Here is a 57,671-nt window from a genome sequence, read left to right as displayed (position 1 = left end):
CAGAGAGCGCATTCGGTTTACTCGGCGGTATGAGCGTCAGCGGCGCAGGCAGGTTTGCCCGCTGCGTATTTAAGACTGGGGTCGACCAGCGCATCAAAGCGTTTCAAGGCTTCGGAGCCGATCAGCAGCGGGTATTGGAATGCGCTGCGGTCAGTCAAGTTCACTTCGATGCTGCGTAAAGCGCTGCCCATGCAGATATCCAGCGCAATCACTGGTCGGGCAGTGTAGTTCTTGTCCTCATCGGGGTCGTAGTCACCGGCGCGGCGCTTGATCTTGCTGACGCGGGCCAGTGGGCGTTCGATGGGGTGGGAATGGGCGGTGTCGATGGCCAGGTAAAAGCGTACCCAGGATTCACCGTTACGCTTGAAGCGCTTGATATCGCGGGCACTCAAGGAGGCGGTTTTGGCGCCGGTGTCGAGTTTGGCCGCCACTTCCAGGTCAATGCCGGCAAGTTTCGCGTATTCATTCAGGCCATACACGGTCTTCTCGGCGGCGACGCCAAGGCTCGGTATGCATACTAGGCAACACAGTAAAAGGAAGGGCTTGAGTCTCATAGATCCTGAGGCGGTGCAGTGCGATGTTTAATTCAAGGCGACTGGCATTGCTGCGCAAGCTCCCTCGTGCGCCGTTTCATCAAATGATGTCAGGCAAAAGCGGTGGGCATTCTAACATGATGCTTTTTTGGCGCCAGCGCTGGCAGGCGGCCATGCTCCGATAAAGCGCAGGCGAGGTTATTAGACGATTGTCGACAATATTGTTTTATTCTTTGACTATTACAGGCTGATTGGCTAGTTTTTGCGGCATTGCTTTTAAAGGTGTCGACAATATGCTCGATCAAACGGAAATCTCCGTGGCGCTGTCAGACGATTCCCAGACAATGTCGGAGAACGTCTTCCGGCGTATCCAGGCCGCCATCGTTAAGGGGGAAATCGCCCCCGGCAGCAAGATTTCCGAGCCGGAATTGGCGCGCACCTACGGCATCAGCCGTGGCCCATTGCGCGAAGCGATCCACCGACTGGAGGGTCAGCGCCTGCTGGTGCGCGTGCCTCACGTTGGCGCACGAGTGGTGTCCTTGAGCCACGCCGAGCTGATCGAACTCTACGAAATTCGCGAATCCCTGGAAGGCATGGCCTGCCGCCTGGCCGCCGAGCGCATGACCGACGCGCAAATCGAAGAGCTGCGCCAAGTGCTGCACACCCATGAGCGCGACGAAGCGTTCCAGGCTGGCGTCGGCTACTACCAGCAGGAAGGCGACTTCGATTTTCATTACCGGATAATTCAAGGCGCCGGCAACCGCACCCTCACCCAAATGCTCTGCGGCGAGCTGTACCAATTGGTGCGCATGTACCGTATCCAGTTCTCCGCCACCCCCAATCGTCCACGCCAGGCTTTTGCCGAGCATCACCGCATTCTTGACGCGATTGCCGATCGCGACGGTGAACTGGCCGAATTGTTGATGCGCCGCCATATCGGCGCTTCCAAACGCAACATTGCCCGTCACTTCCCCGACGGCGCCCCCCAGACAGCCACTCAGCGAGGTGAGTCATGAGTTCCAACAATAAAACCACTCCAGGCCAGCGGTTCCGTGATGCAGTCGCCAGCGAACAGCCACTGCAAGTGGTGGGCGCAATCAACGCCAACCACGCGCTGCTGGCCAAACGCGCCGGTTTCAAGGCCATCTACCTCTCGGGTGGCGGTGTCGCTGCCGGTTCCCTCGGTGTGCCGGATTTGGGCATCACCGGCCTGGATGACGTGCTGACCGACGTGCGCCGCATCACTGACGTGTGCGACCTGCCGCTGCTGGTAGACGTGGACACCGGCTTCGGCTCCTCGGCCTTTAACGTGGCACGCACGGTCAAGTCGATGATCAAGTTCGGCGCCGCCGCTATCCACATCGAAGATCAGGTCGGCGCCAAGCGCTGCGGTCATCGCCCGAACAAAGAAATTGTGTCCCAGCAGGAAATGGTCGACCGCATCAAGGCCGCCGTGGACGCGCGCACCGATGACAGCTTCGTGATCATGGCGCGTACCGATGCGCTCGCCGTCGAAGGGTTGGAGTCCGCCCTGGAACGCGCTGCCGCCTGCATCGAAGCCGGTGCCGACATGGTCTTTCCGGAAGCCATCACTGAGCTTGAGATGTACAAGCTGTTCGCCTCCCGCGTGAAAGCGCCGATCCTGGCTAACATTACCGAGTTCGGCGCGACCCCGCTGTACACCACCGAACAGTTGAAATCTGCCGATGTTTCCATCGTGCTGTACCCGCTCTCGGCCTTTCGTGCCATGAACAAGGCTGCCGAGAACGTCTACACCGCGATCCGTCGCGACGGCACCCAGCAGAACGTGATCGACACCATGCAAACCCGCATGGAGCTTTACGATCGCATCGACTACCACACCTTCGAGCAGAAGCTCGATGCGCTGTTTGCTGCGAAAAAGTAACGAACGCGCCTCCCTGAATAACTACAAAATTGGAGAACAACCATGGCTGAAGCAAAAGTACTCAGTGGCGCCGGCCTGCGTGGCCAGGTAGCCGGGCAGACCGCACTGTCCACCGTAGGCCAGGCCGGTGCCGGCCTCACCTATCGCGGTTACGACGTGCGTGAACTCGCCGCCGACGCGCAATTTGAAGAAGTCGCTTACCTGCTGCTCTACGGCGAGCTGCCGACCAAAGCCGAACTGGCCGCCTACAGCAAAAAACTGAGCACGCTGCGCGATCTGCCCCAGGCCTTGAAAGAAGTTCTGGAGCGCATCCCCGCCGACGCCCACCCGATGGACGTGATGCGCACCGGTTGCTCGTTTCTGGGCAATATCGAGCCCGAGAAAGACTTCAGCGTGCAACGCGATGTCACCGACCGCCTGCTCGCCGCCTTCCCGGCGATCATGTGCTACTGGTACCGCTTCAGTCATGACGGTAAGCGCATCGACTGCGTCACCGACGAGCCGAGCATCGGCGGCCACTTCCTGCACCTGCTGCACGGCAAGCAGCCGAGCGCGCTGCATGAGAAAGTCATGAACGTGTCGCTGATCCTCTACGCCGAGCACGAATTCAACGCGTCGACCTTCACCGCCCGCGTATGTGCCTCGACCTTGTCCGATCTGTATTCGTGCGTCACCGCCGCCATCGGCTCCCTGCGCGGCCCGCTGCATGGCGGCGCCAACGAAGCGGCGATGGAAATGATCGAGCGTTTCGGCTCGGCCGAAGAAGCCGTTGAAGGCACCCTTGGCATGCTGGCGCGCAAAGACAAGATCATGGGCTTTGGCCACGCGATCTACAAAGACAGCGACCCGCGTAATGAAGTGATCAAGGGCTGGTCGAAAAAACTCGCTGACGAAGTGGGCGACAAAGTGTTGTTCCCGGTCTCTGAAGCCATCGACAAGACCCTGTGGGAGCAGAAGAAGTTGTTCCCCAACGCCGACTTCTACCATGCCTCGGCTTACCACTTCATGGGCATACCGACCAAGCTGTTCACGCCGATCTTCGTGTGTTCGCGCCTCACTGGCTGGGCCGCGCATGTGTTCGAACAGCGCGCCAACAACCGCATCATCCGTCCAAGCGCCGAATACATCGGCGTTGAGCAGCGCAAGTTCGTGCCAATCGAGCGTCGCTGAGTGAAGTGACCGGCGATCCTGAAGTGGTAACCGAATCAAAAATGTGGGAGCGGGCTTGCTCGCGAATACGGTGTGTCATTCAACACATAGGGCGACTGTTACACCGCCTTCGCGAGCAAGCCCGCTCCCACATTTTGACCTCATTCCAATTCTGGATCTGCCTCGGCTCTTCTTTTGTAACTACCGTGACCGAGTCCTGACGATGAACACTGAATTTCGTAAACCGCTGCCCAGCAGCCGCCTGGATTTCTTTGATGCCCGTGCGGCCGTCGATGCAATCACCCCTGGCGCCTACGCCACCTTGCCTTACACCTCACGCGTACTCGCGGAGAACCTGGTGCGCCGTTGCAACCCGGCCACGCTCAATGCGTCCCTGAGCCAACTGATCGAGCGCAAGCGTGACCTCGACTTCCCGTGGTTCCCGGCGCGTGTGGTGTGCCACGACATTCTTGGGCAGACCGCCCTGGTCGACCTCGCCGGCCTGCGCGATGCCATCGCCCTGCAAGGCGGCGACCCGGCCCAGGTCAACCCGGTGGTGCCGACCCAACTGATCGTCGACCACTCCCTGGCCGTTGAGGCCGGTGGTTTCGACCCGGACGCGTTCGAGAAAAACCGCGCCATCGAAGACCGTCGCAACGAAGACCGTTTCCACTTTATCGAATGGACCAAAAAGGCCTTCAAAAACGTCGACGTGATCCCGCCCGGCAACGGCATCATGCACCAGATCAACCTGGAGAAAATGTCCCCGGTGATTCAGGTGCGAGATGGCGTGGCGTTCCCTGATACCTGCGTCGGCACCGACAGTCACACCCCACACGTGGATGCCCTGGGCGTGATCGCCATCGGCGTCGGCGGCCTGGAAGCCGAGAGCGTGATGCTCGGCCGCGCCTCGTGGATGCGCCTGCCGGAAATCATCGGCGTGGAGCTCACCGGCAAGCTGTTGCCCGGCATCACCGCCACCGACATGGTGCTGGCGCTGACCGAGTTCCTGCGTAAACAAAAAGTGGTCGGCGCGTGGCTGGAGTTCTTCGGCGAAGGCGCCTCCAAACTGACCCTGGGCGACCGCGCGACCATCTCCAACATGGCCCCGGAATACGGCGCCACGGCGGCAATGTTCTACATCGACCCGCAGACTATCGCCTATCTGAAACTCACCGGCCGTGAAGACGAGCAAGTCACCCTGGTGGAGCACTACGCGCGTCACACCGGCCTGTGGGCGGATGACCTCAAGGGCGCGCAGTACGAGCGTGGCCTGACCTTCGACCTGTCCAGCGTCGTGCGCAACATGGCGGGGCCGAGCAACCCGCACGCGCGTGTCGCCACCAGCGACCTGGCGGCCAAGGGCATCAGCGGCCAGTGGGACGAAGTGCCGGGGCAAATGCCCGACGGCGCGGTGATCATTGCTGCCATTACCAGTTGCACCAACACCAGCAACCCGCGCAACGTGATCGCCGCCGGCCTGTTGGCACGTAACGCCAACAAGCTCGGGCTGGCCCGCAAACCGTGGGTCAAATCCTCGCTGGCGCCGGGTTCGAAAACCGTGGCGATGTACCTTGACGAAGCGGGCTTGACCCACGAGTTGGAGCAGTTGGGTTTTGGTGTCGTGGCATTCGCCTGCACCACCTGCAACGGCATGTCCGGTGCGCTCGACCCGGTGATCCAGCAAGAAATCATTGACCGCGACCTCTACGCCACTGCCGTGCTTTCCGGTAACCGCAACTTTGACGGGCGTATTCACCCGTACGCCAAGCAAGCGTTCCTCGCTTCGCCGCCGCTGGTGGTGGCTTATGCGATTGCCGGCACCATCCGTTTCGACATTGAAAAGGACGTGCTGGGCCTGGATGCCGACGGCAAGGAAATCCGCCTCAAAGACATCTGGCCGAGCGACGAAGAGATCGACGCGGTGGTCAAGGCTTCGGTCAAGCCGGAGCAGTTCCGCGCGGTCTACATCCCGATGTTCGCGATTCACGAAGACACCGGCCCTAAAGTCGCGCCGCTGTACGACTGGCGCCCGCAAAGCACCTACATCCGCCGCCCGCCCTACTGGGAAGGCGCGCTGGCCGGTGCCCGTCCGCTCAAGGGCATGCGCCCGCTGGCGGTGCTACCGGACAACATCACCACCGACCACTTGTCGCCGTCCAACGCGATCATGCCGGGCAGCGCCGCCGGTGAATACCTGGCGAAAATGGGCCTGCCGGAGGTCGACTTCAACTCATACGCCACCCACCGCGGCGACCACTTGACCGCGCAGCGCGCGACCTTCGCCAACCCGAAACTGTTCAACGAAATGGTGGTTGAAAACGGCAAGGTCAAGCAGGGTTCCCTGGCGCGTATCGAGCCCGAAGGCCAGGTCACGCGGATGTGGGAAGCCATCGAAACCTACATGGAACGCAAGCAGCCGCTGATCATTATTGCGGGTGCCGACTACGGCCAGGGTTCGTCCCGCGACTGGGCGGCCAAAGGCGTACGCCTGGCCGGTGTAGAGGCGATTGCCGCCGAAGGTTTTGAGCGTATTCACCGCACCAACCTGGTGGGCATGGGCGTGTTGCCGCTGGAGTTCCTGCCGGGCACCGACCGTCACACCTTGAACATCGACGGCAGCGAAACCTATGACGTAATCGGTCAGCGCACCCCGCGTGCGCAGTTGACCCTGGTGATCAACCGCAAGAATGGCGAACGTGTCGAAGTGCCGGTGACGTGCCGCCTGGACACCGCTGAAGAAGTGTCGATCTACGAGGCGGGCGGCGTGTTGCAACGTTTTGCCCAGGACTTCCTGGAATCGGCGGCGACCGCCTGAGGGGTTAACCATGGCACACGCAGCGCAAATCAAGATCCCCGCCACGTACATGCGTGGCGGTACCAGCAAGGGCGTGTTTTTCAGCCTCAAAGACCTGCCCGCAGCGGCGCAGGTGCCGGGAGCCGCGCGCGATGCCCTGCTGTTGCGGGTGATCGGCAGCCCCGATCCCTACGACAAGCAGATTGACGGCATGGGCGGCGCCACCTCGAGCACCAGCAAAACCGTGATCCTCGCCAAAAGTACGCGCGCCGATCATGACGTGGACTACTTGTTTGGCCAGGTGTCCATCGACAAGCCTTTTGTCGACTGGAGTGGCAACTGCGGCAACCTGTCCGCCGCGGTGGGCTCGTTCGCCATCAGCGCCGGGCTGGTCGACCCGGCCCGCGTGCCCCGCAACGGCGTAGCCGTGGTGCGGGTCTGGCAGGCGAATATCGGCAAGACCATCATTGCTCACGTGCCGATCACCGACGGCACGGTGCAGGAAACCGGCGACTTCGAACTCGACGGCGTGACCTTCCCAGCCGCCGAGGTGCAGCTGGAGTTTATGGACCCGGCGGCGGAAGAAGAGGGCGGCGGTGGCTCGATGTTTCCCACTGGCAATCTCATCGACAACTTGGAAGTGCCCGGTGTCGGCACCTTCAAGGCGACGCTGATCAACGCGGGCATCCCGACGATTTTTATCAACGCTGAAGACCTCGGCTACACCGGTACCGAGCTGCAAGGCGCGATCAACAGCGACCCCAAAGCCCTGGCGATGTTCGAGACCATACGCGCCTATGGCGCCTTGCGCATGGGCTTGATCAAACACCTGGACGAAGCCGCCCAGCGCCAACACACGCCGAAGGTCGCGTTTGTGGCCAAACCTTTGGACTACGTGGCGTCCAGCGGTAAGGCAATCAAGGCCGGTGATGTGGATTTGCTGGTGCGCGCGCTGTCGATGGGCAAGCTGCACCACGCCATGATGGGCACGGCGGCGGTGGCGATTGGCACAGCGGCGGCGATTTCCGGCACCTTGGTCAACCTCGCAGCCGGTGGTGTTGAGCGCAATGCGGTGCGCTTCGGGCATCCGTCCGGCACCTTGCGTGTCGGCGCTGAAGCGACACAAGTGAACGGCGAATGGGGGGTGAAAAAAGCCATCATGAGCCGCAGCGCGCGAGTCCTGATGGAAGGCTTCGTCCGCGTTCCCGGCGACGCCTTCTAACAGCTTGCACTGACCCCACATGGAATGGTGGTATCCGCACGACCAAGGCAGGCAATCAGACCTGCCAAACCACGATCAACCCTGACCCTGAGGATGGAACAACCCCTAACTGTTTGGAGAACGGCCATGAGCGCTAACGTCGACCAGAACAACCGCCCCGATTACGACCAAGTCCTGCAGGACATCGCCGATTACGTCCTCAATTACCGCATCGAGTCCCGGGACGCCTTGGACACTGCCCGCAACTGCCTGATGGACACACTCGGCTGTGGCCTGCTGGCCCTGCGCTTCCCCGAGTGCACCAAACATCTGGGGCCGATCGTCGAGGGCACAGTGGTGCCGTTCGGCGCGCGCGTGCCGGGTACCTCCTTTCGCCTGGACCCGATTAAAGCCGCCTGGGACATCGGTTGCATCGTGCGTTGGCTCGACTACAACGACACCTGGCTCGCCGCCGAATGGGGTCACCCTTCGGATAACCTCGGTGGCATCCTCGCCGTGGCTGATCATCTTTCGCAAAAGCGCGTGGCCAATGGCGACGCACCGCTGACCGTGCGCGCGGTGCTGGACGCGATGATCATGGCCCACGAAATCCAAGGTGTGATTGCCCTGGAAAACGCCTTCAACCGCGTCGGCCTTGACCATGTGCTGCTGGTGAAAGTCGCCTCCACGGCGGTCACGGCCAAGCTGATGGGCGCCAACCGCGAGCAGTTGCTGGCTGCATTGTCCCATGCGTTTGTTGATGGCCAGGCACTGCGTACTTATCGGCATGCGCCGAACGCCGGCTCGCGCAAATCTTGGGCGGCAGGCGATGCATCCAGCCGTGGCGTGCGCCTCGCGGATATAGCCCTGCGCGGCGAGATGGGCATTCCTGGTGTGTTGAGCGCGCCGCAGTGGGGTTTCTACGACGTGCTGTTCAGCCACACCAAAAAGGACCTGGCGCTCAAGCCTGAAGACAAACGCGCGTTCAGCCTGTCCCAGCCCTACGGCACCTACGTGATGGAAAACGTGCTGTTCAAGATCAGCTTCCCGGCTGAGTTCCATGCGCAAACCGCCTGCGAAGCCGCAGTGACATTGCACCCGCAGGTCAAAGATCGGCTGCTTGAAATCGAGCGTATTGTGATCACCACCCACGAGTCGGCGATTCGCATTATTTCCAAGGTCGGCCCACTGGCCAACGCCGCCGACCGCGACCACTGCCTGCAATACATGACCGCTGTGCCGTTGGCGTTCGGCAACTTGGTGGCCGAGCAGTACGAAGATGAGTTTCACGCGGCCCATCCGATCATTGATGAGCTGCGCCAGAAGATGGTGATCGTCGAAGAGCCACGCTACAGCCGCGAATACCTGGAGGCGGACAAGCGCTCCATCGCCAACGCGGTGCAGGTGTTTTTCAAGGATGGTTCCAGCACCGAGCAGGTGGCGGTGGAATACCCGATTGGGCACCGCCGGCGTCGGGCGGATGGCATTCCATTGCTGGAAGACAAGTTCAAGGCCAACCTGGCCACGCGATTTACCGCACAACGCAGCGGGGAGATTTTTGCAGTGTGCAAGGATCAGGCGCGGCTTGAGGCTACGCCGGTGAATCGGTTTGTAGATCTGTTCGTTATTTAGAAGACACTACAAAACTAATGTGGGAGCGGGCTTGCTCGCGAAAGCGGAGTGTCAGGCAATTCATCTGTCACTGACACACCGCATTCGCGAGCAAGCCCGCTCCCACACAAGCCTGTTCCCACATTTGGATGGGGGGCGGCCTCAGGTAATTACATACTGCCTTCCACATCATCCAGGCTAAACGTCTCGGTATGGTCGTCATACGAGAAAATCTCCGCATAACGCCCCCACGCCACTACGCTTTCCAGGGTTTTTTCCACAAAGGCTTCGGTCATCGAGTCTTCCAATTCCTGCTCAAAACGCACCCGTGGCGCACGGTGCCCGCTGCGTTCAAGCAGCACCTGATGAATGCGCGCGGCCAACGGCACGTGCCGGATCAAATGCTCGGCGAACAGGGTTTTACGCTCTTGGGTGCCGTAGTCGGCGAACAGCTTGCCGGCGTCGGTGAGGGTAATGTCGGCGCCCTTGAGCTCGGCGAAACCCAAGTGCTCGAGCATTTCGGCCACCGGGAACAAATCGTCGACTTCCAGCAGGCGCCGTTCCGCCACGGTCGGTAAGCCGGCGTGGCCGTTGTAGGGCTCGGCGGCCAGGGTTTCGATCAGACCGGCCATCAGGTTGGTGGACACTTGTGGCAGCAGGCTGCCCATTTTCAGCTCGGGTATGCCTTTGACATCGGCGCTGCGCCGGTCGGTCATCAGCGCATAGATGTCGTCGACCATTTGCCGGAAGGTTGGGGCCAGCCGGTTGCGCGGGTGCGCAAACGGCACTTTGATTTCGGCGACCACGCGGCCGGGGTTGGACGACAACACCAGGATGCGGTCGCACATCAGCACCGCTTCTTCGATGTTGTGGGTCACGATCAGGATCGACTTGATCGGCAGCTGTTTGCCGCTCCACAAATCCAGCAGGTCGGTACGCAGGGTTTCGGCGGTGAGCACGTCCAGGGCCGAGAAGGGTTCGTCCATCAGCAGCAAGGTTGGGTTGACGACGAGGCCGCGGGCAAAGCCCACACGCTGGCGCATGCCGCCGGACAATTCGCGCGGGTAAGCGTTTTCAAAACCGTCCAGGCCGATCAGGTCGATGGCGGCCAGGGCGCGCCTGCGGCTTTCCTTGCGCTCGACTTGCAAGGCTTGCAGGCCGGCTTCCACGTTTTCCAGCACAGTCAGCCAAGGGAATAGCGCAAAGGTCTGGAACACCATCGCCACCCCTTCAGCCGGGCCGTTCAGCGGCGCGCCGTTATACAGGACGTCGCCCGACGATGGTTGAATCAGCCCGGCGATGATACGCAGCAGCGTGGACTTGCCTGAGCCGGAGCGGCCGAGCATGCCGACGATCTCGCCTTCATGCAGGCTTAGGTCCACGCCGCAGAGCACCTGCAGTTCGTCTTTGCCTTTGCCGAAGACGCGGTTGACGTTTTTCAGCGAGTAGATTCTCGGCGTATCAGCCGCGTGTTCGGTAGCGCTATTCATCACAGCGAATCCCATCAATTCAGACGAAGTTTGTTTTCAGCCAAGGCGTACATCGGCCGCCAGACTGCGCGGTTGAAGGCCACGACGAAGATCGACATCACCACCACGCCCAGCGCGATCTTTGGGAAGTCGCCGGCGGCGGTGGTCTGTGCGATGTAGGCGCCCAGCCCGTGCGCGACCACGTTGTCCTGACCCCAGGACACGTACTCGGAAACGATACTGGCGTTCCACGCGCCGCCCGACGCAGTAATGGCGCCGGTGACGTAGTACGGGAAGATTCCCGGCAGCATCACCTTGCGCCACCACAGCCAGCCGCGAATACGGAAGTTGGCGGCGGCCTCCTTGAAGTCGTTGGGAAACGCACTGGCGCCGGCGATCACGTTGAACAGGATGTACCACTGGGTGCCTAGCACGATCAGCGGGCTCAACCAGATATCCGGGTTGAGGTGGTAATGCAGGATCACGATCACGAACACCGGGAACAGCAGGTTCGCCGGGAACGCGGCAAGGAACTGCGCCAGCGGCTGGATTTTTTCCGCGAGGCTGGGGCGCAAGCCGATGATCACCCCCAAAGGCACCCAGATCAGCGACGCGATCAGGATCAGGCCGGTGACCCGCAGCAGTGTGATCAAGCCCAGTACAAACACATGGCCGACCTCGGCGAAGGTCACCTCGGTGCCGACGTACAACACGATGTGATACAGCGCATACGCCGCCATCAGGGAGATGAGCGTGCCCCATGCCCAATCGATAATCTTTGAGGTGCCAGGTGTTTCCACCGGCAACGCTTTGAATGCACCGCCTGCCAGGCTGAAGCGTTTGTTGCCGATACGGCTGATGGCGCGGGTGATCGGGCGCAGGATGCGCTGAACCACGCGCGTACGTTGGATCAGGTTGAGCACCCAGGATTGCGGCGCTGCACCCTGGGAGGCGGTGGTTTCCATGCGGAACTTGTCAGCCCAGGCCACCAAGGGGCGGAACAGAAACTGGTCGTAGATCAGGATCACCGCGATCATCGCCAGGATCACGTAGCCCACGGCGTGCAGGTCTTTCTGGGCAATGGCCAGCGCCAGGTATGAGCCCACGCCCGGCAGGGTGATGGTCTTGTCGCCGACGGTGATGGCTTCGGAGGCGACCACGAAAAACCAGCCGCCGGACATGCTCATCATCATGTTCCACACCAGCCCCGGCATGGCGAAGGGCACGTCGAGCTTCCAGAACTTCTGCCAGCCGCAGAGACGCAGGTTGGTCGATACTTCCACCAGGTCATGGGGCAGCATGCGCAGTGACTGGTAGAAGCTGAAACTCATGTTCCAGGCCTGGCTGGTGAAGATCGCAAAAATTGCCGCGAACTCGGCACCCAGTACGCGCCCGGGAAACAGCAGCAGGAAAAACGTCACGGTAAAGGAGATGTAACCCAGCACTGGCACCGATTGCAGGATATCGAGCACCGGCACCAGCAGTTTCTCGGCGCGCCGGCTTTTGGCCGCCAGGGTGCCGTACAACAGCGTGAAAATCAGCGCTGCGACCATCGCCGCGAGCATGCGCAGGGTAGTGCGCATCGCGTACTCCGGCAGGTTGGCCGGGTCGAGGGAAATGACTTCACTTTGCAAGGTGGCGATAGGCGCCCAGGTCTCGCGGGCGGTGATGGAAAAAAACAACAGAAAGCCAATCACCAGCGGCAGGGCGACCAAGTCCCAGCGGTTGGGCAGCAAGCGCAGCGTGGACGCCGGTATGTAGTGACGGAATACTTTTTTCATAGGCCGTTGCTCATAGGCTGTCAGTTCTGCAGCGTTCAGGTTCAGGGGCGTGATGGGCGTGAGCTTCGCTGCTGCACGAGTGTCCCTGCGAGAAGGACGGGCGCTGTTTTCGTGAGTCAGGGGCAACGAGACGTTGCTGGCGGGATTGTACGTTTCTGAATGTTACAAGCACATAAATTTGCTGTCAGTTTCCTGTACGAACGGCGGCTAGGCGTTGGGGCCCTACCGCTGATACAAATAGCTACTCACACGACCTACGACGTCGGAACCCTCTTCCAGATAAATGCCAATCAGGTAACCGGACGGCTTGCACATTCAGGCCCTCTGATAATCGGCAATTGCGAATTTAATACCTGAATCTGGGAAGGTACCTATGACTAGCGTAAACACTCGGCCAGCACCCTACACCGTTGGCTATGAACAGCCTCAGAAGGCGTCGCCGATCAACTACGAAGACAGCGCGCAAGCTGCTCAAGAAAACGGTGCTCAGGCCAATTCTGCGCCGCCCAACAGGCAAATGACGCCTGAACAGCGTGGCAACTTTTCGAGCCATCGCAGCATCGTTAATCCAAATCAGGCGCAGGGGGCGGGTGCACCGGACCCGCTCGCAGAGCTGACTGAAAAAAATAACGCGCTTCACGCCAAACTCAAGGCGTTGACTGACAAGTTCGGTCCGATTATCAAGCAGCTCAGCCAGAAAATAATGGACCTGACTGCACAACTTGAGACTTCAGGCAAAGCCACTAACGACGCTTCAAACGCTCAGGCTCAGGGCCGTGGTAGCGATAGTCAGAATGTTGCGCCGCCTGAGACGTCTCCTAATCAGGATGACGTAAGTACACAGCAATCTGCGGACACACAGCAGCCAGCACCTGCTCCAGGTACACCGGACGCTCCAGTCACTCAGCCAGGCCAGGCTGCGGGGCTTGATGAACTGATCCAGGCGACTGCTGCGTTCAGCAAAACACTTGACAGCATACTCGAGAGGTTCAAAGCGATCATCGAAGGCTTGACTCAGACAATTAATGATTTGATGACGCGAATCGACACGATGAACACCTCTCAAAATCAGGCGCCTTCTGAGCAGGCGGACGGCGCCGAGTCGGCTTCGCCATACAGCGCACAGCCTGAAACACAGGCCTCTTCACAAAACGAACGCTCGGCTCAGGTGAATGCGCAAACCGCGCCGGCGAATGGCGATGTGGAAGGAATCAAGAAGGAAAACGCCAGGCTTGAAGCCCAGCTTGATTATATGGAGGACATGTTCGCGGATACCATCTCAAGACTCCAACAACAGGTAGCCACCTTGGCTCAGAAAATTCCGCAAAAGGGCTAGGGCTCGACATGCCTAGGTGAGTGTGGGGCGACCTCACACTCATCCGCTTCAGCATCGATCGTTTACTCAAACCGCAGGATCACCCGACGGTTGTGCTTGCTCTTCTTCTCGATCTTCTCGCAGAACACCCGGCCGATTTCCTCGGTGTTGATCACATGGGTGCCGCCGCATGGCTGGATATCGATCCCGGCGATTTCAATCACCCGCACTGATCCCTGAATCACTGGCGGCGCAACCGCCTGGGTGCGGGTGATCTGCAGCAGGGTTGAATACTCCGTGGCGGGCATCGACAGGGTTTTCACCGCGTGTGCCTGTTGGATCAGTGCGTTGAGGTCGCGGGTGATGCTGTCTTTGTCGAGGGTCATTTCTGGCAGATCAAAATCCAGGCGGCCTTTGTCGGCGCTGATGCTGCAGCCGGTGACGGGGGCATCGATGATCGAGCACAGCAAGTGCAGGCAGGTGTGCATCTTCATGTGCTGGTAGCGCCGTTCCCAGTCCAGGCCAGCGTCCACCTGCACCCCGGCGGTCAGTTGCTCGGGGCAATGTTCCACCTGATGCCAGATGATCGAACGCAACACCGGGTCACGTACGGTGCCGATCACGTCGACCCGCGTGCCATCGGCCAGTGTCAGGTGGCCGGTGTCTCCCGGCTGCCCGCCGCCGGTGGGATAAAACAGCGTGTGCTCCAGTGCGACGCCGTGTTCGCTGACCGCAATCACCCGGGCGCTGAAGGCGTTTTGGTAGGGCGCGCTGTCGAACAGCGCCAGGGTTTCCATGGTGTGCACGGACATGTTCAACCTCCGACAATCAGTGGGCTGGCTTGCAACAGATGACGCACCATTGCACTTAAGCCAGGGGGGGAAAGCAGGGTAATTTCAAATTCCGGCCCGCAGACTTTCAGGTTCAGCGGCAGGCGCGGCAACTGGTCGCCGACGTCAAGGCGGCGCAGGCGAAATTGCAGGTGATGGCGTTCTTTCACCGTGGGTTCCAGCATCAGCCCCTGCAAGGGGTGAAAGTCGGCGTCCAGCACCGTGACCTTGTGGCTGGCGCTGACTTCGCCAACCACGTGCAAACGCTCATCCATGGCGAAGGCGCCCAGATAATTGCTGTGATCCGACTCGGCATTTTTTTGCAATTGGACCTGGTTGACCACTTTGACCTTAGTGCCGGCCGGCACGTCCTGGGTGATTACGCAGGAGGGGCTGATAAACACGTTGTCGCCGATCAGTACATAGCCCAGCACGCGGGCGCCGGATCCCACCTCGACATTGTTGCCCAGGCGTGGGTGGCGTTTGCCATCCGGGTTGTTGGCGATACCTCGGGCGCCCAGGGTGACGCCGCAAAGGATGTAGCAATCGTTACCGATCTCGCAGGTTTCGCCGATCACCGTGCCGTAGCCGTGGTCCAGCACAAAGCGTCGGCCGATACGCGCTGCGGGATGAATCTCGGCGCCGGAAAGGATTTTGCCTTGGTTACTGAGCTTGAGGGCCATGCGCGAAAACGTGCCGGTGGTCTGGTCAGGGAAATGCCACACCAGGTGCGCAAGGCGGTAAAACAGCACCGCCTTGAACGAAGCATAGGACTCCAGGATCAACTCGCCGCGCCCGCGTGACGCCGGGTCGCGATAGGCGTAGGCGATCAAGTCTTCGGCTACGGCTTGGGCGGCGTTCTGGATCAACGGCGCCAGGTGTGGCTCCAACTGCTTCATCTGCGCAGGCGTCAAGGTCTGGATAAGGTGCGTGAGCAGCTCATCGTGCAGCTGTTGCATGTCGATAAAGCCCCCCATGGAGGCACCCCCGCATTCTGGATAGTTGGGAAACCGGTTATTCGAAACTGGGCAGGTAGCTGTCAGCATTGTCGTAGACCATGGTCAACACCACCGTTTCGGGCGGCAGTTCGGGGGCGAGCTGCGCGATGGCAACCATGTTGGCGGCCGAGGACAAGCCCAGGCTGATGGCGTCGGTACGCATGATGCGTTTCATCATGTCGATGCACGCCTGGCGCGACACTTTCAGCATTCCGTCCAGCACATCCACGTTAAGAATGCTCGGGATCAAGCCAATCGACAGGCCTTGGATATGGTGCGGCGCGTGCTGGTTTTTCAGCAGGTCGCATTCCTCCGGTTCCACACCCATCACGCGCATTGCCGGCCAGGCAACCTTGAGGGTTTCGCCGATGCCGGTGATGTGGCCGCCGGTGCCGATGCCGCTGACGAAGTAGTCCACGCGTCGCTCACCGAAGGCGTGGAGGATTTCCGGCGCGGTGGTATCGCGGTGAGTTTGCGGGTTGGCGCCGTTGCGCTGCTGGTTGAGCATCACGTAACTGGGGTTTTCCAGTTGCAGCTCCATGCATTTTTCGCCGTGGGAGTTGTTCCCCAGGCGGCTGTCCGAGAGCACCACCTTGGCGCCGTACAGGCGTAGCAGTTTCTGCTTTTCTGGGCTGTAGTTATCGGGAATCACCAGCACCACTTTATAGCCCAGTACGTTACCGGCCATTACCAGGCCGATGCCGGTGTTGCCGCCGCTGGGCTCAATGATGGTCTGCCCGGAGTCACGCATCAGCACGCCCCGGCGCTCTGCGTCGAGGATCATGCCCAAGGCGATGCGCGCCTTGTGGCTACCGCCGGGGTTGAGGGATTCAAGCTTGGCGTAGACCTCGATGCCGAGGTCTTCGGAAAACTGCGCCAGGCGTACAATCGGCGTACGGCCGATCACGTCGAGAATGGAATTGTGCAACATCGGTCAGTCCCCGAATCAGTACAAAGGCATATCGGGTTCGACGTCACGCACCCAATGTTTCATGCCGCCCTGCAGGACTTTGGTGTTGGCGAAACCGGCGGCCAGCAAGGTGCTGGCCGCTTGCTCGGCGCGGGTTCCGGCGTAGCAGATCAGGTAGTGGGTGTTGTCGCGGCTGAGGCTGTCGAGTTGCCCATCCAGTTCGGCCAGGGGGATATGCACTACGCCCGGCAATTTGCACACTTCAAGCTCACTGGCATCGCGCACGTCCAGCAGCACATCGGCGCTGCGGTGGTGTTCAAGCACTTGCTTGAGTACGTGCGGCTTGATGTAGCGTTCCTCGGCGAGAGAGGGTTGGCTTGGGACTGCATCGGCGCAAACCGCCGGGGCCACGGTTTCGCTATGGCGCAGTTCCGAGCAGCACGGGCAGTCGGGGCGGCGCTTGAAGCGGATTTCGCTGAATTTCATCGCCAGTGCATCGAAGCGCATCAACCGGCCGGACAGAGGCTCGCCAATGCCGATCAGCAACTTGATGGCCTCAGTAGCTTGAATCATCCCGACCACTCCCGGCAGCACACCGATCACCCCACCGGCGCTGCAGTTGGGCGCCAATTCGGCAGGCGGTGCTGACGGGAACAGGCAGCGGTAGCACGGACCACCTTTATAGTTGAGCACGCTGATCTGCCCGTCGAAGCGGTAGATGGCGCCATACACCAACGGTTTGCCGAGCTGCACGCAGGCGTCGTTGACCCGATAACGCGTATCGAAATTGTCGGTGCCGTCGATCACCAGATCGTAGGCGCCTACCAGCTCCAGTGCGTTGTCGGCGTTGATTGCGGTGTTGTGCGCGTTGATCTGGATATGTCGGTTGAGGTCGTGCAGGCGTTGCTTGGCAGACTCGACCTTGGGCATGCCCAGGCTGCTGTTGCCGTGGACGACCTGGCGTTGCAGGTTGCTGCTTTCCACCACATCGAAATCCACCAGGCCCAGGGTGCCAATGCCGGCCGCCGCCAGGTACAGGCTGATGGGCGAGCCCAGGCCGCCGGTGCCGATGATCAGCACCTTGGCTTTTTTCAGGTTCAACTGACCTTCGCGGCCGACGCCCGGCAGGGTGATGTGGCGCACGTAGCGCTGCACCTCTTCATTGCTAAGGCCGTCGACGTCCATGCCACCGGACGTGGCAAGCAGCACTTCGATTTTGGCCTTTTCCGGCAACGGCTCGTCCGCACCGATCAGTTCTTCTTCGGCGGTGAACAGGAAGTGTTCCTTGAGCTGGTTGTTCTTTTCGTGAAACAGGTGCGGGCGCAGCTGTGGATGGTTGCTGCAGAGGTTTTCAATGACTTCGCGCAATGTCGATCCGGTGCCCTCAAGGGTCGATTCCGGCAGCTTGGCCACGCGAACCAGAATGTCGGGGAAAGAGACAGCGTTCATGGACAACTCCGTGTGCAGGTCGTTGAAAGGTTGAAGAGCGAAATGCTTGCCATCCCAGGCAAACAGCTTTGAGCCGAGGGCCTGGCCCTGGCGAACGTCCACCACCAAGTAGCTGACGGGGTAGATCGGCTCACCCAGGAACAGCGCCTTGTCCTGGTCTTCGTCACTGAAATAGGCACCGACATCCGGGTGGGAGTGGTAGATCACCACCACCGGGTTATCGCTGCGAAACGCCTTGTTCATCAGCAGCGTGTCGGCTACGGAAAAGGTGTAGCCGTTGGCCGCGCTGCGCGGGTACATCTCGGGGTTCTTGCGGTGCAGCTCGTTCTGAATATTGCTGCCCTGGTACACGCTGCCGTCGGCGAAGACAAAACCACAGCATTCCTCGGGGTAGCTGCGGTTGGCGTGGGCGTAGATCTGTTCCAGGGCGGTCGGGCGGAGGACGTCCATGTTTCTCTCGCGTTGCTGAGTGAGGGGTGGGAGGGTCAATTTTTCTTGGCCAGGAATTTTTCAACCGGCAACTTGGTGATCGCAAAACCGGCCAGCAGGATGGCTGAGTACAGCATCAAGTCGCGGGAAATTTCCACGCCTTCGTACCAGGCGCCGATGATCACTGCGAACACCGGGAAGATGATGAACACGAATGACAGGATGATCGGACTCAAGCGCTTGAGCAGCATGAAGTACACGATGAACCCGCCCACCGATGCCACCAGCCCGAGGTAAAACAGCGCGCTCCAGGAACGCAGGGTGATGTTTTCGAAGGTGGGTGTTTCAAACCACAGGCCGGCCACGAACAGCATCAGCCCGGCAATGCCAATGGGCAGGGTGTTGTAGGTGATCACACTGATGGCACTGCCTTTTTGCTTGGTAATGACGTAGCACAAGGCATGCATGATCGCGGCGGTCAGAATCGCCAGTACCCCGAAGAGCTCGGCGTGGTCCAGGTGCAGGCCCTGGCTCTTGATGATCATGTAGAGGCTGCCGAAACCGATGCCGATGCCGACCACCTGGGAAAAATAGATGCGCTCGCGCAGAAACAGCGCGGAGAAGATCAGGATAAACACCGGCATGCAGCTGAACAGCAGTGCGGTGAGGCCTGAGGAGACATGCATCTCGCCGTAATTGAGCAAGTAATAGGGAACGCTGAAGTAGGACAGGGTCACGAATACAAAGAACCAGCGGCTTTCTCGCGGGAACAGGATCGGCTCGCGCCGCACCAGGGCAAAACACAGGAACAGCGGGAAGGCGATCAAGAAGCGCAGGCCCGCCGATGTCAGCGGTGGCACGCTTTCGACGGCGATCTTGATCCCCAGCCACGTGGTGCCCCAGCTCAGGCACACGATAAGAAACATCATGCTGGTGACCAGGCCGGCCAACCACTGTTTCTGAGTTTTTGTTTTTGTTGTGTTTTCAAGAACGGCGGACATTGGCATCGTTTATTGCTTCCCTGAGCCGGAATTGAACTCTATATTGACTGTGTATTAAGTTGTTTCATTCGGTGATTGAACCCGTAAAAGCACACTATTAGGGCGAATGATGGCTGTCAAAACAAATATTGACATGGTGTCAATTATGCGTGAGGGGTTGTCCAGCGGTCAGGGCGTGAAGTACAAGCGCCTGTCCGATGTGATGGAGCGAGGCATCCTTGAGGGCCTGATTGAGCCCGGACGAAAACTGCCGCCCCACCGGGTGCTTTCCGACAATCTGGGTGTGACCATCGGCACCATCAGCCGAGCCTACGGCGAGTTGGAGCGCCTGGGGTTAGTAGTGGCGCGTGTGGGAGACGGCACGTTCGTGCGCAAGCGTGGGATGGAACGCCAGCGTGATGAAGGCTTTCGCAACGTCAGCGAGGAGCCACGCCATCACTTCGACATGAGCCGAAACATGCATATTCCTGGGCAAGAGACCGTGTTTCTGGCCCAGAGCTTCCAAACCTTGTCGACCAACGCCAAGTTCCTGCAGGACATCAGCGCCTACACCCCGGATGCCGGTTTGCCACGCTACCGTGAAGCCGGTGCGCAGTGGCTGGTGCAGCGTGATTTTCATCCCATTCCCGAGCAGGTCATCTGCGTGAATGGCGGCCAGCATGGCCTGCTTTGCGCGATGATGGCGCTATTGCGGGCGGGCGATACAGTGGTCACCGAACAACTTACCTATCCTGGCCTGATCACGGCTGCGCGCATGCTGGGTGTGCGGCTGATCGGCCTGGAGATGGATGAAGAGGGCGTGCTGCCAGGCGCGCTGGATGAAGTCTGTCGTAATCACCGGGTGTCGGCGTTGTACTGCACGCCGACCATTCAGAATCCGACGACGGCGGTATTGTCGGTCGCACGCCGGGAAGCCTTGGTTAAAGTGTGCCGCGAGCACAACCTGCTGATTCTTGAAGACGAAGCCCACGGCGTATTGGTGGAGGATCGGCCGCCGCCCCTCAGCTATTTCGCGCCTGAGCGTACGATTTTGATCAGCAGCTTGAGCAAGGCGGTGTCCGCCGGGCTGCGCGTGGGCTATGTGCACGCGCCACCGGCGCTGGTCAGTCGTATTTCAGCGGCTTTGCGCTCGACCTGCTGGATGGCCACGCCGGTGACGCTGGAGCTGGCGACCCAATGGATCGAAAACGGCACGGCGCAATACCTGCTACGCCAGCAGATCAATGAGATCAGTCGTCGCAAAGCCCTGGTGCGCGACCTGCTGGCCGGCCTTGAATACTGCACCCATCTGAATAGCCCGCATTTCTGGATTGAAGTACCCGAGCCATGGCGCGCGTCGGAAATCGAGGCCGAGCTCAAGCAGAACAATTACCTGATTGCCACCGCCGAGGCGTTTGCCGTAGGGCAGACGGCGGTGCCGCAGTTCATTCGGGCGAGCATCTGTAATACGTCGGGGGATGATCAGTTGTTGCGTGAGGGATTTGATGCGCTGGCGACCGCGTTGGGGCAGGGTGGGGGCCGGTTTCACTTGTAGGCCGGTCTATTAGTGGCGAGTGAGCAAGTGCCCTCGCCACACAGGCACTTCGGTACCCCTAGTTCGAGTTTATTTAAAACGTCGTTCGACGCCTTTCTCCACCAGAATCTTCGCCGAAATCTCTTCCACCGAAAAATGCGTGGAATTGATGTGCGCAATATTCTCGCGCCGGAACAGATTTTCCACCTCGCGTACTTCGAACTCGCACTGGGCATAGCTCGAATAGCGGCTGTTGGGCTTGCGCTCGTTACGGATGGCGGTGAGGCGGTCCGGGTCGATGGTCAGGCCGAACAGCTTGTGCTGGTGCGCGCGCAGGGCGGCCGGCAGCGTCAGGTGTTCCATGTCGTCCTCGGTCAGCGGGTAGTTCGCCGCGCGGATGCCGAACTGCATGGCCATATACAGGCACGTCGGCGTCTTGCCGCAGCGGGATACACCCACCAGAATCAAATCGGCCTTGTCGTAATAATGAGTGCGGGCGCCGTCATCATTGTCGAGCGCGAAGTTCACCGCCTCGATACGCTCCATATAATTGGAGTTGTGCCCGATGGAATGGGACTTTCCTACGGAATACGAGGAGTGTTCACTCAACTCTTGTTCCAGTGGCGCCAGGAACGTGGAGAAAATGTCAATCATGAAACCATTGGAGGTTGCAAGGATCTCACGGATGTCTTGATTGACGATGGTGTCGAAAATGATCGGCCGAAAACCGTCTTTTTCAGCCGCCAGATTGATTTGTTGTACCATGGCCCGCGCTTTATCCACGCTGTCTATATAAGGCCGCGTAAATTTGGCGAAGGTAATGTTTTCGAACTGCGCGAGCAGGCTCTGGCCCAATGTTTCGGCTGTGATGCCGGTGCCGTCGGAGATAAAGAAAGCAGATCGTTTCATTTGAGCCCTGGGCCTTAAGCTGATGGCGAATCTTGGATATGATAGGCGCGATTTTGCCGTCCCGCAGTGGGCCGCATTCTCACTTATTTTCCAGGTCCAGGCCACAAGCGCTGGCGTTTGCTCTTACTGAGCAGTCGGCGTCCTGAGCTTTTCCAACACAGAAAGTGGAGAGATCACCTTGGTAGAGTACGTAGTTTCCCTCGATAAGCTCGGCGTCCATGATGTAGAGCATGTGGGGGGCAAGAACGCATCCCTCGGCGAGATGATCAGTAATCTTGCAGGCGCTGGTGTCTCGGTGCCCGGTGGTTTCGCCACCACCGCCCAGGCGTACCGCGATTTCCTCGAACTGAGCGGCCTCAATGCTCAGATCCACGCCGCGCTGGACGCCCTGGACGTCGATGACGTCAATGCCCTGGCCAAGACCGGTGCCCAGATCCGCAAGTGGATCATGGACGCCGAGTTCCCCGAGAAGCTCAACGAAGAGATCCGCACCGCCTTCGCCACGCTGTCGGCGGGTAACCCCGACATGGCCGTCGCCGTGCGCTCCTCGGCCACCGCCGAAGACTTGCCGGACGCCTCCTTTGCCGGCCAGCAGGAAACCTTCCTGAATATCCGCGGCGTCGAAAACGTCATCCGCGCTGCCAAGGAAGTGTTCGCCTCGCTGTTCAACGATCGCGCTATTTCCTACCGCGTACACCAGGGTTTCGACCATAAACTGGTGGCCTTGTCTGCTGGCGTACAGCGCATGGTGCGTTCGGAAACCGGCACTGCCGGCGTGATGTTCACCCTGGACACCGAATCGGGTTTCCGTGACGTGGTGTTTATCACCGGTGCCTACGGCCTGGGCGAAACCGTCGTACAAGGCGCGGTCAACCCGGACGAATTCTACGTGCACAAGCACACGCTTGAGGCTGGCCGCCCGGCGATCCTGCGCCGCAATCTGGGCAGCAAGGCTATTAAGATGATCTACGGCGACGAGGCCAAGGCTGGTCGCTCGGTAAAAACCGTTGAAGTCGACAAGGCCGAGCGTGCGCGTTTCTGCCTGACCGACGCTGAAGTCAGCGAACTGGCCAAACAAGCGATGATCATCGAAAAGCACTACAAGTGCCCGATGGACATCGAGTGGGCCAAGGACGGTGACGACGGCAAGCTGTACATCGTGCAGGCGCGCCCTGAAACCGTGAAGAGCCGCACCTCAGCCAATGTCATGGAACGCTACCTGCTCAAGGAAACCGGCACCGTGCTGGTGGAAGGTCGCGCCATCGGCCAGCGCATCGGCGCGGGTAAGGTGCGGATCATCAAGGACGTGTCCGAGATGGACAAAGTCCAGCCAGGCGACGTGCTGGTCTCCGACATGACCGACCCGGACTGGGAACCCGTGATGAAACGCGCCAGCGCCATCGTCACCAACCGTGGCGGGCGAACCTGTCACGCGGCGATCATCGCCCGTGAGCTGGGGATTCCTGCAGTTGTCGGTTGCGGCAACGCCACCCAACTGTTGAAAGACGGCCAAGGCGTGACGGTTTCCTGTGCCGAAGGCGACACCGGTTTTATCTTTGAAGGTGAACTGGGCTTCGACATCAAGCAAAACTCCATCGACGCTATGCCCGACCTGCCGTTCAAAATCATGATGAACGTCGGCAACCCGGATCGCGCCTTCGATTTTGCGCAGTTGCCGAACGCTGGTGTGGGCCTGGCCCGCCTGGAGTTCATCATCAACCGCATGATCGGCGTGCACCCCAAAGCCCTGCTGAACTACGACGGTTTGCCGCCGGAGATCAAGGAAAGCGTCGACAAGCGCATCGCAGGCTACAACGACCCGGTGGGTTTCTACGTCGAGAAGCTGGTGGAAGGCATCAGCACCCTGGCGGCGGCGTTTTACCCGAAAAAGGTCATCGTGCGCCTGTCGGACTTTAAGTCCAACGAATACGCCAACCTGATCGGCGGCAAGCTCTACGAACCAGAAGAAGAAAACCCGATGCTGGGTTTCCGTGGCGCCTCGCGTTACATCAGCGAAGCGTTCCGTGACTGCTTCGAACTCGAGTGCCGTGCCCTCAAGCGCGTGCGCAACGAGATGGGCCTGACCAACGTCGAAATCATGGTGCCGTTCGTCCGCACGTTGGGTGAAGCGAGCCAAGTCGTCGACTTGCTGGCCGAAAACGGCTTGAGCCGTGGTGAAAACGGCTTGCGCGTCATCATGATGTGCGAATTGCCGTCCAACGCCATCCTGGCCGAAGAGTTCCTGGAGTTCTTCGACGGTTTCTCCATCGGTTCCAACGACCTGACCCAACTGACCCTGGGCCTGGACCGTGACTCAGGGATCATCGCGCACCTGTTCGACGAGCGTAACCCTGCGGTCAAGAAGCTGCTGGCCAACGCCATCCAGGCCTGTAACAAGGCCGGCAAGTACATCGGCATCTGCGGCCAAGGCCCTTCCGACCACCCGGACCTGGCCAAATGGCTGATGGAACAGGGCATCGAAAGCGTCTCGCTGAACCCCGATTCCGTGCTGGAAACCTGGTTCTTCCTGGCAGAAGGCCAAGCGTCCGCCTAAGGTCGATACGTCAAAAGTGCCGGTCACTCATCAAGGGTGACCGGCATTCTTATCTGTGCAGGGCGGAACTCCTTCCGGACGCCGCCCTTTTTTGTGCAAGAGCATTATGCAAAGCAGCAGCAATCTGTTTCCCGTCGCCCTGATCAGCGCTGAACGTCGTGGCGACCTGAGTGAAGATGTGTACCGCCTCAAACCCGGCAACAGCCCTGACGGCACCGTCGAGCTGGCCGTGACCCGTTTGGGCCTGGCTGATGCCCCGGAAAACCGGGGCACGCCGGTTATTTTGTTGCACGGTAGTTTTTCCAACCGGCGCTTCTGGTACTCGCCCAAAGGCATTGGCCTTGGGGCTTACCTGGCGCGCCGAGGATTTGATGTGTGGATCCCGGAAATGCGCGGGCATGGTTTGTCCAAGCGCAATCAGGGCTACGCGGAGAATCGCGTCGCCGACTACGCGCGTTACGACTTACCCGCCATCGGCGCGTTTGTGCGTGAGCAAAGTGCACAAATCCCACACTGGGTCGGCCATTCCCTGGGAGGCACTGCGCTGGCCGCGGCATTGGGCGGTCAGCACCTTGGCGCGCCGGCAGTGGCCTCGGTGGCGCTGTTTGGCTGTCAGGTCAGCCGGACCCACTGGCCGTTGAAAATCCCACCGGTGGAATGGACCGGCCGTTTACTCTTGAAGCGCTTCGGCGAGGTGTCAGGCGTACGGCTCAAGCGTGGCCCGGAGGACGAACCGGCAGGCGTGATGATCGAAGCCATGCGTTGGAACGGCCTGTTCGGTCGCTTTGGTGATGGAAAGCAAGATTGGTGGAAAGGCCTCGCAGAGGTTGATGTGCCGTTGTTGGCAGTGAGCGCGGCTGGCGACCATCAGGATCCGGATTGGGCGTGCCGCAAGTTGTTTGAGCAGGTCGGTTCCGAGCATCGCCAATACCTGTGCCTGGGGCGCCAGCAAGGCTTTGCCGGGGATTTCGGGCATGTCGAGATGCTGGTCAGCAAAGCCGCCCAGGTTGAAGTGTGGCCTTTGGTAGAGCGCTGGTTGAAAGATCCGCTGACACCTCTGGCCGGGGCGCAACCTCAGGTACTCGAGGCGGTTTGACTGAGCGCTCTGTCGAGGGCGTTTCGCTCGTGTGTGGTTGCGGCTAAGATATGACGCGTTAAACGCTTCTGGTCATATTCAGTCGCGCAGTGGTTATTGCGTTGCGATGAAATGGGTCTGATCATGGCCGCCGCCGACGGGCAAGCAGTTAAAGAATGCCTGTTGCGATGCGTTTTTCTGATGTACACCGTGGGATGTTCGACCTCTTCCGTAACGACAGGAGTTTTTCGATGAACCATTACGTGACGCCCGACCTGTGCGACGCCTACCCGGACCTGGTGCAGGTGGTTGAGCCGATGTTCAGTAATTTCGGCGGTCGAGACTCTTTTGGCGGCGAAATCGTCACCCTCAAATGTTTCGAAGACAACTCCTTGGTCAAGGAACAAGCCGACCAGCCAGGCGCCGGCAAGGTGCTGGTGGTCGACGGCGGTGGTTCCCTGCGTCGCGCGTTGCTGGGCGACATGATCGCTGAGAAAGCCGCAAAAAATGGTTGGGAAGGGCTGGTGATCTACGGCTGCATCCGTGATGTCGATGTCATAGCACAAACTGACTTGGGCGTGCAGGCGCTCGCGACGCACCCGATGAAAACCGACAAGCGCGGTATTGGCGACCTGAATGTGGTAGTGACCTTCGCCGGCGTGACGTTCCGACCGGGTGAATACATCTATGCGGACAATAATGGCGTGATCGTCTCGCCAAGCCCGCTGAAAATGCCTGAATAAACCGCAGTAACCGATAGGGGTGAGGATGTTCGAGGAAGAAAACGCGCAGTGGGGGCTGGTGCATGCTCTGGTGCTGGACGGTAAAGGCGGTGCGCGTTCGATTGCCCGGACTGAGCTCGACGACTTGCAACTGCAGCCCCAGGAAAGCCTGTGGCTGCATTGGGATCGCAGCCATCCGCAAACCCAGACCTGGTTGCGTAAGTCCAGCGGCTTGAGCGAGTTCGCCTGTGACTTGCTGCTGGAGGAAAACACCCGTCCGCGGCTGTTACCGCTGACCGATGGCGAATTGCTGCTGTTCCTGCGTGGGGTCAACCTCAACCCAGGCGCGGAGCCGGAAGACATGGTGTCGGTGCGGATCTTTGCTGCGGCCAATCGTGTGATTTCACTGCGTCTGCGACCGCTGCGCGCGACCGATGAGCTGCTGGTGCAATTGGCAGACGGCAAAGGACCAAAATCCGCGTCCGAACTCATCCTCTATATGGCGCAGTACCTGACTAATAAAGTGCAGGATCTGGTCACCGAACTGTCCGAAATCGTCGATGTTGAAGAAGAAAAACTTGATACCGACGAACGGTATACTCCGGAGCATGGCAGCGTTTTGCAGATCCGGCGGCGAGCGGCAGGACTCAAACGTTTTCTGGCACCCCAGCGGGATATTTTTGCCCAGCTCACACGGATAAAATTGCCGTGGTTCTGTGACGACGATGCCGACTATTGGAATGAATTACACAACAGTCTGACGCGCTATCTGGAAGAGCTCGAATTGGCCCGGGAGCGCGTGGGGCTTGTGCTTGAGGCCGAAGACCGACGCTTGAGTGTGCGTATGAATCGCACCATGTACCGTTTCGGGATCATCACTGGGATCTTCCTTCCGATGAGTTTTCTCACCGGTTTGCTGGGTATAAATGTGGGCGGAATTCCGTTCTCCAGCAGCCCTTATGGGTTCGTAATTGCGTGCCTGATGATGGTCGCTGTGGCACTGGGGCAGTGGTGGCTATTTCGACGATTGCGCTGGGTTTGACCTGAATATGAGCTGAACGTACGACGGGGCCCATGTGACCCGAAGAATTTAACCCTCGTCTTTTAAAACACTTGCGAGAGGTCTTTTATGCACGATCCGTTCGAACAGTCTTTGCGTGACATGCTCAATGCTTCGCCGTCCAACCGTGACGACGATGCTTGCCTTGGTCGCGTGTTGAAAACCGCCAACCGTCAGGTAGGGGCGGGTGACCTGTTCGGTCTGCTCGGTCGTTGGTTGCCAGCGTTGATGATGGCCCTGAACAATGGTTCGGCCCACGTATCGCCGGTGTCCCGTCGCAAACCTCTTGCTCGCACTGCTGATAAGGCTGATTGAATATGGAACTTGATCTCTGGACCCAGAGCCTGGTCACGGCAATGACCGCATTGTGGACCAAGGTGGCGAATTTCATTCCCAACCTGTTTGGTGCCCTGGTCCTGGTATTGCTAGGCTTTGTCGTGGCCAAGTTGCTCGACACCTTGCTCTCCAAATTACTCGCAAAACTCGGCCTGGACCGCTTGATGGCAGGCACGGGCCTGACCAAGCTTTTGGGCCGCGCCGGGTTGCAGGTGCCGATCTCGACCCTGATCGGGAAGATCGTTTATTGGTTCGTTTTACTTATTTTTCTGGTTTCTGCAGCTCAATCCCTTGGACTTGAGCGAGTTTCAGCTACGCTCGACATGCTGGCACTGTATTTGCCGAAAGTATTCGGCGGCGCGCTGGTGCTGCTGGTAGGCGTTTTGCTGGCGCAGCTGGCCAATGGGCTGGTGCGCGGGGCCGCTGAAGGTGTGGGTCTGGATTATGCTGCGGGCCTGGGACGAATTGCCCAGGGCCTGGTCATTATCATCAGTATTTCAGTCGCGATTAGCCAGTTGGAGGTCAAAACTGACCTGCTCAACCACGTGATCGTGATTGTCTTGATTACCGTTGGTCTGGCCGTTGCGCTGGCCATGGGCTTGGGAAGCCGGGAAATTGCTGGCCAGATTCTTGCGGGAATCTATGTGCGTGAGTTGTATCAGGTTGGGCAACAGGTGCGTGTGGGCGAGGTCGAAGGGCAAATCGAGGAGATCGGAACCGTGAAAACGACGGTGCTGACCGATGACGGTGACCTGGTGTCGCTGTCCAACCGGATTCTCCTCGAGCAGCAGGTCAGTAGCCGCTAACCCGGCAAACCCTGCTAATGTACGCCGCCGCAAACCCGGCTGACCGGGTTGTAGCGGACATTGACCTGACTGTCGGCACGCCTTGTTTTGAATAAAGCCCAAACGCTGTCCACGCGCTATGACCCCCGTGAGCTCTCTGATGAGGAGCTGGTCGCGCGCGCGCACACGGAGCTGTTTCACGTTACACGCGCGTACGAAGAATTGATGCGCAGATATCAACGCACTCTGTTCAACGTTTGTTCAAGGTATTTAGGGAACGATAGAGATGCGGATGATGTCTGTCAGGAAGTGATGCTAAAGGTGCTGTACGGTCTGAAGAACTTTGAGGGCAAATCGAAGTTCAAAACGTGGCTATACAGCATCACGTACAACGAGTGCATCACGCAGTATCGGAAGGAACGGCGCAAGCGTCGCTTGATGGACGCGTTGAGTCTGGACCCCCTTGAGGAAGCGTCTGAAGAAAAGGCGCCGACACCCGAGGAGAAGGGCGGACTCGATCGCTGGTTGGTGCATGTGAATCCAATTGACCGTGAAATTCTGGTGCTACGATTTGTCGCAGAGCTCGAGTTTCAGGAAATTGCTGACATCATGCACATGGGTTTGAGTGCTACAAAAATGCGTTACAAACGTGCTCTTGATAAATTACGTGAGAAATTTGCGGGCGAGACTGAAACTTAGTGCGTGGCAAATATCTCTTACGTGTAGGCAAGTTCTGTTAGACTTGCCGCCGAGTTGTCCCCCGGTTTGTGGGACTGCTTTACAATCACCAGATGGGGATTTAACGGATGAAACTGAAAAACACCTTGGGCTTGGCCATTGGTACTCTTATTGCCGCTACTTCTTTCGGCGCACTGGCACAAGGCCAAGGCGCAGTTGAAGGCCAGCTGTTCTACAAAAAGCAGTTCAACGATAGCGTCAAGCACATCGAAGACGGCTACAACCCTGGCGCCAGCATCGGTTACTTCATTACCGACGACGTGTCGGTTAACCTGAACTACGACACCACCAACCACACCCGTTCGAACGACGGTACTGGTAACCAGAAGATCAAAGGTGACACTGGCAGCGTGACTGCTCAGTACCACTTCGGTCAGGCCGGTGTTGATTCTCTGCGTCCGTACGTAGAAGGTGGTTTCGGTCACCAGAGCCGTACCAACGTTAAAGCCGACGGCCACAGCGGTCGCGACCAGTCGACCCTGGCTATCGCTGGCGCTGGTGTGAAGTACTACTTCACCAACAACCTGTTCGCACGTGCCGGTGTTGAGTCTGACTACAACCTGGACAACGGCAAGTGGGATTACTCCGCACTGGTCGGCCTGGGTGTGAACTTCGGCGGTAACGCTGGCGCAGTAGCTCCAGCTCCTACTCCAGCACCAGCTCCAGAGCCAGTTCCAGAGCCAGAAGCTCCGGTTGCTCAGGTTGTTCGTGTTGAGCTGGACGTTAAGTTCGACTTCGACAAGTCGGTTGTTAAGCCTAACAGCTACGGCGACGTGAAAAACCTGGCCGACTTCATGGCTCAGTACCCAGCTACCAACGTAGAAGTTGCTGGTCACACTGACTCCATCGGTCCAGACGCCTACAACCAGAAGCTGTCCCAGCGTCGTGCTGACGCTGTTAAGCAAGTCCTGGTTAAAGACGGCGTTCAGCCTAGCCGCATCACCGCGGTAGGTTACGGCGAATCCCGCCCAGTTGCTGATAACGCAACTGAAGCTGGTCGCGCTGTTAACCGTCGCGTAGAAGCGTCGGTTGAAGCTCAAGCTCAGTAATTACTGAGTGGTAGAAAAAAGCCCGGCTTAGGCCGGGCTTTTTTTCGCCTGAAATTTGCCTCAGGCGCTGGCTGAGACCGTAACGTAGGCCGCCTGATCAGTGGCGGCAACACGACCGATCACCAGAATCGCCGGGCTCTTCAAGGCAAAGGCCTGCGCATCCGCATGCATATGCGCCAAATCACTGCGGCATTCCCGTTGCTGGGGGAGCGACGCATTTTCGATCATTGCCACCGGCATATCCTTAGCCATTCCGCCATCCAGCAGTTGCTGACGAATCTCTTCAAGCTTCGCCACCCCCATGTACACCACCAACGTCGTCCCGCCCTCGGCCAGTGCACACCAGTTAAGGCTGCTGTCGTCCTGAGTATGTGCAGTGACCAGCGTTACGCCTCGGCTGATACCGCGCAACGTCAGTGGAATATCGCAATTCGTTGCACCCGCCAGGCCAGCGGTTATGCCGTTGACCAGCGCCACCTCCACTCCGCGTTCGCGCAGCCACATCGCTTCTTCGCCGCCCCGGCCGAAAATACAAGGGTCGCCGCCTTTAAGCCGCACCACGCACTTGCCTTGTCGTGCATAACGCAGGATCAAACGGTGGATGAAGTCCTGGGGCGTTGAGCGGCAACCACCGCGCTTGCCAACGGTGATCACACGCGCGTCAATGCAGTGTTCCAGTACTGCCGGGTTGACCAGGTCATCAATCAGTACCACATCGGCCTTCTGCAGGGCTCGCACTGCCTTGAGGGTCAACAGCTCCGGATCACCTGGCCCTGCGCCCACCAACCAGACTTTTGCGTTCATGTTTTTCCCTCACACATTGATTGCAATTGGCTGCGGACGGCTGGCCAAAAGACGTTTGATTTCCGGTACACAGGAGCCGCATTGAGTGCCGCAGCCCAGTTCTTGCTTGAGCTCATTGAGGTCCAGGCCACGGGCTATGCCGGCGCACACCGCGTTCTCGCTGACGTTTTTGCAGTTGCACAGGGTCTTGCCGCCGGCGGGCGCACCGCCCGGTGGCGCACTGAGTGGCGCCAATAACCAACGCCGCAACTGATCGTCGGTACGACCTTCCAGCCACAGGCTTTGCAGCCAATGTCGGGCCAGGGTTTCGCCAGCCAGGCGTAGCGCGGTAATCCGGCCTTTTTCGATTTTCACGCGCTTGCCAATCGAGCGGCGCGGGTCGTCATACGCCATGACAGGGCCGTCGTTGAGGCCCAGCAGTTCGTCGATGCGAGTCAGCAGTTGCAGACCCGGCGCCTCGGTATGTGCGGCGCGAACCAGCAGCGCTGGACGTTCGCGCCCAGCCAGGCTCAGGCTGACGTAGGCAAAGCCCTCACACAGTGGGCGCAGGGCTTCAATGTGTTGCTGCACATCGCCCTCGATCAACGCAAACAATTGCCACGGCAATTGCACCGCTTCCAGGCGTACGCCGCTGTGTTTGAGTTCCGGCTGTTTCGACAAAGGGTCGAACGCCGGCTGGGTCAGGGTATTTACGCCGCCCTTGAGAAAGCGATCGCCCCAATGCATCGGCAGAAACGCCTGGCCCGGGCGTACGCTGTCATCACTGTTAACAGCGACGATCACGCTGCCGCGACGGCTTTTCAGGTTGACCAGATCACCTTCTTTGAAGCGATGGCGGCGCAATTCATCCGGATGCAGGCTCAACAACGCCTCGCTCACGTGGCCAAATAACTGCGCTGCAGTACCTGTGCGGCTCATGCCGTGCCATTGATCGCGCAGGCGCCCGGTGATCAGGGTCAGCGGGAAGCGTGCGTCACGCTGCTCCTTGGCGGCGCGGTAGGGGTCGGCGATAAACTGCGCGCGGCCGCTCTCGGTTGGGAACACCCCATCGGTGTACAGACGCGGAGTGCCAGAATGTGCGCTTTCGGGAAACGGCCATTGCTGCGGTCCGATCTGGTCGAGCAAGGCGTGGCTGATGCCGGACAGGTCAAGGTCGCGGTTGCGGGTCAGCACCTTGTACTCTTCAAAGATCTGCGAGGGTTGCTTAAAGGCAAAAAGACTCGGTTTTCCGGGACAAAGACGTTGCTCCAGGCGCTGAGCAAAATCCACCGTGATCGCCCAGTCCGGGCGCGCTTCTCCGGGTGGGGCGATGGCTTGTCGGACGTGGGAAATGCGCCGTTCAGAATTAGTCACCGTGCCTTCTTTCTCGCCCCAACTGGCCGCTGGCAGCAACAGATCCGCGAAACGAGCTGTCTCGGTTGTGCGAAAAGCCTCCTGTAACACCACGAACGGGCATGTCTCCAAGGCCTGGCGCACGCTGTTCTGGTCGGGCAGGGATTGGGCGGGGTTGGTGCAGGCGATCCACAAGGCCTTGATCCTGCCGGCCTGCACCTGTTCAAACAGTTCGATGGCTGTCAGCCCAGTGCTGGCTGGCAGTTGCTCAACCCCCCAATACGCCGCCACTTCGGCCCGATGTTCAGGGTTGGCAGCCTCGCGATGGCCTGGCAGCAAATTCGACAGGCTGCCGGTCTCGCGGCCACCCATGGCATTCGGCTGGCCGGTCAGCGAAAACGGTCCACACCCGGGGCGGCCAATGGTGCCGGTGGCCAGGTGCAGGTTAATCAAGGCGCTGTTCTTTGCGCTGCCTGCGGTGGACTGGTTAAGCCCCATGCACCATAGCGATAAAAAGCTCGCCGAGGTGCCGACCCATGCCGCGCACAGGCGCAGTTGCTCAACGCTGATCCCGCACAGCTGGGTGACCATCTGCGGTGTGTAGTCGTGCACCAGCCGTTTCAACTCGACTAACCCATCGGTGTGCGCCTGGATAAAGTCACGGTCGATCCAGTCTTCCCATAGCAACAGATGCAAAATCCCATGAAACAAAGCCACATCCGTCCCCGGCAGGATGGCCAGGTGCAGGTCAGCCAAGTCGCAGGTATCGGTGCGCCGCGGGTCGATCACCAGCACTTTCATCTGTGGGTGCCGGGCTTTGGCTTCCTCCAAGCGTCGGAACAATACCGGGTGGGCGTAGGCCATATTGCTGCCGACGATCATCACGCAGTCGCTGGCTTCCAGGTCTTCATAACTGCACGGCGGCGCGTCGGCACCCAGGCTGCGCTTGTAGCCGACCACCGCCGAAGACATGCACAGCCGTGAGTTGCTATCGATGTTATTGGTGCCGACCAATGCACGGGCCAGCTTGTTGAAGCTGTAATAGTCCTCGGTCAGCAATTGCCCGGAGATGTAGAACGCCACGCTGTCCGGCCCGTGCTCGGCGATGGTGTCGGCGAATACATTGGCCGCGTGCTCCAGGGCGGTGTCCCAGTCGGTGCGCGCGCGCGCCAAGCCTTTGCCCAGGCGCAGTTCCGGGTACAAGGCGCGGGCGCTCAAGTCGCCGGTCAGGTGCAGGCTGGCGCCCTTGCTGCACAACTTGCCGAAGTTTGCCGGGTGGCTTGGGTCGCCTTGCACCCCCAGGATCTGCGTGCCGTCATGCTCGATCAGCACGCCGCAACCCACTCCGCAATAACAGCAGGTGGACGCGGTGGTCTGGCGGTTCATCAACCGGCGTCCCGCAGGGCGAGCATGACCCGGCCGTTTTCCACGCGGGCCGGGTGATGATGGGCGCAGCCGATGTCCGGCGCCTGGGCTTCGCCGGAGGCCAAATCGATCTGCCAGTTGTGCAGCGGGCAGGCCACGCGCTTGCCGTAGATCAAGCCTTGGGACAGTGGGCCGCCCTTGTGCGGGCAGCGGTCATCGAGGGCGAACACTTCGTCGTCACTGGTACGAAAAATCGCGATATGACCTTTGGGCCCATGGATGATGCGCGAGCCCAGGGTGTTAATTTCTTCGAGGGCGCAGATATCCAACCAGTTCATACCGGCACCTCCAGCTGTTTGACGGGGATGACCTCGAATTCCTTTTTCAGCAACGGCTGCTCCAGGCGCTCCTTCCAAGGGTCTTGTTCGAATGACAGTGAGAATTGCAGGCGCTCGTTAAGAGCCTGGCGTCGAGCCGGGTCTTCCAAGACGGCCTTCTTGATGTGCGCCATGCCCACCCGCTGCAGGTAGTGCACGGTGCGTTCAAGGTAGAAGGCCTCTTCGCGGTACAGCTGTAGGAAGGCGCCGTTGTATTCGCGCACTTCTTCGGCAGTTTTGAGCTTGACGAAGAACACCGCGACTTCAGTTTTGATCCCGCCGTTGCCGCCGATGTACATCTCCCAGCCGGAATCCACGCCGATGATTCCCACGTCTTTGATGCCCGCTTCCGAGCAGTTGCGTGGGCAACCGGACACCGCCAGCTTGACCTTGTGTGGCGACCACATATTGAACAGGTCATGCTCCAGTTCGATGCCCAACTGCGTCGAATTCTGTGTGCCGAAGCGGCAGAACTCGCTGCCGACGCAGGTCTTCACGGTGCGGATGGATTTGCCGTAGGCGTGGCCGGAAGGCATGTCGAGGTCTTTCCACACGCCCGGCAAATCCTGCTTCTTGATACCCAGCAGGTCGATGCGCTGGCCGCCGGTCACTTTAACCATCGGCACGTTGTACTTGTCAGCCACGTCGGCGATGCGTCGCAGTTCCGATGGATTGGTCACACCGCCCCACATCCGCGGGATTACAGAGTAGGTGCCGTCTTTTTGAATATTGGCGTGGGCGCGTTCATTAATCAGGCGTGATTGCGGGTCGTCCTTGGCTTCGCCAGGCCACGTGGAGATCAGGTAATAGTTAAGGGCTGGGCGGCAGGTGGCGCAGCCGTTGGGCGTGCGCCAGTTCAGGTAACTCATGGTGCCGGCGATGGTCAGCAAATGCTGCTCGCGGATGGCTTGGCGGATTTGCCCGTGGTTGAAGTCGCTGCAACCGCAGATAGCCTTTTCGCTCTTCGGTTTGACGTCGGCGGCACCGCCCACGGTGTTGATCAGGATCTGTTCCACCAGCCCGGCGCAAGAGCCGCAGGAGCTGGCGGCCTTGGTGTGCTTCTTCACCTCGTCAACGCTGAACAGCCCGTGTTCCTGGATCGCCTTGACGAGGGTGCCTTTGCACACGCCGTTGCAACCGCAGACTTCGGCGTTGTCGGCCATGCTCATGGCCTTGTCTTGGCCCTGATGGCCTACGTCGCCTAACGCATGCTCCATTAGAGAAGAGCCGCCGAACATCAAGTGATCGCGGATCTCACCAATCGCGTGGTTCTCACGGATCTGGCGCAAGTACCAACCGCCGTCTGCGGTGTCGCCGTACAGGCAGGCGCCGACCAGGATGTCGTCCTTGATCACCAGTTTTTTGTACACGCCGCCAATCGGGTCGGAGAGGGTGATGGTCTCGGTACCTTCGCCGCCCATGAAGTCGCCGGCAGAGAACAGGTCGATACCGGTCACCTTCAGCTTGGTCGAAGTGACCGAGCCTTTGTAGGTGGCAAAACCCAGCTGGGCCAGGTGGTTGGCGCAGACTTTGGCCTGTTCGAACAGCGGCGCGACCAAGCCATAAGCAATGCCACGATGGCTGGCACATTCGCCGATGGCATAAATGCGCGGATCGTAGGTTTGCAGGGTGTCGTTGACCAGAATCCCACGGTTGCACGGGATGCCGGATTTTTCCGCGAGTTCGGTGTTAGGGCGAATGCCGGCAGCCATTACCACCAAATCCGCCGGGATGATGTCGCCGTTCTTAAATTGCACCGAGCCGACGCGGCCATTGCCGGCATCATGCAGGGCCTGGGTCTGTTCGCACAGGCGAAACACCAGGCCACGGCTTTGCAGCTCGGTTTGCAGCAACTGGCCGCTGGTTTTGTCCAGTTGGCGCTCCAGCAGCCATTCGCCAATATGCACCACGGTCACGTGCATGCCGCGCAACATCAGGCCGTTCGCGGCTTCCAGGCCGAGCAGGCCGCCACCGATGACCACCGCGTGCGTGTGGGTCTTGGCGGTGTCGATCATGGCCTGGGTGTCGGCGATGTCGCGGTAGCCGATCACGCCCTGCAGCGTGTTGCCGGGGATCGGCAGGATAAATGGCGTCGAGCCGGTGGCGATCAGCAGTCGATCGTATTCGGCCTCGGTGCCGTCTTCGGCAATGACGATGCGTTTGACGCGGTCGATCTGCACCACTTTGCGGTTGAGCAACAGCTTGATGTGGTTATCCAGGTACCAGTCAAGATCGTTGAGTACGATCTCTTCGAAGGTCTGCTCACCGGCCAGCACCGGCGACAGCAGGATGCGGTTGTAGTTGGTGTGCGGTTCGGCACCGAACACGGTGATGTCGTACAGGTCGCTGCTCAGCTTGAGCAATTCTTCAAGGGTGCGAACCCCGGCCATGCCGTTGCCGATCATCACCAGTTTGAGTTTTTTCATGTCGTTCTCCGCAATGGCTCGACCAATCACGCGCAAACAAAAAAAGGCGTCCCCGCTAGTGATCTAGCGAGGACGCCTTTGTCCTGGTCCCGTTCTCTCGGGAAGCTCGCCCCTTCGACGTTGAAGGGGCGGCTATATGTGGGGTGTTGATGAAAGTAATGCAGTGGCTGTGCCAAGTAGCCAGGCGCCGGGTTTAGTGGGGTTGGCATCCAAATCGTGTGGGAAGTCGCCCTCTAGTGGTGCAGAAACCAGAACAGCAGCACCAGATTGATCAACAGCGAGACCGCTGCCAGGGTTTGCCAGACCTTCAGCGGTTCGCGCTCCAGCAACGGTCGCGGCCGCACGCTCAGTTCGCGGCGGTCGGCCTGCTCCAGCACCAGCAGCCACTCTTCGGCAGTTTCATAGCGTTGTGCGGGCTGCGCCGCCACGGCACGCTCCAGGCTGAGCGGTAACCAATCCGGCAGGTCGGGGCGGTAACGGCTGGCGCTGACGGGGTGGGCGAAACGCGGCCGTTGGAAGGCTTCGATTTCGCCGTAGGGGTAATGCCCGGTCAGCAGGTAATAGAGCGTGACGCCGACGCTGTACAAATCCTGTTGCGGCGCAGGACGCTCACCGCCAAACGCCTCCGGCGCAATAAAACTCGGGGTGCCGGGCAGTAAATGCGCACGGTCTTCGGAAAGCCCCGGGCAGTAGGCCAGGCCGAAATCCAGCACGCGCAGTTCGCCATCGTCGCCCAGCAGCAGGTTTTCCGGTTTGATATCGCGGTGCAGGATCTGCCGTCGATGCAGCATGCCGATAGCGCGTAGCAGGCGCTCAGCGATGGACTGCCATTGCGCCAGCGGCAGTGGGCCTTGTTGCAGGACCCGCTGCGCAAGGGTTTGCCCCGGATATTCACGCATCACGTAGTACAAATGCTGACGCCCACTGGCGGCATGGACTTCAGGAAACGCCCGCCCGGCAACCCGGCGCAGAAACCATTCTTCCGAGAGCAAGGCTTGGCCGGCATCGCTGTCATCGTCGTGGTTGAGCGGCAGGGTTTTCAGCAGCCAGGGTTGCTGCTGGGCATCGCGCACGCGGTACAGCAACGACTGTCGACTGTGTGCCAGCAGGCTTTCCACCTGCCAGCCTTCAAAGCGTTGCCCGGCTTTCAGCGGCGGTGGCAGCGGCCATTGCTGCAACTGCACCAGCGCATCGCCAAGGGTGGCGGCGCCGAGTCGGTCGATACGCACCAGCAGCGCGCTGGCGTTGTCCTGGCTGGCAGCCAGGTGGGCAGCATTGACCAGCGTGTTGACCGCCACATCAAGGTCGGGTTGCTCGCGCAGGATCGCGCTGATGCTGTGATCACCCAAGGTGGCCCATACGCCATCGCTGAGCAGCAGGAAGCACTCGCCCTCGCGCAGTTCACCGTCGAGAAAATCCAGCACCAAATGTTGATCCAGGCCGAGGGCGCGCTTGAGCACATGCTGCATGCCCGGTTGCTCCCACACGTGGTCTTCAGTGATGCGCTGCAGCTCGCCGTTCAGCCAGCGATACACTCGGCAATCGCCGACGTGGGCCAGGGTGAAACGTTGGCCGCGAAACACCAAAGCGCTGAGGGTGGTGAGCAAGGGCTGGCCACCGCCGTTGGCCTGCAGCCAGCGGTTCTGCGCCAGTAATAAACGCTCCAATGCCTGGGCCACGCCCCAGGTCTGCGGCGTGGCGTAGTAGTCCAGGGCCAGCGCCTGCAATGTCGAGCGGGCTGCCAGGCCACCGTCAGCGCATTGGCTGACGCCGTCGGCAATCGCGCACAAATAACCCTTGCTTGCCGCCAGCTCCGCCACGGGTGTGACCACCCGCAGCGCATCCTGATTTTGCCCCCGGGGGCCGATCGCACTGGCCTGGGCGACGCTCAGTTGCAGGCTCATCAGACGCGTGCGGCGGTCACGGCGGCCGAACCCCAGGTGGTTCTCCAGCGCCGCTTGACGCCGTGCAGGCCAAACCAGGCCAGCACACCAAGGCTGGCGAACAACCATAGGGCCATCTGATAGCTGCCGGTGCTTTGTTTGATCGCGCCCATGCCTGCCGCGAGGGCGAAGCCGCCGATGCCGCCGGCCATGCCGATCAGGCCGGTCATCACGCCTATCTCGCGGCGAAAGCGCTGGGGCACCAGTTGGAACACAGCGCCATTACCGGCGCCGAGGCCGAGCATGGTGCAAACGAAAAGTGCCAAGGCAGCATAGGAACTTGGCAGGTTGAAACCCACGGCCGCGATGCAGATTGCCGCCACGCTGTACATGCCGAGCAGGGTCCGTATGCCGCCGAAACGGTCGGCCAGGGCGCCCCCCAACGGGCGCATCAGGCTGCCGCTAAACACACAGGCGGCGGTGTAGTAGCCGGCGGTTACCGGGCTCAAGCCGTATTGGTCGTTGAAATAGCCGGGCAGGGCGCTGGCCAGGCCGATAAAGCCGCCGAAGGTCACGCTGTAGAAGAACATGAACCACCAGCTGTCGCGGTCGCCCAGGGCTTTGAAGTAGTCGGCCATGGATTTGGCTTTCGGGCGTTCAGGCGCATTGCGCGCCAGCCAGACGAAAACGACCAAGGTGATGACCAATGGAATCAGCGCAAAGCCGAACACATTGCTCCAGCCAAACGCGGCGGCCAGTACCGGTGCCAGCAAGGCGGCAAACACCGTTCCGGAGTTCCCGGCACCGGCGATACCCATGGCCTTGCCTTGGTGTTCAGCGGGATACCACTGGGATGCCAACGGCAGCGCGACCGCAAAAGACGCACCGGCCATGCCCAGGAACAGGCCCAACAGGAGGGCCTGCTCGTAGCTGTGGATGCCGAGTTTCCAGGCGCCGAATAACGCTGCGATCACAATCACCTGGCCAATCAGCCCGGCGGTCTTGGGCGACAGTTTGTCAGCCAGCATGCCCATTAGAAAGCGCAGCACGGCGCCGGCCAGGATTGGCGTGGCCACCACCAGGCCGCGTTGTTGAGTGGTCAGGTGCAGGTCGGCGGCGATCTGTACCGCCAGTGGGCCCAGCAGGTACCAAACCATGAAGCTCAGGTCGAAATACAGGAACGCGGCAAACAGGGTCGGGGTGTGCCCGGATTTCCAGAAGCTTGATTTCATCACGCACCTCAACGGTTGGGAGTCTTAAAAGAAGGCCTGGTGATGGAACCGCCGGTGAGGGCAGCCCCATCGGCCCCTGCTCAGGGGCCAAAACGAAAAAACGTCGCCACCCGGTTTGCGGGTGCAAACCGGGTGGGCGACGTCTTTGTCGTAGAAGGGGCAACCGCCGTTGGTTACCTGTGATGATTGCTTAGCAAGAGCTGCGCCAGATCAGCCGAGCAACTCGCTCATGGCGATGATCTGTTCCGCCACCTGGATCAGTTTCTGCTGGCGACTCATGGCCTGGCGGCGCATCAGCGTGTAGGCCTCTTCTTCATTGCAGTGCTTCATTTTCATCAGCATGCCCTTGGCCAGCTCGATGCGTTTGCGCTCGGCCAACTGCTGGTCACGGGCCTGCAGCTGGGCGCGCAGGGCCTGATCGCTTTCAAAACGGGCCATGGCCACGTCCAGGATCGGCTGCAGGCGCTGGGCCTGGATGCCTTCGACGATGTAGGCGCTGACCCCGGACTTGATCGCCTGGCGCATCACGTTCGGGTCGTGCTCGTCGGTAAACATCACGATCGGCCGCGGTTGGTCGCGGCTGACCAGCACCACTTGCTCCATGACGTCGCGGCCGGGCGACTCGGTATCGATCAGGATTACATCGGGGCGCACCGTTTCGACGCGCGCGGGCAAGTCGATGGTCAGACCTGACTCATCGATCACCTCGAATCCGGCTTCGATCAGCGCGGCCTTGAGGCGCCCGACTTTGCGCGGAGTATCGTTGATCAACAGGATTCGCAACATAGTGGTCGTCCTGTCAACGCAGCGCTTGGCGGTTGCAAGGGTCCGCCATGGCGTGCAAACGGAAGCTGCGGGCGTAGGCAGCGGGGTCAGCGCCATCCCAGATTTTGCCGTCGATAAGTTGGCTGCTGCGCATGTCCTGGGCGTTTGCCGGCACGCCGACGGCGGCGGCCGCTTGGCGATACAGATCCAATTGCTGCACCTTACGGGCCACGCCCAGGTAGTCCGGGTCTTCGCGCAGCAGGCCCCAGCGCCGGAACTGGGTCATGAACCACATACCGTCGCACAGGTAGGGCAGGTTCACCTCGCCACCGGCAAAAAACCGCAAGGCATGCGGGTCTTGCCAGTGGTTGCCGAGGCCGTCGTCATAAGCGCCCAGTAGCCGTGGTTCGATACAGTCCAGCGGCGCATCAAGGTAGTCGCGGGCGCTGAGTAATTGCGCGGTAGAGCGGCGGTTTTCCTGGCTTTCTTCGATAAAACGGCTGGCTTCGAGAATCGCCATCACCAGCACGCGGGCGGTATTCGGGTAGTGGTCGACGAAGGCCTGGGTGCAGCCTAGAACCTTTTCCGGATGATTCGGCCAGATTGCCTGGGTGGTCGCCAGCGTGAATCCCAGGTTTTGTTTTACCGCGCTGGCACACCAGGGTTCGCCGACACAAAAGCCGTCGATGCGCCCGGCCTGCAGGTGCGCGACCATCTGCGGCGGCGGCACCACCACGCTGTCGACGTCCAGCAACGGATGAATGCCCTGGCTCGCCAGCCAGTAATACAGCCACATGGCGTGGGTGCCTGTGGGAAAGGTCTGAGCGAACGTCAGTTTTGTTTGGCTTTGGTGCACGTGACGATCCAATGCCTCAGGAGTGGTCACCCCTTGCTGCTGCAAACCGTGTGACAGGTTGATGCTCTGGCCGTTCTGGTTGAGCCCCATCAGCACCGCCATCTCGGTCGGCGCAACTCCGCCGATGCCCAGGTGCACGGCATAGATCAGCCCATACAGGCTGTGAGCGGCGTCCAGCTCACCACTGACCAGTTTGTCGCGCAGGTTGGCCCACGACGATTGGCGCTTGAGGTTGAGTGTCAGGCCATAGGGTTGCGCGAAGCCCTGGGTGGCGGCGACCACCAGCGAGGCGCAATCGGTCAGCGCCATGAAACCCAGGTCGAGGCTGCTCTTTTCCGGGGCGTCACTGCCGTTTACCCAGGCCAGCGCATTATTCACAGCGCTGTTGCCGACCGAATCGTTCATCAACACCTACCTTTTCTTTCAAAAAAAAGCGCCGCTCCCTCGCATGGCAATACAAGCCATTGCAGGGTAACGACGCCTTTGTCCGTAAGCCTGCTCCGACGTTGGAGGGGCTTTCATGCAGAGTCCTTAGCAAAGCACATGCCACAGGAAAACAGGCTCGGTCGTCGTCAGCTTTTCATCAAGATTGAAACTCGCCTGCCTTTCAGTATGGCCGCCTCTTCGCGCCAGATAGGCAGGAACACCTACGGTGACTATCGATTCCCCAGCCATGATCAGCCGCCGCAGGCTGCATCGCTGGCTGCTGTGCTTTGCACTGTTGCTGGCAATCGCCCCTGCCTTGGGTGAGCGCTACCAGGCGCGGGATGAAAGTTTGCATACCTTTTTTACCGCACTGTCGGTGCCGTTGGGCGTGCCCGTCGTGGTCAGTCGCGAGGTCGCGCGCAGGACCCTCTCCGGGGCATTCGACCTGGGTGCGGCGCAGCACACCCTGGAGGTGGTCGCCGAGCAGCAAGGCCTGATCTGGTACAGCGACGGGCAGGTGCTTTACCTCTATGCCGCCAGCGAGGCAAAAAGTTCGGCGGTGGCGTTGCGGCATATTTCGGTCGACAGGCTGCGTGGGTTCATGCGCCGTTCGGGGCTTGATGAATCACGTTATCCGCTCAGGGAAAGCGGGGAGCGGACATTCTATGTGTCCGGGCCGCCTAACTACGTGGACCACGTGTTGCAGCTGGCCCAACTGATGGACAGGCGGCGCACCGAGGTGCGCGTGGGCACCCAGGCCTTCGGCGTGGTACAGGTGTTCAACACCCACGTGGCGGATCGTCAGTACGTCATCGGCGGCGACAAGGTCAACGTGGCGGGCATGGCATCGATGATCGAAACCGTGCTGGCCAGCGAGCAGAAGAATGGCACGCAGCGCCCCGTGAGTTTGCTGGCCGACAAGAGCCTGGTGGTGATCGCTTACCCGGACTCCAACAGCTTGCTGATCAAGGGCAAGCCGGCGCAGGTGAAGGTGATCGAGGAACTGGTGGCGGAGCTCGATAAGCCCAAGCGGCCGATTGAAGTATCGTTATGGCAGGTCGACATGGAGCGTAGCGAATTCGAGAAGATGGGCGCGGCCTGGGCTCAGGAAACAGACACCGAAGCTTTCGTGACGCGCGTGCTGGCGCCTTTGGAGGATAACCGCCTGATGGCGCAGCTCGGTGTGCTGGAGCGCCGGCGCAAAGCCAGGATCCTTGCGTTTCCGGTGATCCTTACCCAAGAGAATGTTCCGGCAGTTTTCCAGGATAACCATACGTTCTACCTGCCCGGTTCCGGTGGCGACAGCCGTGAGTGGCAGCCCGTGCGGTATGGCACGCAAGCCAGTGTGCTAGCGCGCTTTGTCGAGTCGAATCAGATCGAAATGCAGCTGACCATTGAGGACGACCGGCAGATGGATAACACGCTCAAGCGTGGTTCGGCAGGCGGCGTGGGACGAGTAGGCATCAGCACGGTGGTGCGTGTACCTCCGGGCAGGCGTCTTTGGCTGGGCGGTTTTCGACGTGAGGGCGAAGGGCTTGGCCGCAGTCGACGCGCCGAGGTCCGGATGTTTGTCATCCAGGCGCGAGCGGTTGGCCGCGAGCTCCAGATGCTCGCCGGTGCCGTCGGGCCGCCGCCATTAACGCAAAGCCAGTATGAGCAGGTGCAACGCGCGTTTGTGCGTGAAAACCGTGAAGCGCCTGAATGAACGGGCCCTTAGGCACGTGTCTGAACGATTACCTGTGCGTGCTGGCGAAAAATCCTACGAAGTACGTGCCGAAAGCCTGGCTTACATGAGCCTTTTCCTAACGTCGTTTACGGCTCAGGTTTTTATAGTCGTGAGGTTGCCGAATCGGCCGTTTCTGGAAGCAAGGAATTCAATGTCAGTAGTCGGATGCAGAGGTGTGTATGACCATCGTGAATGATGGGCCGACGGCCTCACGGGTTTTTGCCGGATGGACCTTGTATGGCGATGGCCAACTGACCGGCGACGGCGTGGATATTCAGTTGCCGCCCAAGGAGTGGCATGTGCTGCGGCTGCTGTTGGCGTCCGATGGCGCACTGATGACCAAGGATCAATTGCTTGAATTGGCCTGGCCCGGTGGCGAGGTTGCAGAGGAGTCGCTCACTCGCTGTATCTACGCGTTGCGCAAGCACCTGAAGAAAGACAAAGGGTTTATCAAGACGATCTACGGCAGAGGCTATCGCTTTACCTGCGTCGTGACAGTTGAGCATCACGCGTCGCGCCGCGCTGGACGAGGGCGCGCGCAGTACATCTGTTCGGCCTGTGGCCAGGTGACACATGATTAAGCGATTGTGCAAAGGGTTATTGTTGAGCGTAATGATGGGCAGCCACTACGCCTGGGCCAGTTGCTGGGAGGAGGTTGCCGGCCGTTACGACATCGAGCCGGAGCTGTTGCAGGCCATCGCTGTGGTGGAGTCGGGTTACCGTGCGCAGGCATTGAACCCTGGCAATAGCGATGGCTCCCGAGATATCGGCCTGATGCAGATCAACAGCATGCACCTGCCGCGCCTGGCCAAGCAGGGTATTACCGAGGAGAGGTTGCTGGCCGAGCCGTGTTTGTCGGTCGAAGTGGGCGCCTCGATCCTGGCCGAGTTCATCCAGCGTTTTGGTTACAACTGGACTGCCGTGGGTTCCTACAATGCAGGGGCGGCGCCTGAACGCGAGGCGTTGCGCCTGCGTTATGCGGAAAAAATCTGGGCGCAGTATGAAGCGTTGGTTGCACAGCGGCACTGACGATTGGACGGCGTACCTCGCACCAGGCGCGTCACCCCGGCTATAATCGGCGCCACCTTTCGCCGCCATCCGAGTCTAGCCCGCCCATGTATACCCTGGCCCGCCAGCTGTTATTCAAACTCTCCCCGGAAACTTCCCACGATCTGTCCCTGGACCTGATCGGTGCCGGTGGCCGCCTGGGGCTTAATGGCCTGGTATGCAAAGCGCCAGCGAAGATGCCGGTGTCGGTGATGGGGCTCGACTTTCCTAACCCGGTCGGGTTGGCTGCAGGCCTGGACAAGAACGGCGCGGCCATCGATGGTTTCGCGCAACTGGGTTTCGGTTTCGTCGAAATTGGCACCGTGACACCACGGCCGCAGCCAGGCAACCCGAAACCACGGATCTTTCGCTTGCCGGAAGCCGAGGCGATCATCAACCGCATGGGTTTCAACAACCTGGGGGTTGATCACCTGCTGTCGCGGGTTCAAGCCGCGAAATACAAGGGCATTCTCGGCATCAACATCGGCAAGAACTTCGACACACCGGTGGAGCGTGCCGTCGATGACTACCTGATTTGCCTGGACAAGGTCTACGCCCACGCCAGCTACGTCACTGTCAACGTCAGCTCCCCCAATACCCCGGGCCTGCGCAGCCTGCAGTTCGGCGACTCCCTCAAGCAATTGCTCGAAGCCTTGCGCTTGCGCCAGGAAGACCTGGCCGTACGCCATGGCAAGCGCGTTCCGCTTGCAATCAAGATTGCTCCGGACATGAGTGATGAAGAAACCGTGCAGGTCGCCCAGGCCCTGGTGGAGTCGGGTATGGATGCGGTGATCGCCACCAACACCACGCTTAGCCGCGCCGGTGTTGAAGGGCTGGCGCATGGGGATGAAGCGGGTGGTCTGTCGGGTGCGCCAGTGCGAGACAAAAGCACTCACATCGTCAAGGTGCTGGCAGCCGAGTTGGCGGGGCGCTTGCCGATCATCGCAGTGGGCGGTATCACCGAAGGCAAGCACGCGGCCGAGAAAATTGCTGCCGGCGCGAGCCTGGTGCAGTTGTACTCCGGCTTCATCTATAAAGGGCCAGCGTTGATCCGCGAGTCGGTGGATGCGATAGCGGCTTTGCCGAAAGCGTAAGGCAATAAAAAGGGCTCCCTAAAGGAGCCCCTGGGCCGAAGCCCGCCGCCCTGATGGGGCGTGCGTGGTTAAGTCGTTACATAATCTTCAAGGTGGTGTGTCGGTTTAAGTGCCCTGTGTTAGCCGACGGCGTGAAGTTCGTTGAGTCTGTGGATTCCCGCAGTGCCAGTCATACCGTCCCAGTTGTCGCCGCGTCCTTCTCGCCAGCCGTTGATCCAGGCTTGGCGTACCGACGGTAGAGTAAATGGGCAAAGCTCACGGGATTTGCCATGAACGCCATATTGATATCCGCGTAAAAATGCTCTTTCCAACGGATCACGCTTAAGTCTTCTCATAGGGTGTTTCCCTCACTTGTTGACTGTCTAGATATCCTTCGGCCTCGTCCGAGGCCGGGCAGAGTTTTTCTGCCCGTTGGTGGGCTCGCTGCCGGCGTGGCGAGCCATGTGTCGGCGTCGTTACGGCGCCAACCTGTGTTGAGTTCTAACCAATAGGTCACATGGATTCAATGATCGTTTTGTCATAAGCACGTAACGATAACGATGCTATAGCCATAAGCTGGGATGGCTTTTCGCCCCTTTTATTGGGCAAACCCAGCTATGATGTGCTCTGCAAAGAGGATGGGTTTAATCCTTTAGTGAGAATGTCCGCCTGTTGCAGTCGGTTATTATTCGACGAAGGGTATGAATATTTCTTTTTGTTGCAGTCATTTGTTTATCTGCCCTGGAGATTTTGGCTCAAAGGCCTGGCAGCCGGGGTGGAACGGCACATTCGTGCCACGCGAGCACTCTTCAAGAAAAGTGCTTGATTGAAAACCGAGCCGGCGATGCGTCGCCCGTTCATTTATTGCTGAAAAGCCTGGAATGCCCCATGTCGGACCGTTTTGAACTCTTCCTCACCTGCCCCAAGGGCCTCGAAGGCCTGCTGATCGAGGAAGCCGTCGGGCTTGGCCTTGAGGAAGCCCGCGAGCACACCTCGGCCGTGCGCGGCATGGCCGACATGGAAACCGCCTACCGCTTGTGCCTCTGGTCGCGCCTGGCCAACCGCGTGCTGCTGGTGCTCAAGCGCTTCCCGATGAAGGACGCCGAAGACCTCTATCACGGCGTGCTGGACATCGAATGGGCCGACCATATGGTTGCGGACGGCAGCCTGGCGGTGGAATTCAGCGGTCACGGTTCGGGCATCGACAACACCCACTTCGGCGCGCTGAAGGTCAAGGATGCGATTGTCGACAAGCTGCGCACCCCAACCGGTGAACGCCCATCCATCGACAAGATCAACCCGGACCTGCGCATCCACCTGCGCCTGGACCGTGGCGAAGCGATCCTGTCCCTCGACCTGTCCGGCCACAGCTTGCACCAGCGCGGTTATCGCCTGCAGCAGGGCGCGGCACCGTTGAAGGAAAACCTGGCAGCGGCGATTTTGATTCGCGCCGGCTGGCCGCGCATTGCGGCCGAAGGCGGCGCGCTGACGGACCCGATGTGCGGGGTTGGTACCTTCCTGGTCGAAGGCGCGATGATCGCTGCCGACATGGCCCCCAACCTCAATCGCGAACTGTGGGGCTTCACCACCTGGCTTGGCCACGTTCCGGCGCTGTGGAAAAAGCTGCACACCGAAGCGACCGAGCGTGCAGCCATCGGCATGAACAAGCCGCCGTTGTGGGTGCGAGGCTACGAAGCCGACCCACGTTTGATTCAACCCGCGCGCAATAACATCGAGCGCGCCGGCCTGAGCCATTGGATCAAGGTGTACCAGGGCGAAGTCGGCACCTTCGAGCCGCGCCCGGACCAGAATCAAAAAGGCCTGGTGATCTGCAACCCGCCGTACGGCGAGCGTCTGGGTGACGAAGCCAGCCTGTTGTACCTCTACCAGAACCTCGGCGAGCGCCTGCGTCAGGCCTGTATGGGGTGGGAAGCGGCGGTGTTCACCGGCGCGCCGGACCTGGGCAAGCGCATGGGCATCCGCAGCCACAAACAGTATTCGTTCTGGAACGGCGCCTTGCCGTGCAAACTGCTGCTGATCAAGGTCAACCCGGACCAGTTCGTCACTGGCGAGCGCCGCACGCCGGAACAGCGTCAAGCTGAACGTGAGCAAGCCGCTTACGATCAGGCCCCGACCGAGCCGGTAGAACGCCAGTACAACAAGAACGGTAACCCGATCAAGCCAGCCCCGGCGCCTGTGGTTGAGCAGGCGCGCCTGAGCGAAGGCGGGCAGATGTTCGCCAACCGCCTGCAGAAGAACCTCAAGCAGTTGGGTAAGTGGGCCAAGCGCGAAGGCGTGGACTGCTACCGTGTGTACGACGCCGACATGCCGGAATACTCCATGGCCATCGACCTCTACCACGATTGGGTGCACGTGCAAGAATATGCCGCGCCGAAATCCATCGACCCGGAAAAAGCCTCCGCGCGTATGTTTGACGCGCTGGCCGCGATTCCTCAGGCGCTGAACGTCGACAAGAGCCGCGTGGTGGTCAAGCGTCGTGAGCGTCAGAGCGGCACCAAGCAATACGAGCGCCAGAGCGCCCAGGGCAAGTTTACCGAGGTCAGCGAAGGCGGCGTGAAGCTGCTGGTTAACCTCACCGACTACCTGGACACCGGCCTGTTCCTCGATCACCGCCCGATGCGCATGCGCATCCAGAAAGAAGCGGCCGGCAAGCGGTTCCTCAACCTCTATTGCTACACCGCCACCGCCAGCGTGCATGCAGCCAAAGGCGGCGCGCGCAGCACCACCAGCGTCGACTTGTCTAAGACCTATCTGGACTGGGCGCGCCGCAACTTCTCGCTCAACGGTTTTTCCGACAAGAACCGCCTGGAGCAGGGTGACGTGATGGCGTGGCTGGACGCCAGTCGCGATGAATTCGACCTGATCTTCATCGACCCGCCGACCTTCTCCAACTCCAAGCGCATGGAAGGCATCTTCGACGTGCAGCGCGACCACGTGCAGTTGCTCGACCTGGCCATGGCGCGCCTGGCACCGGGCGGCGTGTTGTACTTCTCGAACAACTTCCGCAAGTTTGTGTTGGAGGACAACCTCAGCGAACGCTATGCGGTCGAGGAAATCAGCGACAAGACCCTCGACCCGGATTTCGCGCGTAACGCGAAGATCCACCGGGCCTGGAAAATCACCGCACGCTGATCGCTGCACTCAGTGGGAACAAAAAGCCGCAAGCCTGGTGTATTCCAGTCTTGCGGCTTTTTTGCGCTGGTCAAACCGTGGCCTCGTGGCTATAACTTAACGCCTAGCCAAAGTGACAGCCCCGTACGCTGGCGTTGTGAGTGTTGCCTATGCCGATGCATGCCGTACGCCCAAAAGTCCTTGGTTTTATCAGTGAGCAGGCGTCGGCTTGGCTGGTGGCACTGGTGGTGTTACTGGCAGGTGGCGCGCTGACGCTCATCGTCGCGTGGGCCGCCACCGACCTCTATCAGCAACAGGTTCGCCAGCGCTTCCAGTTGCTGGTCAACGAGCGCTACACCCGTCTTCAGGAACGCTTCGAAGAGCAGGAACAACGCCTGGCCAGTCTGCAGCGCTTCTTCGTCAACTCCAGTAACGTGTCCCGTGCAGAGTTTGATGGGTTTGCCCAACCCTTGCTGCTGCGTGCCCACGCTTATGCCTGGGCGCCGCGGATATTGCGCGATCAACGCAGTGCGTTTGAACAAAAGATTTCGCGCCAGCGCGGTGCCCCGTTCGCCATCCGTGAATTGAACGCGTCAGGTGAATTGGCCCCGGCCCTCGAGCGCGATGAATACGTGCCGGTGCTGTACAGCCAGACCCAAAGCCTGCTGGGCTCGCCGCTGGGCTTTGATCTGCTGGCCCAACCGCTACGGCGATCGGCCCTTGAGCGCGCGCAAAAAAGCGGCAAGACGGCGGTTTCCCAGCCCATGCAACTGGTGGGCGTGGAACCGGCCTATGCGGCTGGCGTCTTGCTGGTGGCGCCGGTGAGCAAGCTATCCGCTGCTGAGCCCAGCGGCTTTGTGATGGCAGTGATCAGCATGCGCCAATTGGTGGCCGATGGTTTGCCCAAGCCGAACCGCGACAACCTGGTGATGCAGATCGTCGATACCTCCGACACCCAACAGCGCGTGCTGTATGCGTCGAGCAATGCGGTCGGCGCCAGCGACCTCAGCGCCGCACGGCGTCTAACCCTCGGCGACCACGTGTATGCCCTGACGGTGCAAGCCAGCCGGGTCTTCGACCAGGCCAACCGCTCCTCAACGAGCACGATCCTGAGCATGGGCGGGTTGCTCAGCCTGCTGCTCAGCGCCTTGCTGTATGTGTTGGTCAGCCAACGCCAACGCGCACTTAAATTGGTAGAGCAGCGCACCGAGCAATTGCGCCTGCGTGAGCAGGAGTTGCGCGGGGCCCATGGGCAATTGCGCAGCGTGCTGAATGCGGCCACCCAGGTCGCGATCATTGCCACCGACTTGCGGGGTGTGATCAGTACTTTCAATGCTGGCGCCGAGCAGATGCTGGGGTACAAGGCCGAGCAGGTACTCGGGCGGATGACCCTGGAAAGCCTGCACTTGGGCGCTGAACTCGATGCGCGCTCCGCCAGTTTAAGTGCGGCCATGGGCAAGCGCATCGTGCCGAGCCAGGCGATGCTGGTGCAGACCCCGGACAACCTGCACGAGGCCCGAGAGTGGACGCTGTTGCGCGAAGATGGCAGCCGGTTGACGGTGAATATGCTCGGCACCGTTTTGCTCGATGACCATGGCTTGTGGGTCGGGCACTTGGCGATTTACCTGGACGTCACCGAGCAGAAACGCGCCTTCGAGGCGCTGGCCGCGCGCGATCGGCTGCTGAAAAAACTCAGTGCCCATGTGCCCGGCGGGATCTTCCAGTTCATCCTGGAACACCAGGACAACGGGCGTTTCATCTATGCCAGCGATGGCATGCGCGATATCTATGAAATCGACCCCGGGCTGCTGCAGCAGGACGCAGGCAAGGTCTTCGAGCGCATCCATCCTCAGGATGTAGAGCGGGTGCAGCTGTCGATTCGTTTGTCGGCGCTGCAGTTGAGCCACTGGCGCGAAGAGTACCGCGTGCTGTTGCCGCAACGCGGCCTGCGCTGGATTCGTGGCGAAGCTACGCCGGAAGAGTTACCCGGTGGCGGTACGCTGTGGCACGGCTACGTGTCGGATATCTCCGATCTCAAACGGGTGGAGGAAGAGTTGCGCGCGCTGTCCATCACGGACTCGCTGACGGGCATCCATAACCGGCGCTATTTCCAGGACCGCTTAAAGGCCGAGATGCTCAGGCTTAACCGCACCTCGGGGGCGCTGTCGTTGATCATGCTCGATATCGACCACTTCAAACGCATCAACGACCAACACGGGCACGCGGTGGGGGATGGGGTGTTGCAAGAGGTGTGCAAGCGCATCAGCCAGCGCCTGCGGCGTACGGATGTGTTCTGCCGCTTGGGCGGCGAAGAGTTCGGGGTGCTTTGCCCGCACACCGATGGTGAGCAGGCGTACAGCCTGGCGATGCAATTGTGGCAGTCGCTACGCAGTGCGCCGATGGACGCGGTGGGCACCGTGACCGCCAGCTTCGGTGTGGCCAGCTGGCGAGTCGACGACGGCATTGATGGGCTGTTGCTGCGCGCGGATTCGGCGGTGTATGTGGCCAAGCAGGCGGGCAGGGACCGGGTGCAAGCGCAGCGACTTAGGGCTTGATTGACAGCGTTTTCAGACGGTGCGCATTCATGGGGGAGCTGTGTTGCCTGCGATTGCAGCGCGTCAGTCAACGCATCTGATACTGATACACCGCTATCGCAGGCAAGCCACACACACTTGATCTGTGTTGCCTTTTAAAGCACCGGTGCCGCTGCCGCCAGCTTCGGCTGGCGATACAGGTCCAGCAGCACCTGATCCAGCACCGAGGACGCCCCCCACGGTTTCGAATCGTTGAGGATCGCCACCACCACCCAGGTATTGCCGTTGTTGTCGCGGCTGAACCCGGCAATCGCGCGCACAGTGTTCAGGGTACCGGTTTTGATGTGGGCTTCGCCGCGCATGGCGGTAGTTTTCAGACGTTTGCGCATGGTGCCGTCGGTGCCGGCAATCGGCAGCGAGCTGATGTATTCCGCCGCGTAAGGGCCTTTCCAGGCGGCTTGCAGCATGGCTGCCATCTCGCGGGCGCTGACGCGTTCGGCGCGCGACAGACCGGAGCCATTTTCCATCACCAGGTGCGGCGCGGTGATGCCTTTTTTCGCCAGCCACTGTCGAATCACGCGTTGCGCAGCCTTGGCATCATCGCCGTCGGCATCGTTGCGAAACTGCGCACCCAGGCTCAGGAACAACTGCTGGGCCATGGTGTTGTTACTGTATTTGTTGATGTCGCGGATGATTTCCGCCAGGTCCGGCGAAAATGCGCGGGCGAGTACTTTGGCGTCCTTGGGCACTGGCGCCTGGATATCTCGGCCCTGGATGGTGCCGCCCAACTCCTGCCAGATCGCGCGCACGGCGCCGGCGGTGTAGGTGGCGTGGTCGAGCAGTGACAGATAAGTCTGCGAACTGCAGCCATCGCCTAACTGGCCGCTGACCGTCACGGTGACACTGCCATCGGCGGCGGTGACCGGGCTGTAGCGCACGTCGCCAGTGCACTGCTTGGCGCTGGTCACTTTGACCTGATTGTCGATACGGACGCTGGCAATCGGCGGCTCGACCGACACGATCACTCGGCCGGAGTCGTTGCGGGTAACGAAGCGCAACGCCTTGAGGTTGACCAGCAGGGCGTCGGGCTTGACCAGGAATGGCTTGTTTTCGTCGTTACCGTCGTCATTGAAATCGGGCAATTGCGGCGGGTTGAAGAAACTGCGGTCGAGCACCAGGTCGCCGGTGACTTGCCGCACGCCATTGGCACGCAGATCACGCATCAGCAGCCAGAGTTTTTCCATGTTCAGCTTGGGGTCGCCGCCGCCCTTGAGGTAGAGGTTGCCGCGCAACACGCCACCGCTGAGGGTGCCGTCGGTGTAGAACTCGGTTTTCCACTGGTGGTTGGGGCCGAGCATTTCCAGGGCCGCGTAGGTGGTGACCAGCTTCATGGTGGAGGCCGGGTTCACCGAAACGTCGGCGTTGAATACGGTCGGCGTGCCGGGGCCGGTGAGGGGCAGCATCACCAGGGACAGCGCGGTATTTTGCAGTTTGGCTTTCTGGAGAGCCTGCGCAACGTTGGGTGGCAGGGTGTTGTTGATCGGGGCGGCAGAAACGCAAAGGGCCAGTGGTAGAAAAAAACCGGCCAGTAGTGCTGAGCGAAAAGATTTGATCATAAAGAATAAAACCCTACTGCTGAGGAGGGTGAAAAAGGCGAGGGGAATGGATGAAAATCCCTCATTGGTCACGAAAGTGTCGGCATTATGCCCCAAGGTAGATGCAGTTGTAGCTGAACGACAGCGGGTATTGCGTGTTTTTTTGCAGACAAATGGCCGGCTGTCCCAGAGAGTCGGGCAATTGCCGCCTTAAACTGCTAAAGTGCCGCCCGTTATTACTTATGAGGATTGTTCCAATGGCGACTAACCGTTCCCAGCGTCTGCGCAAAAAACTGTGCGTTGATGAATTTCAAGAGCTGGGTTTCGAACTGAACCTGGACTTCAACGAAGGCCTGAGTGAAGAAGCTATCGACGCTTTCCTCGAAGCATTCATCAAAGAAGCCATGGAAGCCAACGGTCTGGGCTATGTCGGCGGCGACGACTACGGTCTGGTTTGCCTGCAGAAACGCGGCTCGGTTTCCGAAGAGCAGCGTGCTGCTGTTGAAGCTTGGCTGAAAACCCGTTCCGAGCTGACCAAGGCTGAAGTCAGCCCGTTGCTGGACGTGTGGTATCCGGAAAAGCCGATCAACGCGGCTAAGTGATACTGAAAAAAACGGCGACCTGAGGGTCGCCGTTTTTTTATGCCTTGCGCCAATTCAGAATCAACAGCGTCAACACCCCCGCCACAATCCCCCAGAACGCCGAACCGATGGAAAACAGCGTCAAGCCTGACGCGGTGACCATAAAGGTGATCAGCGCCGCTTCGCGTTCCTTCGGCTCATTCATGGCGATGCTCAAGCCATTGATGATTGAGCCAAACAACGCCAAGGCCGCAATCGACAGCACCAGCTCCTTGGGCAAGGCTGCGAACAACGCCGCCAACGTCGCGCCAAATACGCCCGCAATCGCGTAGAACACCCCGCACCACACCGCAGCGGTGTAGCGCTTGTTGCGGTCTTCATGGGCATGCGGCCCGGTGCAGATGGCCGCGCTGATCGCCGCCAGGTTGATGCCGTGGGAGCCGAACGGCGCGAGCACCAGCGAGGCCAGGCCGGTGGCGGTGATCAGCGGCGAGGCGGGCACGTTGTAGCCGTCGGCGCGCAACACGGCGACGCCGGGCATGTTCTGCGAGGTCATCGCCACCACGAACAACGGGATGCCGATACTGATGGTGGCCGCCAGCGAGAAATGCGGGGTGGTCCACACCGGCGTTGCCACTTCCAGGTGAAAGCCGCTGAAATCCAGCAGCCCCATCAGGCCTGATAGCAGCGTGCCGATCACCAGCGCGGCCAGTACCGCATAACGCGGCGACAGGCGCTTGATGATCAGGTAGGTGAAAAACATCCCCAGGACCAGGCCGGTGCGATGTTGCGCGGCGACGAATATCTCACTGCCGATCTTGAACAGAATCCCCGCCAGCAACGCCGCCGCCAGCGACGACGGAATGCGCTTGACCATTTTTTCGAAGCTGCCGGTCAGCCCGCAGAGTGTCACCAGCACCGCGCAGGTGATGTAGGCGCCAATCGCTTCGCCGTAACTCACGCCGCCCAGGCTGGTAATCAGCAGCGCCGCGCCGGGCGTCGACCAGGCAATGGTAATCGGTGTGCGGTAACGCAAGGACAGACCGATGCTGCACACCGCCATACCGATGGAGATGGCCCAGATCCATGAGGAAATCTGCGCCGTGGTCAAACCGGCCGCTTGGCCGGCCTGGAACATCAGGACCAGGGAGCTGGTGTAACCGGTCATCATGGCGATGAAGCCGGCGACGACGGCCGACGCAGAAGTGTCGGCCAGCGGGCGCAAGGGCGCTTGGGTGGCGTCGGTCATGCAGAGGTGTTCCTTTTACCAGGGTGTTTGCCGGTGAAGGCGCGGATTCAAGCCTAAACTCAAACGTAACCACTCATTGCAATACAGCCGACGCCGCAAACAGCCGTACAGTGTGTTGGCGCAGTGGGTTGTGTACAATGTGCCGTGTTTTTAGGTGATACTTGCCAGCGACACGCGCTTGCCGTATTACCGTTAATTCGCCGCCGTTCTCCAAACCCGAGTGCCCATGAACGAACAGTTGCAACCTCTCAAGAAACAACCGCGAGCTGGCAAGGCCGGTCGCAGCGGAACCCAGGACGATATCGTTTACGCGCATATCTTCGAGGCCATCCTTGAACAACGCCTGGCGCCCGGAACCAAATTGAGTGAAGAGGCACTGGGCGAAATCTTCGGCGTCAGCCGCACCATCATTCGCCGTGCGCTGTCGCGCCTGGCCCATGAAGGCGTGGTGTTGCTGCGGCCTAATCGTGGTGCGGTGGTGGCGAGCCCAAGTGTCGAAGAAGCACGCCAAGTGTTCCTGGCCCGGCGCCTGGTCGAGCGGGCGATCACTGAGTTAGCGGTGCAGCACGCCACGGCTGAGCAACTGGCCGAGTTGCGCCAGATGGTCAACGACGAGCGCGACAGCTTCTCGCGTGGCGACCGTGGTGCCGGTATCCGCCTCTCCGGTGAATTCCACCTTAAACTGGCCGAAGCGGCGAAGAATGCGCCATTGATCAGCTTCCAGCGCAGTTTGGTGTCCCAGACCTCGTTGATCATCGCCCAGTACGAAAGCGGCAACCGCTCGCACTGCTCCTACGATGAACACACCCAACTGATCGACGCGATCGAAGCGCGCGACGCGGCGCTGGCAGTGAATTTGATGATGCACCACATGGATCACATCGACAGCAAGCTCAACCTCGATGAGGAAAGCGCGTCGGATGATTTGCATGCGGTGTTCTCGCATCTGTGCAGACCAAGAAGCCAGGCCGGTCCTCGGTCAAGTTGTAATTTCCCGGGCTCACCGGGGACAAGAAATGTGGGAGTTGGCGTGTGTGGGAGCCGGTCTTGCTCGCGATGCAGGCACCTCGGTATGAGAGTTACACCGCGGTGATGCTATCGCAGCGGTGCGACGATTCGACAAGCCAGCTCCCACACAAGCCAACTCCCATTTGTTTTGTGGTGTACCTGAAATTAGCGTTGGTGGACTAACTGACCCGCTGCATACGTCTGCAATATCGCCCGATCGTCCCCCAACGTCATCAACACAAACAACGTCTCGGCAATGTTATTGGCCTGCTTCAAGCGATAGCTGAGCAACGGCGTGGCGTTGTAATCCAACACCAAAAAGTCCGCATCAGTGCCCGGCTGCAACGTGCCGATCTTGTCTTCCAATCGCAGTGCCCGCGCGCCGCCCAAGGTGGCCAGGTACAGCGACTTGAACGGGCTCAGCCGCGCGCCCTGCAACTGCATGACCTTGTAAGCTTCGTTCAGGGTTTGCAGCAGCGAGAAGCTGGTGCCGCCGCCCACGTCGGTGCCCAGGCCTACATTCAACTTATGTTTCTCGGCCATCGGCAGGTTGAATAAGCCGCTGCCGAGGAAGAAGTTTGAGGTCGGGCAGAACGCCACCGCCGAACCGGTCTGCGCCAGCCGCGCGCACTCGTCGTCACACAGGTGTACGCCGTGGGCAAACACCGAGCGCTCGCCGAGCAGTTTGTAGTGGTCGTACACATCCAGATAGCCTTTGCGCTCCGGGAACAGCTCTTTCACCCACTCGACTTCCTGCAGGTTTTCACTGATGTGCGTCTGCATGTACAGGTCTGGGTATTCGCCCAGCAGTTGCCCGGCCAGCGTCAGTTGTTCCGGCGTGCTGGTCGGTGCGAAACGTGGCGTGACTGCATAGTGCAAGCGGCCCTTGCCGTGCCAGCGTTCGATCAGCGCTTTGCTTTCCTGGTAGCCGGATTCGGCGGTGTCGGTCAGGTAGTCCGGCGCGTTGCGGTCCATCATCACCTTGCCGGCGATCATGCGCAGGTCGAGTTTCTCGGCCGCTTCAAAAAACGAATTGACTGACTGCGGGTGCACACTGCCGAACACCAACGCGGTGGTGGTGCCGTTGCGCAGCAGTTCCTTGATGAAGATATCCGCGACTTCTTCGGCGTGGGCCTTGTCGGCAAACTGGCTTTCGCACGGGAAGGTGTAGGTATTGAGCCAATCCAGCAGTTGCTCGCCATAGGCGCCGACCATGCCGGTTTGCGGCAGGTGGATGTGGGTGTCGATCAGGCCCGGCGTGATCAGTGCGTCCTGATAATGAGTGACGTCGATATCAGCGGGCAGCGTTGGCAGCAAATCGCTGGCGTGGCCCAAGGCGCTGATCTGACCGTTATCGATCACCAGCAGGCCGTCTTCGAAGTATTCATAGGACGCTTCGATCCCCACTTCAGCAGGGTCGGCGATGCTGTGCAGGATGGCGGCACGGTAGGCTTTGCGAGTCAAAGGCATGGTGATCTCAATTGTTAGATAGCTTGGCTGCGGCGCGAGGCCGGCAGCAGTTTGGCAATGGGTTCGGCGCTCGCGGTGTGCTGGCCGAAGTTCGCGTTATAGGTGGCGATAATTTCGCCGGCGATGGAGATGGCGATCTCCACCGGTAATTTGCCCTTCACCTCGGTGAGGCCCATGGGGCAGCGCATGCGTTGCAGTTGCGCGGTGTCGAAACCGCGATCACGCAGGCGGTGTTCGAACTTGACCCGTTTGGTTTTCGAACCGATCAGGCCAAAGTAGGCAAAGTCATTGCGCTTGAGCAGGGCGGCGGTCAGCTCCAGGTCCAGCGCATGGTTGTGGGTCATGACGATGCAGTAACTGCCCACGGGCAAGTCGGCAATTTCATCGACCGGCTCCTCGCTGACGATTTTACGCACGCCCTGGGGGATATGCTGCGGAAACTCCTGATCCCGGGCATCGATCCAGCGCACCCGACACGGCAGGCTGGCCAGCAACGGCACCAAGGCACGGCCAACGTGGCCGGCACCGAATACGGCGATCTGGGCTTGTACCTGACCCACGGGTTCGAACAGCAGCACGGTCACGCCGCCGCAGCACTGGCCCAGGCTGGCGCCGAGGCTGAAGCGCTCCAGACGGGTGTTTTGCTGGCCACGCACGAGCATGTCGCGGG

General features: G+C 60.1%; 46 protein-coding genes and 1 pseudogene (1 of these 47 running past the window's edge). 24 read left to right on the top strand and 23 right to left on the bottom strand.

Annotated elements, in window-relative coordinates; translation table 11 throughout:
* Together rloB and rloA are read right to left on the bottom strand one after the other, a co-directional pair.
* Nucleotides 1–12: the 5' end (the start) of an osmotic stress tolerance membrane protein RloB gene (rloB, locus tag E0F99_RS15195; protein ID WP_083357307.1), read on the bottom strand. Its footprint begins 1,521 nt before the window's first position; the window shows 12 of its 1,533 coding nt (coding positions 1–12); the start codon lies at nt 10–12; its stop codon lies off the left edge, out of view.
* Between the two features lie 5 nt (nt 13–17).
* Nucleotides 18–554, bottom strand: a complete 537-nt coding sequence (gene rloA, locus E0F99_RS15190; RefSeq protein WP_083357308.1) for a retropepsin-like aspartic peptidase RloA — start codon at nt 552–554, stop codon at nt 18–20.
* A 272-nt stretch (nt 555–826) separates the two neighbouring features.
* Between rloA and E0F99_RS15185 the strand changes: the two genes are divergently transcribed.
* The 6 genes from E0F99_RS15185 to prpD all read left to right on the top strand — a co-directional run bounded on the left by E0F99_RS15185 (nt 827) and on the right by prpD (nt 9,218).
* Nucleotides 827–1,549 carry a GntR family transcriptional regulator gene (locus tag E0F99_RS15185; RefSeq protein WP_083357309.1) on the top strand — a complete coding sequence of 241 codons (723 nt, stop codon included), beginning with the start codon at nt 827–829 and terminating at the stop codon, nt 1,547–1,549.
* Complete coding sequence (gene prpB / locus E0F99_RS15180; protein ID WP_016979248.1) at nt 1,546–2,439, top strand: methylisocitrate lyase; 894 nt, start codon at nt 1,546–1,548, stop codon at nt 2,437–2,439. Before E0F99_RS15185 ends, prpB begins: the two co-directional genes overlap by 4 nt.
* Nucleotides 2,440–2,481: 42 nt before the next feature.
* Complete coding sequence (gene prpC, locus E0F99_RS15175) at nt 2,482–3,609, top strand: bifunctional 2-methylcitrate synthase/citrate synthase (protein ID WP_083357310.1); 1,128 nt, start codon at nt 2,482–2,484, stop codon at nt 3,607–3,609.
* A gap of 202 nt (nt 3,610–3,811) precedes the next feature.
* Nucleotides 3,812–6,406 (top strand): Fe/S-dependent 2-methylisocitrate dehydratase AcnD, encoded by a 2,595-nt coding sequence (acnD, locus tag E0F99_RS15165; protein ID WP_083357311.1) that lies wholly within the window; start codon nt 3,812–3,814, stop codon nt 6,404–6,406.
* 10 nt (nt 6,407–6,416) lie between these two features.
* Nucleotides 6,417–7,607: a 2-methylaconitate cis-trans isomerase PrpF gene (gene prpF / locus E0F99_RS15160; protein WP_083357312.1), complete on the top strand. Its 1,191-nt coding sequence runs from the start codon at nt 6,417–6,419 to the stop codon at nt 7,605–7,607.
* Between the two features lie 126 nt (nt 7,608–7,733).
* Nucleotides 7,734–9,218, top strand: a complete 1,485-nt coding sequence (gene prpD, locus E0F99_RS15155; protein ID WP_083357313.1) for a 2-methylcitrate dehydratase — start codon at nt 7,734–7,736, stop codon at nt 9,216–9,218.
* Between the two features lie 149 nt (nt 9,219–9,367).
* Here prpD and E0F99_RS15150 read toward each other — a convergent pair whose 3' ends face one another.
* On the bottom strand, nt 9,368–10,687 hold the full coding sequence (locus E0F99_RS15150) for an ABC transporter ATP-binding protein (protein WP_083357314.1): 1,320 nt from the start codon (nt 10,685–10,687) through the stop codon (nt 9,368–9,370).
* A gap of 14 nt (nt 10,688–10,701) precedes the next feature.
* Nucleotides 10,702–12,447, bottom strand: coding sequence for an ABC transporter permease (locus E0F99_RS15145; RefSeq protein ID WP_083357315.1), 1,746 nt, complete (start codon nt 12,445–12,447; stop codon nt 10,702–10,704).
* Nucleotides 12,448–12,820: 373 nt separating this feature from the next.
* Here E0F99_RS15145 and E0F99_RS15140 point away from each other — a divergent pair, with 373 nt between their 5' ends.
* A complete protein-coding gene (locus E0F99_RS15140) occupies nt 12,821–13,783 on the top strand; it encodes a hypothetical protein (RefSeq protein ID WP_083357316.1) in 963 nt (320 codons plus the stop codon).
* Between the two features lie 62 nt (nt 13,784–13,845).
* On the opposite strand, the gene E0F99_RS15135 is transcribed toward E0F99_RS15140, so the two are convergent.
* Genes E0F99_RS15135 through E0F99_RS15115 form a run of 5 tightly spaced genes read right to left on the bottom strand, consistent with a single transcriptional unit; the run spans nt 13,846 to nt 19,328 of the window.
* Nucleotides 13,846–14,574, bottom strand: a complete 729-nt coding sequence (locus E0F99_RS15135) for an alanyl-tRNA editing protein (protein ID WP_083357317.1) — start codon at nt 14,572–14,574, stop codon at nt 13,846–13,848.
* Between the two features lie 2 nt (nt 14,575–14,576).
* Nucleotides 14,577–15,569: a serine O-acetyltransferase gene (locus E0F99_RS15130; RefSeq protein ID WP_083357318.1), complete on the bottom strand. Its 993-nt coding sequence runs from the start codon at nt 15,567–15,569 to the stop codon at nt 14,577–14,579.
* A gap of 37 nt (nt 15,570–15,606) precedes the next feature.
* A complete protein-coding gene (locus E0F99_RS15125; RefSeq protein WP_083357319.1) occupies nt 15,607–16,521 on the bottom strand; it encodes a PLP-dependent cysteine synthase family protein in 915 nt (304 codons plus the stop codon).
* Nucleotides 16,522–16,536: 15 nt separating this feature from the next.
* Complete coding sequence (gene moeB, locus E0F99_RS15120) at nt 16,537–18,399, bottom strand: molybdopterin-synthase adenylyltransferase MoeB (RefSeq protein WP_083357320.1); 1,863 nt, start codon at nt 18,397–18,399, stop codon at nt 16,537–16,539.
* A 35-nt stretch (nt 18,400–18,434) separates the two neighbouring features.
* The gene (locus tag E0F99_RS15115) at nt 18,435–19,328 is read right to left on the bottom strand and encodes a DMT family transporter (protein WP_162276206.1); all 894 of its coding nucleotides are present in this window, start codon (nt 19,326–19,328) and stop codon (nt 18,435–18,437) included.
* Between the two features lie 160 nt (nt 19,329–19,488).
* On the opposite strand from E0F99_RS15115, the gene E0F99_RS15110 reads away from it, so the two are divergent.
* A complete protein-coding gene (locus E0F99_RS15110; protein WP_083360382.1) occupies nt 19,489–20,913 on the top strand; it encodes an aminotransferase-like domain-containing protein in 1,425 nt (474 codons plus the stop codon).
* 69 nt (nt 20,914–20,982) lie between these two features.
* Here the strand turns inward: E0F99_RS15110 and ppsR are convergent, their stop codons facing one another.
* Nucleotides 20,983–21,801 carry a posphoenolpyruvate synthetase regulatory kinase/phosphorylase PpsR gene (gene ppsR / locus E0F99_RS15105; RefSeq protein WP_058412273.1) on the bottom strand — a complete coding sequence of 273 codons (819 nt, stop codon included), beginning with the start codon at nt 21,799–21,801 and terminating at the stop codon, nt 20,983–20,985.
* Nucleotides 21,802–21,979: 178 nt separating this feature from the next.
* Here ppsR and ppsA point away from each other — a divergent pair, with 178 nt between their 5' ends.
* The 8 genes from ppsA (at nt 21,980) to E0F99_RS15065 (ending at nt 30,120) form a co-directional block, all read left to right on the top strand.
* Nucleotides 21,980–24,355 carry a phosphoenolpyruvate synthase gene (gene ppsA / locus E0F99_RS15100; protein ID WP_083357321.1) on the top strand — a complete coding sequence of 792 codons (2,376 nt, stop codon included), beginning with the start codon at nt 21,980–21,982 and terminating at the stop codon, nt 24,353–24,355.
* A gap of 106 nt (nt 24,356–24,461) precedes the next feature.
* Entirely contained in the window at nt 24,462–25,451 is a 990-nt protein-coding gene (locus E0F99_RS15095) for an alpha/beta fold hydrolase (RefSeq protein ID WP_083357322.1), read from the top strand.
* Between the two features lie 230 nt (nt 25,452–25,681).
* A complete protein-coding gene (rraA, locus tag E0F99_RS15090) occupies nt 25,682–26,173 on the top strand; it encodes a ribonuclease E activity regulator RraA (protein ID WP_083357323.1) in 492 nt (163 codons plus the stop codon).
* 25 nt (nt 26,174–26,198) lie between these two features.
* Entirely contained in the window at nt 26,199–27,194 is a 996-nt protein-coding gene (locus E0F99_RS15085) for a zinc transporter ZntB (protein ID WP_083357324.1), read from the top strand.
* A gap of 87 nt (nt 27,195–27,281) precedes the next feature.
* Nucleotides 27,282–27,527, top strand: coding sequence for a hypothetical protein (locus E0F99_RS15080; protein ID WP_005790375.1), 246 nt, complete (start codon nt 27,282–27,284; stop codon nt 27,525–27,527).
* Between the two features lie 2 nt (nt 27,528–27,529).
* Nucleotides 27,530–28,354: a mechanosensitive ion channel family protein gene (locus tag E0F99_RS15075; protein ID WP_003175519.1), complete on the top strand. Its 825-nt coding sequence runs from the start codon at nt 27,530–27,532 to the stop codon at nt 28,352–28,354.
* An 87-nt stretch (nt 28,355–28,441) separates the two neighbouring features.
* Nucleotides 28,442–29,032 carry an RNA polymerase sigma factor SigX gene (gene sigX, locus E0F99_RS15070; protein ID WP_083357325.1) on the top strand — a complete coding sequence of 197 codons (591 nt, stop codon included), beginning with the start codon at nt 28,442–28,444 and terminating at the stop codon, nt 29,030–29,032.
* A 107-nt stretch (nt 29,033–29,139) separates the two neighbouring features.
* Complete coding sequence (locus E0F99_RS15065; RefSeq protein WP_083357326.1) at nt 29,140–30,120, top strand: OmpA family protein; 981 nt, start codon at nt 29,140–29,142, stop codon at nt 30,118–30,120.
* Between the two features lie 60 nt (nt 30,121–30,180).
* On the opposite strand, the gene cobA is transcribed toward E0F99_RS15065, so the two are convergent.
* From cobA to E0F99_RS15025, 8 genes are all read right to left on the bottom strand, one after another.
* Entirely contained in the window at nt 30,181–30,924 is a 744-nt protein-coding gene (cobA, locus tag E0F99_RS15060; RefSeq protein WP_083357327.1) for a uroporphyrinogen-III C-methyltransferase, read from the bottom strand.
* 9 nt (nt 30,925–30,933) lie between these two features.
* The gene (locus E0F99_RS15055) at nt 30,934–33,642 is read right to left on the bottom strand and encodes a nitrate reductase (protein WP_083357328.1); all 2,709 of its coding nucleotides are present in this window, start codon (nt 33,640–33,642) and stop codon (nt 30,934–30,936) included.
* On the bottom strand, nt 33,642–33,959 hold the full coding sequence (gene nirD, locus E0F99_RS15050; RefSeq protein WP_083357329.1) for a nitrite reductase small subunit NirD: 318 nt from the start codon (nt 33,957–33,959) through the stop codon (nt 33,642–33,644). Before nirD ends, E0F99_RS15055 begins: the two co-directional genes overlap by 1 nt.
* Nucleotides 33,956–36,424, bottom strand: a complete 2,469-nt coding sequence (gene nirB, locus E0F99_RS15045; protein WP_083357330.1) for a nitrite reductase large subunit NirB — start codon at nt 36,422–36,424, stop codon at nt 33,956–33,958. The genes nirD and nirB overlap by 4 nt, the downstream gene beginning before the upstream one ends.
* Before the next feature lie 233 nt (nt 36,425–36,657).
* Complete coding sequence (locus E0F99_RS15040) at nt 36,658–38,328, bottom strand: bifunctional protein-serine/threonine kinase/phosphatase (protein WP_083357331.1); 1,671 nt, start codon at nt 38,326–38,328, stop codon at nt 36,658–36,660.
* The gene (locus E0F99_RS15035; protein ID WP_083357332.1) at nt 38,328–39,539 is read right to left on the bottom strand and encodes a nitrate/nitrite transporter; all 1,212 of its coding nucleotides are present in this window, start codon (nt 39,537–39,539) and stop codon (nt 38,328–38,330) included. The genes E0F99_RS15040 and E0F99_RS15035 overlap by 1 nt, the downstream gene beginning before the upstream one ends.
* A gap of 210 nt (nt 39,540–39,749) precedes the next feature.
* On the bottom strand, nt 39,750–40,325 hold the full coding sequence (locus tag E0F99_RS15030) for an ANTAR domain-containing response regulator (RefSeq protein WP_083357333.1): 576 nt from the start codon (nt 40,323–40,325) through the stop codon (nt 39,750–39,752).
* A 13-nt stretch (nt 40,326–40,338) separates the two neighbouring features.
* The gene (locus tag E0F99_RS15025; RefSeq protein ID WP_083357334.1) at nt 40,339–41,565 is read right to left on the bottom strand and encodes a CmpA/NrtA family ABC transporter substrate-binding protein; all 1,227 of its coding nucleotides are present in this window, start codon (nt 41,563–41,565) and stop codon (nt 40,339–40,341) included.
* 247 nt (nt 41,566–41,812) lie between these two features.
* Between E0F99_RS15025 and sctC the strand changes: the two genes are divergently transcribed.
* The 4 genes from sctC (at nt 41,813) to E0F99_RS15005 (ending at nt 45,453) form a co-directional block, all read left to right on the top strand.
* Nucleotides 41,813–43,291, top strand: a complete 1,479-nt coding sequence (gene sctC, locus E0F99_RS15020; protein WP_083357335.1) for a type III secretion system outer membrane ring subunit SctC — start codon at nt 41,813–41,815, stop codon at nt 43,289–43,291.
* A gap of 200 nt (nt 43,292–43,491) precedes the next feature.
* Nucleotides 43,492–43,893 (top strand): winged helix-turn-helix domain-containing protein, encoded by a 402-nt coding sequence (locus tag E0F99_RS15015; protein ID WP_083357336.1) that lies wholly within the window; start codon nt 43,492–43,494, stop codon nt 43,891–43,893.
* The gene (locus tag E0F99_RS15010; protein WP_083357337.1) at nt 43,886–44,341 is read left to right on the top strand and encodes a transglycosylase SLT domain-containing protein; all 456 of its coding nucleotides are present in this window, start codon (nt 43,886–43,888) and stop codon (nt 44,339–44,341) included. The genes E0F99_RS15015 and E0F99_RS15010 overlap by 8 nt, the downstream gene beginning before the upstream one ends.
* Nucleotides 44,342–44,427: 86 nt before the next feature.
* Entirely contained in the window at nt 44,428–45,453 is a 1,026-nt protein-coding gene (locus E0F99_RS15005; protein WP_083357338.1) for a quinone-dependent dihydroorotate dehydrogenase, read from the top strand.
* 119 nt (nt 45,454–45,572) lie between these two features.
* Here E0F99_RS15005 and rmf read toward each other — a convergent pair whose 3' ends face one another.
* A complete protein-coding gene (gene rmf / locus E0F99_RS15000; RefSeq protein ID WP_002553055.1) occupies nt 45,573–45,788 on the bottom strand; it encodes a ribosome modulation factor in 216 nt (71 codons plus the stop codon).
* A 532-nt stretch (nt 45,789–46,320) separates the two neighbouring features.
* Between rmf and rlmKL the strand changes: the two genes are divergently transcribed.
* Together rlmKL and E0F99_RS14990 are read left to right on the top strand one after the other, a co-directional pair.
* Nucleotides 46,321–48,585 carry a bifunctional 23S rRNA (guanine(2069)-N(7))-methyltransferase RlmK/23S rRNA (guanine(2445)-N(2))-methyltransferase RlmL gene (gene rlmKL / locus E0F99_RS14995; protein WP_083357339.1) on the top strand — a complete coding sequence of 755 codons (2,265 nt, stop codon included), beginning with the start codon at nt 46,321–46,323 and terminating at the stop codon, nt 48,583–48,585.
* Nucleotides 48,586–48,734: 149 nt separating this feature from the next.
* Nucleotides 48,735–51,119: a sensor domain-containing diguanylate cyclase gene (locus E0F99_RS14990; RefSeq protein ID WP_083357340.1), complete on the top strand. Its 2,385-nt coding sequence runs from the start codon at nt 48,735–48,737 to the stop codon at nt 51,117–51,119.
* A 134-nt stretch (nt 51,120–51,253) separates the two neighbouring features.
* Here the strand turns inward: E0F99_RS14990 and dacB are convergent, their stop codons facing one another.
* Nucleotides 51,254–52,714, bottom strand: coding sequence for a D-alanyl-D-alanine carboxypeptidase/D-alanyl-D-alanine endopeptidase (gene dacB / locus E0F99_RS14985; RefSeq protein WP_083357341.1), 1,461 nt, complete (start codon nt 52,712–52,714; stop codon nt 51,254–51,256).
* 236 nt (nt 52,715–52,950) lie between these two features.
* Here dacB and E0F99_RS14980 point away from each other — a divergent pair, with 236 nt between their 5' ends.
* The gene (locus tag E0F99_RS14980) at nt 52,951–53,295 is read left to right on the top strand and encodes a YggL family protein (protein WP_003193255.1); all 345 of its coding nucleotides are present in this window, start codon (nt 52,951–52,953) and stop codon (nt 53,293–53,295) included.
* A 37-nt stretch (nt 53,296–53,332) separates the two neighbouring features.
* Here the strand turns inward: E0F99_RS14980 and E0F99_RS14975 are convergent, their stop codons facing one another.
* On the bottom strand, nt 53,333–54,523 hold the full coding sequence (locus tag E0F99_RS14975) for a benzoate/H(+) symporter BenE family transporter (protein ID WP_083357342.1): 1,191 nt from the start codon (nt 54,521–54,523) through the stop codon (nt 53,333–53,335).
* A 226-nt stretch (nt 54,524–54,749) separates the two neighbouring features.
* Between E0F99_RS14975 and E0F99_RS14970 the strand changes: the two are divergent.
* A pseudogene (locus E0F99_RS14970) lies at nt 54,750–55,513 on the top strand (GntR family transcriptional regulator).
* A 183-nt stretch (nt 55,514–55,696) separates the two neighbouring features.
* Here the strand turns inward: E0F99_RS14970 and guaD are convergent.
* Complete coding sequence (guaD, locus tag E0F99_RS14965) at nt 55,697–57,001, bottom strand: guanine deaminase (protein WP_083357343.1); 1,305 nt, start codon at nt 56,999–57,001, stop codon at nt 55,697–55,699.
* A gap of 14 nt (nt 57,002–57,015) precedes the next feature.
* Nucleotides 57,016–57,671: xanthine dehydrogenase accessory protein XdhC (gene xdhC / locus E0F99_RS14960; protein ID WP_130908808.1), on the bottom strand; the 656-nt coding region annotated here is incomplete at its 5' end.

Source organism: Pseudomonas antarctica (genome assembly GCF_900624995.1).
GTDB lineage: Bacteria > Pseudomonadota > Gammaproteobacteria > Pseudomonadales > Pseudomonadaceae > Aquipseudomonas > Aquipseudomonas antarctica.
Note: the sequence above shows the minus strand (reverse complement) of the source record. Positions and strands in the feature narration are given on the sequence as shown.

Bases quoted from the DNA above. Each gene is read 5' to 3' on its own strand.
- rloA (WP_083357308.1), bottom strand. From the start codon at position 554: ATGAGACTCAAGCCCTTCCTTTTACTGTGTTGCCTAGTATGCATACCG.
- E0F99_RS15185 (WP_083357309.1), top strand. From the start codon at position 827: ATGCTCGATCAAACGGAAATCTCCGTGGCGCTGTCAGACGATTCCCAG.
- prpB (WP_016979248.1), top strand. From the start codon at position 1,546: ATGAGTTCCAACAATAAAACCACTCCAGGCCAGCGGTTCCGTGATGCA.
- prpC (WP_083357310.1), top strand. From the start codon at position 2,482: ATGGCTGAAGCAAAAGTACTCAGTGGCGCCGGCCTGCGTGGCCAGGTA.
- acnD (WP_083357311.1), top strand. From the start codon at position 3,812: ATGAACACTGAATTTCGTAAACCGCTGCCCAGCAGCCGCCTGGATTTC.
- prpF (WP_083357312.1), top strand. From the start codon at position 6,417: ATGGCACACGCAGCGCAAATCAAGATCCCCGCCACGTACATGCGTGGC.
- prpD (WP_083357313.1), top strand. From the start codon at position 7,734: ATGAGCGCTAACGTCGACCAGAACAACCGCCCCGATTACGACCAAGTC.
- E0F99_RS15150 (WP_083357314.1), bottom strand. From the start codon at position 10,687: ATGAATAGCGCTACCGAACACGCGGCTGATACGCCGAGAATCTACTCG.
- E0F99_RS15145 (WP_083357315.1), bottom strand. From the start codon at position 12,447: ATGAAAAAAGTATTCCGTCACTACATACCGGCGTCCACGCTGCGCTTG.
- E0F99_RS15140 (WP_083357316.1), top strand. From the start codon at position 12,821: ATGACTAGCGTAAACACTCGGCCAGCACCCTACACCGTTGGCTATGAA.
- E0F99_RS15135 (WP_083357317.1), bottom strand. From the start codon at position 14,574: ATGTCCGTGCACACCATGGAAACCCTGGCGCTGTTCGACAGCGCGCCC.
- E0F99_RS15130 (WP_083357318.1), bottom strand. From the start codon at position 15,569: ATGGGGGGCTTTATCGACATGCAACAGCTGCACGATGAGCTGCTCACG.
- E0F99_RS15125 (WP_083357319.1), bottom strand. From the start codon at position 16,521: ATGTTGCACAATTCCATTCTCGACGTGATCGGCCGTACGCCGATTGTA.
- moeB (WP_083357320.1), bottom strand. From the start codon at position 18,399: ATGGACGTCCTCCGCCCGACCGCCCTGGAACAGATCTACGCCCACGCC.
- E0F99_RS15110 (WP_083360382.1), top strand. From the start codon at position 19,489: ATGGCTGTCAAAACAAATATTGACATGGTGTCAATTATGCGTGAGGGG.
- ppsR (WP_058412273.1), bottom strand. From the start codon at position 21,801: ATGAAACGATCTGCTTTCTTTATCTCCGACGGCACCGGCATCACAGCC.
- E0F99_RS15095 (WP_083357322.1), top strand. From the start codon at position 24,462: ATGCAAAGCAGCAGCAATCTGTTTCCCGTCGCCCTGATCAGCGCTGAA.
- rraA (WP_083357323.1), top strand. From the start codon at position 25,682: ATGAACCATTACGTGACGCCCGACCTGTGCGACGCCTACCCGGACCTG.
- E0F99_RS15085 (WP_083357324.1), top strand. From the start codon at position 26,199: ATGTTCGAGGAAGAAAACGCGCAGTGGGGGCTGGTGCATGCTCTGGTG.
- E0F99_RS15080 (WP_005790375.1), top strand. From the start codon at position 27,282: ATGCACGATCCGTTCGAACAGTCTTTGCGTGACATGCTCAATGCTTCG.
- E0F99_RS15075 (WP_003175519.1), top strand. From the start codon at position 27,530: ATGGAACTTGATCTCTGGACCCAGAGCCTGGTCACGGCAATGACCGCA.
- E0F99_RS15065 (WP_083357326.1), top strand. From the start codon at position 29,140: ATGAAACTGAAAAACACCTTGGGCTTGGCCATTGGTACTCTTATTGCC.
- cobA (WP_083357327.1), bottom strand. From the start codon at position 30,924: ATGAACGCAAAAGTCTGGTTGGTGGGCGCAGGGCCAGGTGATCCGGAG.
- E0F99_RS15055 (WP_083357328.1), bottom strand. From the start codon at position 33,642: ATGAACCGCCAGACCACCGCGTCCACCTGCTGTTATTGCGGAGTGGGT.
- nirD (WP_083357329.1), bottom strand. From the start codon at position 33,959: ATGAACTGGTTGGATATCTGCGCCCTCGAAGAAATTAACACCCTGGGC.
- nirB (WP_083357330.1), bottom strand. From the start codon at position 36,424: ATGAAAAAACTCAAACTGGTGATGATCGGCAACGGCATGGCCGGGGTT.
- E0F99_RS15040 (WP_083357331.1), bottom strand. From the start codon at position 38,328: ATGAGCCTGCAACTGAGCGTCGCCCAGGCCAGTGCGATCGGCCCCCGG.
- E0F99_RS15035 (WP_083357332.1), bottom strand. From the start codon at position 39,539: ATGAAATCAAGCTTCTGGAAATCCGGGCACACCCCGACCCTGTTTGCC.
- E0F99_RS15030 (WP_083357333.1), bottom strand. From the start codon at position 40,325: ATGTTGCGAATCCTGTTGATCAACGATACTCCGCGCAAAGTCGGGCGC.
- E0F99_RS15025 (WP_083357334.1), bottom strand. From the start codon at position 41,565: ATGAACGATTCGGTCGGCAACAGCGCTGTGAATAATGCGCTGGCCTGG.
- E0F99_RS15015 (WP_083357336.1), top strand. From the start codon at position 43,492: ATGACCATCGTGAATGATGGGCCGACGGCCTCACGGGTTTTTGCCGGA.
- E0F99_RS15010 (WP_083357337.1), top strand. From the start codon at position 43,886: ATGATTAAGCGATTGTGCAAAGGGTTATTGTTGAGCGTAATGATGGGC.
- E0F99_RS15005 (WP_083357338.1), top strand. From the start codon at position 44,428: ATGTATACCCTGGCCCGCCAGCTGTTATTCAAACTCTCCCCGGAAACT.
- rmf (WP_002553055.1), bottom strand. From the start codon at position 45,788: ATGAGAAGACTTAAGCGTGATCCGTTGGAAAGAGCATTTTTACGCGGA.
- rlmKL (WP_083357339.1), top strand. From the start codon at position 46,321: ATGTCGGACCGTTTTGAACTCTTCCTCACCTGCCCCAAGGGCCTCGAA.
- E0F99_RS14990 (WP_083357340.1), top strand. From the start codon at position 48,735: ATGCCGATGCATGCCGTACGCCCAAAAGTCCTTGGTTTTATCAGTGAG.
- dacB (WP_083357341.1), bottom strand. From the start codon at position 52,714: ATGATCAAATCTTTTCGCTCAGCACTACTGGCCGGTTTTTTTCTACCA.
- E0F99_RS14980 (WP_003193255.1), top strand. From the start codon at position 52,951: ATGGCGACTAACCGTTCCCAGCGTCTGCGCAAAAAACTGTGCGTTGAT.
- E0F99_RS14975 (WP_083357342.1), bottom strand. From the start codon at position 54,523: ATGACCGACGCCACCCAAGCGCCCTTGCGCCCGCTGGCCGACACTTCT.
- guaD (WP_083357343.1), bottom strand. From the start codon at position 57,001: ATGCCTTTGACTCGCAAAGCCTACCGTGCCGCCATCCTGCACAGCATC.